The organism is Pseudomonas gebzensis, from assembly GCF_034427815.1.
GTDB lineage: Bacteria > Pseudomonadota > Gammaproteobacteria > Pseudomonadales > Pseudomonadaceae > Aquipseudomonas.
In genome coordinates this window covers 282,750-337,852 of the sequence record NZ_JAXQNS010000006.1, presented here as the reverse complement: position 1 = coordinate 337,852, position 55,103 = coordinate 282,750, and the positions used below count along the sequence as shown (strand labels likewise).

The window sequence follows — 55,103 nt, the reverse complement described above, 5'->3', positions numbered from 1 at the left end:
GATGAGTTGCCCGAAGCGCAGCGCTTTGATCTCAACCTGCCGGAAATCGCCGAAGTCTGGCGCCGCGGCAGCGTCATCACCTCTTGGTTGCTGGACCTGACCGCCGATGCCATGGCCGCCGATCCGCACCTGTCGCAGTTCAGCGGCTCGGTGTCCGACAGCGGCGAAGGGCGCTGGACCGTCGACGCTGCCGTCGAGCAGGCGACCCCGGTGCCGGTGCTGTCCAGCGCGCTGTTTGCGCGCTTCCGCTCGCGCCAGCAGCAAGGCACTTACGGTGACAAAGTGCTCTCGGCCATGCGCCTGGGCTTTGGTGGTCATGTGGAGAAGAAAAGCCCATGAGTGCACCGAAGACGCCCGCCGCTCCACCGTGCACGCTGTTCCTGTTCGGCGCCAGTGGCGATCTGGTCAAGCGCCTGCTGATGCCAGCGCTGTATAACCTCAGCCGTGACGGGCTGCTGGATCGCAACCTGCGCATTGTTGGCGTCGACCATAACGAGTCGACCGCTCAAGCCTTCGCCGAGCGCTTGCACGATTTCCTGGCCGAACGCGATGCCGGGGGGGAGGGGGCGCCTTCGAGCCTCGATAAAAAACTCTGGGCCAGCCTGGCCAAGCGCCTGGACTACCAGACCGGCGACTTCCTGAGTGCCGACACCTACCAGGCCGTCGGTGAGCGGATCGCCCAGACCGAACACGGCAACGCGATCTTCTACCTCGCCACCTCCCCGCGTTTCTTCCCGGAAGTGGCCAAACGCTTGGGTGAGTCCGGGTTGCTGGATGAGTCCGCCGGGGGCTTTCGCCGCATCGTGGTGGAAAAGCCCTTTGGCACCGACCTGGCCAGCGCCCAGGCGTTGAACGCCTGCCTGCTGAGCGTGATGAGCGAACGGCAGATCTATCGGATCGACCATTACCTGGGCAAGGAGACCGTGCAGAACATTCTGGTCAGCCGGTTCTCCAACGGGCTGTTCGAGTCGTTCTGGAACAACCACTACATCGACCATGTGCAGATCACTGCCGCCGAAACCGTCGGCGTCGAGACCCGCGGCGCCTTCTACGACAACACCGGCGCGCTGCGCGACATGGTGCCCAATCACTTGTTCCAGCTGCTGGCGATGGTCGCCATGGAGCCGCCCGCGGCCTTCGGTGCCGATGCCGTTCGTGGCGAGAAGGCCAAGGTGATCGGCGCCATTCGGCCCTGGTCGAGCAAGCTGGCATTGAAGAACTCGGTACGCGGTCAATACGCGGCTGGCAAGCAGGGCCGCAAAGCGCTTGGCGGTTACCGTGAAGAAGACAACGTCGAGCCCGCCAGCCAGACCGAAACCTACGTGGCTCTGAAGGTCATGATCGATAACTGGCGCTGGGCCGGCGTGCCGTTCTACCTGCGTACCGGCAAGCGCATGAGCGTGCGCGACACGGAAATCGCCATCTGCTTCAAACCGGCGCCGTACGCGCAGTTCCGCGATTCTGCGCTGGCACGGCCCAAGCCCAATTACCTGAAGATCCAGATTCAGCCGAACGAGGGTATGTGGTTCGACCTGCAGGCCAAGCGGCCTGGCCCGGAACTGATCACACAGAATGTCGAGCTGGGGTTTGCCTACAAGGACTTCTTCCAGATGACCCCGGCCACCGGTTACGAAACGCTGATCTACGACTGCCTGACCGGCGATCAGACGCTGTTCCAGCGCGCCGACAACATTGAAAACGGCTGGCGCGCCGTGCAGCCGTTCCTCGATGCCTGGGCTCAAGGGGGCGAGGTGCATGAGTATCCAGCCGGTGAAGATGGCCCGGCTGCCGGAGATGAATTGCTGACGCGCGACAAGCGCCAGTGGCACGACTTGGGCTGACTTACAGCGCCGCGCCGGGGGGTATCAGGCGTGTTGAACCTCAGGCCAGGCGTAGCCTGGCCGGGTTTCGACAGGTTCTCCAGCCCCTGCGGCGATCCACCGCCAATACGATGACTGACCGCTGAGGCCCCCATGACCGCTTTGATCGAAGACTACGCGCTGCTCGGCAACTGCCGAAGCGCAGCCCTGGTCAACCGTAACGGCTCGCTTGACTGGCTGTGCCTGCCGCGTTTCGATGCGCCGGCAGTATTCGCCAGCCTGTTGGGCAATGAAGAAAATGGTCGCTGGCGCATTGCCCCCACCGACCTCGTCGAGCACAGCGAGCGTCGCTACCTGGACGACACGCTGGTGCTGGAAACCACCTACGTTACCGCAGGCGGTAGCGCGCGGGTGCTGGACCTGATGCCGTTGAGCGATGGCAATTCGGTGGTACGCATCATCGAGGGTCTGAGCGGCGAAGTGCATTTCGAGATGGATCTGGTGATGCGTTTCGACTACGGCCGTACCGTGCCTTGGGTAGAAAAACTGGATCCTCACACGCTCACGGCGGTGGCAGGTCCGGACCGGCTGGTGCTGGTCAGCAGCGTGGCGCCCCACTCAATCGACCATCACACCGTGGCGCGCTTTCGCATCAGTGCGGGTGAGCGCGAGACCTTCAGCCTGCGCCATGAGCGTTCGCATCTGCCAGTGCAGCCGGGTTTCGATATCGACTACGTGTTCGCGCAGACCGTGGACCAATGGCGGACCTTTGCCGGGCGCTGCCCGGAGGTCGGTGCCTACAGCAAGCAGGTCCGGCGTTCGCTGATCACCCTCAAAGCCATGACCTACGCGCCCACTGGCGGCATCGTCGCGGCAGTGACCACCTCCTTGCCCGAACGCCTGGGTGGTGAGCGCAACTGGGACTACCGCTATTGCTGGCTGCGTGATGCCACGATGACCCTGCTGGCGTTTCTCAACCTCGGTTATGTGGAAGAGGCGCAAGCCTGGCGCGAATGGTTGTTGCGTTCGGTTGCCGGCAACCCCGAACAGATGCAGATCATGTACGGCCTGGCGGGCGAGCGCGATCTGCAGGAATACGACCTGCCGTGGCTGGCCGGCTACGAGCATTCCAAGCCAGTGCGCGTCGGCAACGGCGCCGCCGGGCAGCGTCAGCTGGATATCTACGGCGAGGTGGCCGATGCCATGAGCCAGGCGATCAAGGCCGGCTTGCCGCGCCATCCGCGCAGCGCAGCCATCGCCCGGCTGATCCTGCCGTTCGTGGAAAGCATCTGGCGAGAGCCGGACGAAGGGATCTGGGAAGTGCGCGGCCAGCGTCAGCACTTCGTGCATTCCAAGGTGATGGCCTGGGTGGCCTTCGACCGCTCGGCGAGCTTGGCAGAGACCGAGCAGGACGTCGAGCGCGGCCAGCATTATCGCGAGATCGCCAATCAGATTCGCCGCGAAGTGTGTGAGCAGGGGCTCGACCCGAGTGGTCAGTATTTCGTCCAGGCCTATGGCTCGAAAGAGATGGACGCCAGCCTGTTGCAGATCGCCCTGACCGGTTTCCTGCCGGCCGCTGACCCCCGTTTCGTGCGCACCGTGGAACAGATCGAGCGGCGCCTGTTACAGGACGGCCTGTTGATGCGCTACGACACCGACACCTGCACCGATGGGCTGAGCGCTGGCGAAGGCACGTTCCTGGTCTGCACCTTCTGGCTGTGCGATGTGTACGTGCTGCTCGACCGCAAGGACGAAGCGCGCGCGCTGTACGAACGGCTGCTGGGGTTGTGCAACGATGTCGGCTTGCTGGCCGAGCAATACGACCCGCGCAGCCAGCGCATGCTCGGCAACTTCCCCCAAGCGTTCAGCCACATCGGCATCATCAACAGCGCCTTGACCCTGCACCGCGCCGAAACCCCGGTACTCGATCGCACCACCTGCGGCGAATAGCCAGGCCAGGGGGCGGGCTATAGTGAAGCCTGTCCCCTTCAGCGGAGCCGCCCGATGCGCCTGATCAGCCGTGAACCCTGGTGGCTCGTGCCGCCCAAACCCGGTCAGCACGAACCCGACCTGCACTGGGGCTATCTGGAAATCTATGCCGACGGCAGCACGGTGTTCGTCGATCAGCGGCCGACCGCGCGCGAGATGGCCGAGCGCAAGAGCTGTCGTCAATTTCCTGAGGCAGATGCGCCAGCCGCGTCAGCCTTCCAGCGCTGACAGCCGCGCTTCCAGGGCTGCGAGGCGGGCTTCGAGTGCCTCGATGCGATCGTCTGGAACCGCACCACTGCTGCGGGGTGCATCGCCCGCCGCTGCGTGCTGGCGCGCGGCCAGGATCGCTTCGGTCTGCGCCGGGTCGCCCAGGGCATGGGTGTAGCGGTCTTCGCGCTGGCCCGCTTGGCGTGGCAGGTGCAGGGCCAGCTCGCGGGTTACCAGGCGCTCCAGCTGGTGCTGGACTTGATCGAGGTCTTCGAACTCGTGAAGGCGTTGGCTGCGTGCGAGCAGCTCGCTGAGGGTCTGTGGGCCACGAAGGAACAGCAACCCCAGCAGCACTCGCTGTGCGGGGACCAGCTCCAGGGCCTTGTCCAGGCGATGCTCCCAACGGTCCGCGCGGCTGCCCATCTGCAGGCGCGCCATGTCCTGGCCTTCCAGCGCGCGCAAGGCCTGGCCTACCTGGCCAGCGGTGAGATTCATCACCGGTTCCCGACTGGTCTTCTGGTTGCAGGCCACGACCAGCGCGTTGAGGGTCAACGGGTAGCTTTCCGGGCTGGTGGCTTGCTTTTCGATCAGTGAGCCGAGGACGCGGATCTCGACCTCGTTGAAGCGTGCAACGTCCGCGCTGTGCTGGTCTGACATGGCCTTGTCTCGATGCGATGAAAAGGCCACTAGCGTAGGAGGTAGGTGGGGGTTAGGCAATGGCCATGCTCATTGCCGGGTGGCCGGCCAGCATTGGCTGGCCGGCGCAAGGTCAGCTGCTGCGACGGTCCATCGCCTCGCAGGCGGCGGCCGTGAAGATGACATCGGTGGAGGAGTTGAGCGCGGTTTCTGCTGAATCCTGCAGCACGCCAATGATGAAGCCGACCGCCACCACTTGCATGGCGACCTCGCTGGGAATGCCGAACAGGCCGCAGGCCAGCGGAATCAACAGCAACGACCCCCCGGCCACCCCCGAAGCCCCACAGGCGCAGACCGACGCCACCACGCTCAGCAGCAGGGCGGTGGGCAGGTCGACATGGATGCCGAGGGTATGCACGGCGGCGAGGGTCAGCACGGTGATGGTGATGGCAGCGCCGGCCATGTTGATGGTGGCGCCGAGCGGGATCGATACCGAGTAGGTGTCTTCATGCAGGCCGAGCTTTTCCGCCAGCGCCAGGTTGACCGGGATGTTGGCCGCCGAGCTGCGGGTGAAAAACGCCGTGATGCCGCTCTCGCGCAGGCACTGCAGTACCAGCGGGTAGGGGTTGCGGCGGATCATGCAGAAGGTGATCAGCGGGTTGATCACCAGCGCCACGCCGAGCATGCAGCCGATCAGGACGGCGAGCAGGTGGCCGTAGCCCACCAGCGCCTGCAGACCTGTCTGAGCCAGAGTCGAGGCGACCAGGCCGAAAATGCCCAGGGGTGCAAAGCGAATCACCAGGCGCACCAGATCAGTCACGGCCTTGGACAGGTCGTCGACCAACCCGCGGGTGGCCTTGCCGGCCTTGCGTAGCAGCACGCCAAGGGCGATGCCCCAGGTGAGGATGCCGATGAAGTTGGCCTCGACCAAGGCCTTTACCGGGTTCTGTACCGCACTCAGCAACAGGCCTTGCAAGACTTCGCCGATACCACCGGGGGCGCTCAGGTCACCCTGGTGCAGGTTGAGCACCAGGGTTGAGGGAAACTGCATGCTGACCACCACGGCCAGTGCCGCGGCAGAGAAGGTGCCGAACAAGTACAGCCAGAGAATCGGCCGAATGTGCGTTTGCTGGCCCTGTTGGTGGTTGGCGATGGAGGCGATCACCAGCACGAATACCAGAATCGGCGCGACCGCTTTCAAGGCAGAGACGAAGACCGTGCCCGGGAGGGTCAGGTCTGCCGCCACGGCAGGTGCGAAAATCGCCAGCAGAATGCCGGCGATCAGGGCGATGACGATCTGGGTGACCAGGCTGATACGGTTGAGCAGGCGGAAGACGACGGACATGTGCTGCGGAGCCTCGAACAATGAGCGGCGGACTCTACCATAGCCCGTCGCGGGCCGTTCACGACCGCTGTTAGGCTCTTTCTGAAATCTGTCTGCACTCACGCCTAGTGTGATGAAACGGGGCTGGAAGGCCGGCCCTGGCTAAGTGGTCCAGCTAGGTGGTCCCGACCAGGCGCCTACGATCAGGAGTCCCCCGACTAGGCGTTCCCAGCTAGGCGTCCCCGACTCGGCGTCCCCCGGAATACGCATGCTCTGCAGTGCATTGCGCATGCTCGCCCCGTTTCGCGAGGTCGCCACCGACCTTCTCTGGGCTCTGCGCAGACAGCGTTCAGGCAGCCCTCAGCCGTGAAACAGTTCGCGCTGTGCGCCCTCGGTAATGGCAATGATCCCGGGATGCTTGACCTTGCGCTCCACTGAAATGGCGTAAAACGCTTCGGTCACCGCTTCGGTCTGCCCGATCAACTGCACCGCGCACTGCCGGCAGACCTCTTCGGCGATCACGCTCGGTGCCACGAATAGCCCGCTGCCTGACTGGCCGAAAGCCTGCATCAATGCGCTGTCATCGAACTCGCCGATGATCTGCGGCTGCAGCTGTTGCTCGGCCAGCCAGCGCAGCAGACGGCTACGCAGCATGGTGTCCTGCCCGGGAATCAGCAGCGGTGCGTTGTCCAGGCATGCTGGGAAAGCAGGCGGCAGTTGGCGGGCCAGGGCGGGGGTGGCGAAGAAGCTCAGCCCCGATTCCCCCAGTTTCTGGCTATAGCCTTTGATGTCCAGGTGGCTGGGCATGGGGCTGTCGGAGATCACCAGATCCAGGCGCTGGATCGCAAGGTCGGCCAATAGCCGCTCAAGCGGGCCTTCCCGGCAACTGATGCGCAGCGCGCGCTCCAGCGTCATGGCCGGCGCCAGCAAACGATAGACGATCGACTTGGGCACCATGTCTGCCACCCCTACGCGAAACAGCACGGGCTGTTCGTCCGGGGAGGTGCGCAGCAGCGTTTCCAGCTCGCCGGCGATCTGGAACATCTGCTCGGCATAAGCCAGCGTGCGTCGGCCGCTTTCGGTCAGTTCGAGCTGCCGCCCGGCACGCTGGAACAGGCTGATGCCGTGGGCCTGCTCGAACAGGCTGATCTGCCCGCTGATGGTCTGCGGGGTGAGGTTCAGTTGTTCGCTGGCACGGACGATGCTGCCGGTCTTGGCCGTGACCCAGAAGTAGTGAAGCTGACGGTAGTTGAGCATCAGGACGGCGCACACTTCGTAAATAGCGAAGTATACCTGTTAAAAAAACGAATTTTCCTGATGATTATTGCCGGCTACCATGCTCGCGATGCCGCGCCTGGCGCGGCCCAATGATGCCATTGCAGAGAGCTGAACCATGGACTACCTGTTGCAACTTGCCTCAAACCCCACCGCTTGGGTGGCGCTGGCCACGCTGGTGGCAATGGAAGTCGTGCTGGGTATCGATAACCTGATCTTCATCTCGATCCTGACCAACAAGCTGCCAGAGGCCTATCGCTCCAAGGCGCGGCGTATCGGTATCAGCATGGCGCTGGTGATGCGTCTGGCGCTGCTCAGCACCGTGGCCTGGATCGTGCAACTGACCGAGCCGGTGTTCGAGGTGTTCGGGCACGCCTTCTCATGGAAAGACATGATCTTGATTGCCGGTGGCCTGTTCCTGCTGTGGAAGGCGACCAAGGAAATTCATGAGAGCGTCGATCCGCATGGCGCGAAGGAAGAGGCCAAGGCCGGTTCGACGGTGACCCTGGGTTTCAGCGCGGCCATCGTGCAGATCCTGATTCTTGACATCGTGTTCTCGATCGACAGCATCATCACCGCCGTGGGCATGACCGAGCACCTGCCGATCATGGTCATCGCCGTGATCAGCGCGGTGATCGTCATGCTGGTGGCGGCCGATCCGCTGGCCAAGTTCATCAGCGACAACCCGACCGTGGTGATGCTGGCGCTAGGCTTCCTGATCATGATCGGCATGACCTTGATCGCCGAAGGCTTTGGCGCTCATGTGCCGAAGGGTTATGTGTACGCGGCGATGGCCTTCTCGACGCTGATCGAACTGCTCAACATCATCGCGCGCCGGGCACGAAGCAAAGGTGACGCCAAGCAGGGTTGAACATCAGGATGATGCGTTGTACTGCGGCGGCTAGCGCTCAAGCGTAGGCCGCCGGGGTGGGGAAGGCTTGAGTGGCGGCGGGGCAGGGGAATGGCGACGCAGAATGCGCAGCACGCCCCATAGCATGGCCAGGGCCACGCTGGTCCACATCAGCGCCAGCATGCAGATCGCCATCGTCAGACTCATGGTCAGCTCCTTGGCCTGGGTGAATAGTCACTCGGGCCCTACCGTGTGAATTCTAGCCACAAGTCGCTGGCGTTCAATTGACCGATGGTCCAGTACCCGGACGTGGCGCCGGGCTGTACCGACGTTAGCGCGCGGCCTATCATCGTTGGCCCAGCCAGGCGCCCTCCGCCTGGCACCGACAAGCGAGAGATCATGTCGCAGCCATCTTCCCCGCCTTATGCCTTGAACCGGTGCCGCTGGCTTGCCGTCTGCCTGGTGATCGCCAGCCTTGCCGGTTGCGCCAGCGCGCCGCCGCCGCTGCCCAAGGGGTTGGCGCAGCGGGTGGAAATCAGCAGCGTGCCGTTCTTCCGCGGCAACGCCAACCACGGCGGTGCCCTGGCCTTGGCGGCACTGTTGTCTCAGCAAGGGGTGAACATCACGCCAGGGCTACTGGATGAGCCGTTGAAGCTGCCCCAGCAGGCCGACCGGCTGGACACCTCGATTCCCCGCGTTGCACGTGACTACGGCATGGTGGTGTACCCGCTGGACAAGCATCTGCAGGCCCTGCTGGTGCAAGTGGCGGCGGGCAATCCGGTGCTGGTGCGTTACCGCGAAGGCTCAAGTTTCTGGGCCGAGCCGCGCTATGCGGTGGTGATCGGTTACGACCGCTACAAGCAGCGCCTGCTGCTGCGCGCAGGCATGGATCGGCGACGCCTGGTCGATTTCAGTGATTTCGAGCAGGCGTGGCAGCAGGAGGGCAGTTGGGCGGTACTGATCCAACCGCCACGGCAATTGCCCGCTGAGGTGGATCATCAGCGCTGGCGGCAGGCCGCCGAGGCGCTGGCGCGGGCCGGTCAGGAAGTGGCGGCGCGCCAGGCAATCAGCCGTTTGCAGGAGTAAGCGGGGGGGCGGGGCAGGGCGCCCCGCCGGGGTTCAGAAGCCGAGGCGATCACGCAAGCTGTAGTACCAGGCGCCCAAAGCGCTGAACGGTACGCGCAGCAACTGGCCACCCGGGAATGGATAGTGCGGCAGGCCGGCAAACGCATCGAAGCGTTCTGCCTGGCCACGCAGGGCTTCGGCCAGCACCTTGCCGGCCAGGTGCGTGTAGGTCACCCCGTGGCCCGAACAACCTTGCGAGTAATAGATGTTGTCGCCGATGCGCCCCACTTGCGGCAGGCGTGAAAGCGTCAGCAGGAAGTTGCCGGTCCAGGCGTAGTCGATCTTGACGTTCTGCAGTTGCGGGAAGGCCTTGAGCAGCTTTGGCCGGATGATTGCTTCGATGTTCTGCGGATCGCGCGCGCCATACACCACGCCGCCGCCGAAGATCAGCCGCTTGTCTTCGGTGAGGCGGTAGTAGTCGAGCAGGTAATTGCAGTCTTCCACGCAGTAGTCCTGCGGCAGCAGGCTGTTGGCCAGCGCGTCACCCAAGGGCTCGGTAGTGATGACTTGGGTGCCGCAGGGCATCGACTTGGCGGCGAGCTCCGGTACCAGGTTGCCCAGGTAGGCGTTGCCAGCGACGATGATGAACTTGCTGCGAATCTTGCCTTGGGGCGTATGAACCACGGGATTGGCGCCGCGCTCGATGCGAATGGCCGGGGTTTGCTCGTAGAGGGTGCCGCCGAGCGATTCCACCGCCGCCGCCTCGCCCAGGGCCAGGTTGAGCGGGTGGATATGGCCACCGCTCATGTCGAGCAGGCCGCCGATGTAGTTCTCGCAACCCACCACTTCACGGATGCGGTTGCGGTCCATCAGCTCCAGCTGGTGGTTACCGTAGCGTTCCCACAGGCGCTTCTGAGCTTCGAGGTGATCCATCTGCTTGGGTTTCAATGCAGCAAACACACCGCCGTCTTTCAGGGCGCAGTCGATACCGTAGGTGGCTACTCGCTCGCGGATGATCCGGCCACCTTCGAATGCCATCTGGCCCAACAGTTGCGCCTGCTGCTGGCCGACGCTGCGCTCGATGACATCGATGTCGCGGCTATAGCTGTTGACGATCTGACCGCCGTTACGGCCGGAGGCGCCGAAACCGACCTTGGCCGCTTCGACAACGCGCACCTTGAAGCCGTTTTCCAGCAGGAACAGCGCACTGGACAGGCCGGTGTAGCCAGCGCCAATGATGCAGACATCGGTTTCCACCTCACCCTGCAGCGCCGGCCTTGCTGGCACTGGGTTGGCCGAGTCGGCGTAATAGGACTGCGGGTAGGGGGTATTGGCCATGGCGGGAAAGACCTCGTGTTCTATATTTTTAACGGTTTAGCGGATCCTATCAATAATAATAAACACCGGCTAGTCGCCGATGAAAATTCATGCTGTCCAGGCCTGCCTCTGTATCAGGTCATAAATTTATTAGGATTCAGGGGGTTAGCGCGTAAAAAAGTGTTGACACCGATTATCTATTGCGTAGAATGCGGCCCCACGACAGGCACATAGCTCAGTTGGTTAGAGCACCACCTTGACATGGTGGGGGTCGTTGGTTCGAGTCCAATTGTGCCTACCAAATCGATGAGAAGGGCGACCCAAACGGGTCGCCCTTTTTGTTTATGGGGGGTTTTATTCCGGGGCGGGTGCGTGCAGTCGCGGCGCGCCGCACGTCACGCAAATTTCTGATTAATTTGAAGAAAAGCGCTTTACAGGAAACTGTCTCCCCTCTAATATGCGCCCCACACGACAGGCACATAGCTCAGTTGGTTAGAGCACCACCTTGACATGGTGGGGGTCGTTGGTTCGAGTCCAATTGTGCCTACCAAATTAAGTCCCGCTCGGCGGGCAGTCAAAGGGCGATCCGAAAGGGTCGCCCTTTTTCGTTGTGGTCAAACATCGGTGCGCCGCGGCATTGTGTCGCGTACCGGTGCAGCCCCCATTGGCCATGGCTTCAGGGAGAAGGCCGCGCTTCCGGCGCTCGGCGCCCGGCGTGGTAGAATCCGCCGCTTCGAAACGGGAGATAGATGCGTGCGAAAACTGGCATTGGTAGCGGTAGCACTGGCCTTGGTCGGTTGCGAGAACGAAGTCGAGGGCGTGCACAAGCAGGTCGCCGAACACCTGAGCAACCCCAAGACCGCCAAGTTCGCCAACGTGCGGATGGATACACATGGCACGCTCTGCGGCCAGGTGCGCGGCAAGGACGACCTGGGCCAGTTCGAGGCTTACCGCAGCTACGTCGCGATCAAGCACGACGGCCAGTACGAGGTCATCGTCGATGACACGGGCAGCAATCTGAAGATTCGTGAAGTCTGTGGTGGTGCTGACCTGCAGCGCCGCGCAGAGGCGGTGGCTGACCAGCCGGCGCCCGACGGATGGGATGTCGAGGTGATTCAAGGCGCGAACATGGGCGCGTTGAGTGACATGACCGCGCGCTTGATCGAAAAGGGCATTCCGTCTTCGGTGGAGTACCGCGCCGGCAAGCCGGTGGTATTGATGGGGCCTTTCCCGAGCAAGGCTGAAGCTGAAGTGCGCAAGGCCGATGTCATGGCACGGCTGGGTACCGACTCGGTGGTGATTCAGCATGGCATCGAACGTTGAACCTGTGCGCATGCGCGCGCACGGCTCGCGTGCAGGGTGTCCTCCCAGCTATGCTTGAACGTGCATATGCATAAGCGCGGAGGCCTCATGTCTACATTGGAAAAGGCCATTGTCATCGCTGCCATTGCCCATGATGGGCAGGTCGACAAGGGCGGTTCAGCCTACATCCTGCATCCGCTGCGGGTGATGAAGCGGATGTCCACCGCCGAAGAGCGCATCGTTGCCGTGCTGCACGATGTGATCGAGGACACCAGCCTGAGCTTGTCCGATCTTGCCCGCGCAGGCTTCAACCTGAAGATACTTGCCGCGCTGCTGGCGCTCAGCCGTCGGGCTGGCGAACCTTATGAAGACTTCGTGGTGCGCTTGGGCAGCGACCCCTTGGCGCGTGCGGTCAAACTGGCGGATCTGGCCGACAACAGTGACCTCACCCGCATCCCTGAACCGGGCCCTGCCGACTGGCAGCGGCTGACACGCTATCGTCAGGCCAGCGCTTACCTGCAAGCGCTGGTTTAAGCGCAGCCGGGCAACTCAGTCGTCTTTGGGTAGCGTCCAGAACACCTGCACGCCGCCATCGTCACGGTGCGCCAAGGTGACGTTATCGTTTTCCGCTATTTCTTCCAGCAAGGTTTCCCAGTCTTGCGCAGACTCATCTGCCTGCCGAAAGATCAACGCGGCTCGACTGCGTTGAGCAGTGGGGCCGTTGATGATTTTCTGAATGCGGGTGCCCAGTTGGACATAGCTGCTGGGGGTCTGCGGCGCGGTGCTGGCCATGAATGGCTTCCTTGGTGGCTGTATGTGTGTACAGTATTTCAGCTGGCGCGCTTGCGCAAGCCTGGAAGCATGGCGATCAGCGCATGAAGTGCACTTTTCCGGTGTCGTCGTTGCCCATGTACATGCCATACACCCCGGCCTGGCGCTCGAGAATGTAGCGTTCCAGGATCTGCCGGATGGCGGGGTAGTAGATGTCGTCCCAAGGGATCTCATCCGGTTCGAAGAAGCGGTAGCTCAGGGTTTCCGGGCCGTACTCGCCGGTTTCTTCGACGGTCATGGCGCGGAAGATGATGTATACCTCACTGATCTTGGGCACGCTGAAGATGGAGTAGGGCGAGACGATTTCGGCACGTACGCCGGTTTCTTCCCAGACTTCACGCAAGGCTGCATCTTCGGTGGTTTCGCCGGCCTCCATGAAGCCGGCTGGCAGCGTCCAGGTGCCCGGCCGCGGCGGGATCGCGCGCTGGCACAGCAAGTACTTGCCTTCGCGCTCGATGATGCAGCCGGCGATGATCTTGGGGTTCACATAGTGGATATAGCCGCACGCGCAATACAGACGCTCGTGGGTATCGCCGGCGGGAACGCCCCGAGCCAGCGCCTGGGTGCAATGGGGGCAGAAGCGCGGGGCGTTGGGCATGATCAGCGGCCTATGCGGGGAGCCTTGAGCGTGAAGGGTTCGGCGATCGGGCGTATCTGCGTGGCGTCATCCTGTTTCTGGCGCAGGTAGTCCAGTGCCACGGCAGCGGCGGCGCGGACGTGATCCACCGATGCCTGGTGCGCCGCGTGTGGGTCGCCGCTCTTGATCGCCTCGACGATCTTTTCCATCTCGCGATTGCTCGCGCCGCGGCGATTCTGCTGCGACACAGAGGTGGCGCGCAGGTAGCTGATGCGCGCTTGCAATTGGCGCAGTTGCTGCGCGGCAACGCGGTTGCCCGAGCCTTCGAGCAGCACATCGTAGAACCCCTGCACCGATTCGAGCACCTGCTGCAACTCGCCTTGTTCAAGCGACTCGCGGTTCTCTTCCAGTGCCCGCTCCAGTGCGCGAATGTCCTTGCTCTTGGCGTTGAGCGTGAACAGCTGGACGATCAGCCCTTCGAGCACGCAGCGCAGCTCATAGATGTCGCGGGCGTCTTCCAGGGTGATGATGGCCACCCGTGGCCCCTTGGCGTCGGCAAACTCCACCAGGCCCTCGGATTCGAGATGGCGCAAGGCTTCACGCACTGAGGTGCGGCTCACGCCGAGGCGGTCACAGAGGTCGCGCTCGACCAGGCGGTCGCCCGGGAGCAGATGGAAGTTCATGATCGCGCCGCGCAGCTTGTCGAGCACGATTTCGCGGAGGGTGACAGGATTGCGGTTGACCTTGAAGCTGTCGTCGAGGGGCTGGCGTTTCATCGGGTGCGCTCTAATAGAGGCTGTGCGCCAACATCACGAAAGCACCGGAACCCCGTGTGCTTCCTGCAGTGGTTCAAACAGCCCGTTGTTATCGGGTTGGCTCGGCATCGGCTTCGGCAAAGGCCTCGCGGGCCAGGCGGAAACTGTCTACCGCCGCGGGCACGCCGCAATAAATGCCGACCTGGAGCAGGATCTCGCGAATCTGTTCACGGCTCAGGCCGTTGCGCAGCGCACCACGGATATGCAGCTTGAGTTCGTGAGGGCGATTGAGCGCGGAAATCATGGCCAAGTTTATCATGCTGCGCTCTTTGAGCGACAAGCCATCACGGCCCCAGACATGCCCCCAGCAGTACTCGGTGACCAGTTCCTGCAGCGGTTTGGTGAACTCGTCAGCGTTCTGGATAGAGCGGTTGACGTACTCCTCACCCAGCACCTGGGTGCGAATCTGCAGGCCTTTTTCGTATTTCTCGTTACTCATCTGCGCTGCTCCAAAACAAAACGGGGGCTACAACCGAGGGTGAGACGCGTAGCCCCCAAAAGGGTGTGCCGTGTGTTCGCAGGTGGCTTACGCGGCAACCGCGCGGCGCGTCTTGCGAACGCCCCGCACAGGGTAGATCAGCCGAGCGGCGGCAAGGCGCCGAGTTTGCCGCGGTGATAGACCATCGGCGTCATCGGTTCGGCCGGCAGAACCAGGTTCTTGACCGCACCGACGATAATGGCGTGGTCGCCGCCGTCGTATTCGCGCCACAGCTCGCACTCGATGATCGCCGTGGCCTTGGGCAACAGCGGGTTGCCCAGCTCGCTCAGGTGCCACTCGATCGCCTTGGCCTTGTCCTTGCCTTTACCCGCGAAGGCGTAAGCCTCGGCGGTTTGTTCGGCAGACAGCAGGTGAATCGCGAATTTCTTGCTGTCGCGCAGGATCGGGTAGGTGTCCGATGCATAGTTGGGGCAAAACAGCACCAGCGCCGGATCGATCGACAGCGCGCTGAACGCGCTGGCGGTGATGCCGACGATGCCGCCGTCGGCGTCCAGGGTGGTGACCACCGTGACGCCTGACGGGAACGAGCCCATCACGTCTTTGTAGATGCCAGGTTCGATCATCTGGGCCTTCCTCTTAGCGCATCACGAAGGGATCGGGCATCGGCGCGGTGGACAGGTTGATCCACACGGTCTTCAGCTCGGTGTAGGCGAGCACCGAATCGATGCCACTCTCGCGGCCGTAGCCGCTGTTCTTGAAGCCGCCGATCGGCGCCATGGCCGACACGGCGCGATAGGTGTTGACCCAGATGATGCCTGAACGCACGTCGCGCGCAAGGCGGTGGGCGCGGCCCAGGTCGCGGGTCCAGATACCTGCTGCCAGGCCGAACTGCGAATCGTTGGCCATGGCCAGCGCTTCTTCCTCGGTCTTGAAGCGGATCACCGCGGCCACTGGGCCGAACACCTCTTCCTGCATGATGCTCATCGAGTTGCTGTCGCACTCGAACAGGGTCGGCTCGTAGAACCAGCCGTCACCCTCGACCTCGGCACGCTTGCCACCCAGGTGCAGTTTGGCACCTTCGGCCTTGGCTGCAGCGACCAGGCCTTCGACCACGGCCAGTTGCTGGGCGGTGGCCATCGGGCCCATTTCGCTGGCGTCATCTTGCGGATTGCCGATGCGGATACGCTTGGCACGCTCGATCAGGCGACTGACGAACTCATCGAAGATCTCATCTTGTACCAGCAGGCGCGAACCTGCCACGCAGCTCTGCCCGGAGGCGGCATAGATGCCAGCCACCGCGCCGTTGATGGCGCTGTCCAGGTCGGCGTCGGCGAAAATGATGTTCGGCGACTTGCCGCCCAGCTCCAGCGACAGCTTGGCGAAGTTCTCGGCGCTGCTACGCACCACGTGACGGGCGGTGGCGGCGCCGCCGGTGAAGGCGATCTTGCGCACCAGCGGGTGGCGGGTGAGGGCGGCGCCGGTGGTTGGGCCGTAGCCGGTCACTACGTTGACCACACCTGCCGGGAAACCGGCTTCCAGCGCCAGACGCGCCAGCTCGAGGATGGTCGCCGAGGCGTGCTCGGACGGTTTCAGCACGATGGTATTACCGGCGGCCAGCGCAGGCGCCAGCTTGATCGCGGTCAGGTACAGCGGGCTGTTCCACGGGATGATGCCGGCGACCACACCGATCGGCTCGTGCACGGTGTAGGCGAACAGGTCGGGCTTGTCCAACGGCAAGGTGCCGCCTTCGAGCTTGTCGGCCAGGCCTGCGGTGTAGTGGAAGAACTCGGGCAGGTAACCGACCTGGCCACGGGTTTCACGGATCAGCTTGCCGTTGTCACGGCTTTCCAGTTGAGCCAGGTGTTCTTTGTTCTCGGTGATCAGGTCACCCAGCCGGCGCAGCAGTTTGCCGCGGGCCGTGGCGGTCAGACCGCGCCACGCTTTGCTGTCGAAAGCGCGCTGGGCCGATTGCACGGCCAGCTCCACATCGCTTTCGTCGGCATCGGGCAGTTGCGACCAGGCTTGCGCGGTGGCCGGGTTGAGGCTGTCGAAGGTCTTGCCGCTCTGCGCGTCGACCCATTGGCCATCGATGCACATCTGGAAACGTGTGAGGGTCATGCAACAATCCCCTTTGCGGATTCGTTGAGGGTGCGCGCTTGCTTGAGGAAGTCCAGCAGCATCTTGTTGACGTCACGCGGAGCTTCCACCGGCATCATATGCCGTTGCTCGGCGAGCACCACGCTGTGCGCATTCGGGATGCGCGCGGCCAACTGACGGGCCATGGCAGGCGTGGAGCCGGCATCGAGCTCGCCGGTGGCGATCAGGGTCGGTGCCAGAATGCTGCCCAGGTCGTCGGCGCGGTACATGTCCTGGGTGGCGAACAGCGAATAAGTGGTGTGATAACCCTGCGGGTCGTTCTGCGCCAGGGTCTGGCGAATCGCGGCGACCTGCGCTGGGTTGGCGGCTTTGTACTCGCGGCTGAACCAGCGGTCCAGGGCGGCGTCGACGTTGGCGTCCGGGCCCAGCACGGCGGCTTGCGCGGCGCGTGCGATGACACCGGCACGCTGCTCGGCGGAGCGATTGAACACACTGTTGAGCACGACCAGGGCAGACACACGTTGCGGGTAGTTCAGCGCGAAAGCGCGGGCCACCAGGCCGCCCATGGAGAAACCGATCACGGTGGCCTGGGGAATCTGCAGGTGGTCAAGCAGCTCGGCCAGTTGTTCGGCATAGCCTTCGAGCGGCGTGTCGGCGGTCGGCACGCGGCTCTGGCCGTGGCCGAGCATGTCGTAGCAGATGACGCGGTGTTCGTTGGCCAGGCCAACGACCTGCCCGCCCCACATTTCCTTGTTCAGGCCCACGCCGTGGATCAGCACCACGGGATGCCCCTGGCCTTGGCTCAGGTAGCTGGTCCCGGCCGGCGTACGTTCAGCGACAGGCTGAATCATGGATGACGCTCCTTGCAGGCCGGCGCAGTCAACCGTCGCGCCGGCCCGTCTGGTTATTGTTATTGAGCGTTGGCTTTTTCGGCAGCCAGTTCTTCCAGGTCGATGTAGCGGTTGCCGATGCGTGGGTGCAGGCGGCCGCCATCGGCAGCACCCAGGACCACGACGATCTCGTCGGCACGCGGGGCGTCTTCGATCTGCATTTCCAGGGTGATGTAATGCGAACGCAGGCCTTCGTCGTCCTTCTGCATCATCGGGATCTGGATCGAGGTGCCTGGGCCGCCGCGCTTGTTGGTGAAGCTCAGGTAGCTCTTGGCCTGAACCGCTTCACGGTAGTGGTTGCCGAAACGCAGGGTGTGGATCACGGCCGAGGCGTGTTCGATTTCACCGTCAGCACCGACCACGGCCGCTTTGCCGTAGGCCTCGATCTTGTCCGCGCCGCCAATGGCAGCAATCAGACGCTCGACCATCAACGCGCCCAGTTCCGAGCAGTTGGCACGGATTTCAGGCTTCAGATCATCAACGAAACCGCGACCTGCCCACGGGTTTTTCATCACCACGGCCAGGCCGACCATGGTCACGGGCTTGTCGGTGGCTTTGAAGCCTTCGATGCGGGTTTCTTCGGAGTAGGTGACGATCTTGCGGATTTCGAAACTCATGAGCGGCTCCTGGGGAGGTTATCGGGTCTTGTTGTCTGATGGTATACCATAATATTTGTTCTGCAAGTGCTGGCCGCGAAAATCCCGGCCATGCATGACCAAAGGTCTACTGCTTTGGTAGTGAGCGCTTCATCTGTATTGCGGCTCGCCATCACACCCATAAAAAAGCCCGCGCTGGGGACCATCAGGTCTCCAGAACGGGCGCATCCTGCAATCATTCAGGCAATGGGAATTCAGGCGAAGGCTGGCACGACGTCCTTGATGAACAGCTCGAGGGATTTCTTCTTCTCGGCGTGCGGCAGGCTGTTGTCACACCAGAAGCTGAACTCGTCGACGCCCAGTTCCTGGTAGTACTTGATGCGCGCGATGATCTCTTCGGGGGTGCCGATCATGGTGTTCTTGCGGATGTTGTCCAGCGCGAAAGCCGGAACCTCGGCGAACTTCGACTCGGGGCTGGGTTCCAGGAAACCATTGACCGGGGTGGTCTTGTTGCCGAACCAGGCATCGAAGGTGCGGTAGAAGCGCGAAATGGCTTCGGCGCCGATCTTCCAGCCTTCAGGTTCTTCCGGGCTGTGCACATGAGTGTGACGCAGCACCATCAGTTGCGGGCGCGGTACGTCCGGGTTGTTGTCCAAGGCAGCCTGGAACTTGTTCTTCAAGTCCAGCACTTCCTCGTCGCCCTTCATCAGCGGGGTGACCATCACGTTGCAGCCGTTTTTCACTGCAAAGTTGTGCGAATCCGGGTCGCGGGCGGCAATCCACATCGGCGGCATGCCGGATTGGACAGGCTTGGGTACGCTGGTCGACAACGGGAACTTGTACACCTCGCCCTCGAAGGCGTAGTCGCCTTCCCAGAGCTTGCGCACCACCGGGACCATTTCGCGCAGCGCTTTGCCGCCGTCGGTCGCCGGCATGCCGTTGGCCATGCGGTCGAACTCGAACTGGTAGGCGCCACGGGCCAGGCCCACTTCCATGCGCCCGTTGCTGATCACGTCGAGCAGGGCGCATTCGCCAGCCACGCGGATCGGGTTCCAGAACGGCGCGATGATGGTGCCGGCGCCAAGATGAATGGTCTCGGTGCGCGCGGCCAGGTAGGCCAGCAGCGGCATCGGGCTTGGCGAGATGGTGTATTCCATGGCGTGGTGCTCGCCGATCCATACCGTGCTGAACCCGCCTTTTTCGGCCATCAGGGTCAGTTCGGTGAGGTCTTCGAACAGCTGGCGGTGGCTGACCTTGTCATCCCAACGTTCCATGTGCACGAACAGCGAAAATTTCATGGGGCATTCCTCGACGCGTGAAAGGTGTCGTCTGGCAGGGCAGACGTCAGGGAGCTCGACAGGCGCGCTCGGCGCCTGCGCTATAGAAGAGAAGGAGTCAGGCGAAGGCTGGCAGGCTGGCCATCTTGCCGCGGCAGTAGATCATCGGCTGCTGCGCCTGCTCGGGCACGATCAGATTTTGTACCTTGCCGACCATGATGGCGTGGTCACCGCCCTCATACTCGCGCCACAACTCACACTCGATGACGGCAGTGGCACCCGCCAGAATCGGGTTGCCCAGCGCGCTCAGGGTCCACTCGATGCCTTCGGCCTTGTCTTTGCCCTTGCGGGCGAACGCATAGGCCTCGGCCTGCTGCTCGCCTGAGAGCAAGTGGATGGCAAAGCGCTTTTGCTTGATCAGCACTGGGTAGGATTCGGAGGTGTAGTTGGGGCAGAACAGTACCAGCGGCGGTTCCATCGACAGGGACGAGAAGGCACTGGCGGTCAGGCCGACGATCGCGCCGTCGTCATCCAGGGTGGTGATGACGGTGACGCCGGACGGGAACGAGCCCAAGACGTTTTTATAGACGGTTGCGTCGATCATGACAGGGTCCTCGAAGGGGTAGCGGTGGGCCGCTTTTTATCGTTGATGTGTCTGATGGTATACCGTAATACCCATATTGCAAGCATAAATTTCAGGCTTGGAAAAAACACGATAGGCGGCGCAAAGCCTCTGTTTACGGGGGCTGTAGAGAAACGGGCCGAGTTTGGCAATGGTGCTGAAACGGATCAGTCGAAGAGATTTACAGCGGATCAGTGTTGTCAAAAAGTTGGAATACCATAATATGGTCTTCAGCTGAGAGGCCGCCCCGATGCGGTTTCCTACAACGATAAAAACGACCTCCGAGCTCAAAACTATGTCCCAGCCGTCTTCGCAAAAGCAGTTTGTCGAAAACCACACGGTCGATTACGTTCCACCTGCCGAGCGCCATGGGAAGGCCCGCGACCTGTTCACGCTGTGGTTCAGCACCAACATCGCACCCTTGCCCATCGTTACCGGGGCCATGGTCGTGCAGGTGTTTCACCTCAACCTGTTCTGGGGGTTGATCGCCATCGCCCTGGGCCATCTGCTCGGCGGGGTGGTGATCGCCCTGGCGTCGGCTCAAGGCCCACAGCTGGGCATCCCGCAAATGGTTCAGAGTCGTGGCCAGTTCGGTCGCTACGGCGCGCTGCTGATCGTGTTCTTCACAGCCTTGATCTACGTCGGTTTCTTCATTTCCAACATCGTTCTGGCGGGCAAGTCGATTCACGGCATCGCCCCCAGTGTGCCGATGCCCACGGCCATCGTGATTGGCGCGCTGAGTGCAACGGCGATCGGCGTGATCGGCTATCGCTTCATTCATAGCCTGAACCGCATCGGCACCTGGGTGATGGGCTCGGCGCTGCTCGCCGGGTTCATCATGATGTTCACCCAGGAGCTGCCCGCCGACTTCTTCAGCCGCGGCGCCTTCAGCCTGTCGGGCTTCATCGCCACGGTGTCGCTGGGCACCATCTGGCAGATCAGCTTCTCGCCCTATACGTCGGACTACTCGCGCTACCTACCCAAAGAAGTCGGCATCGCCAAACCGTTCTGGGCGACCTACTTCGGCGCCACCCTCGGCACCATCCTGTGCTTCAGCTTCGGTGCCATCGCCGTGCTGTGCGTCCCGGAAGGCACCGACGCGATGGATGCGGTGAAACAGGCGACCGGCTGGCTGGGCCCGATCCTGATGGTGCTGTTCCTGCTCAACATCATCAGCCACAACGCGCTCAACCTGTACGGCGCGGTGCTGTCGATCGTCACCGCCATCCAGACCTTCTTCGCCAACTGGAGCCCTAGCATCAAGCTGCGTGTGGTGTTGGCGTCGATCATCCTGCTGGGCTGCGGCACGGTGGCGCTTAACGCCTCGGCGGACTTCATCGGCCAGTTCATCGGCCTGATCCTGGCGCTGCTGCTGGTACTGGTGCCGTGGGCTTCGATCAACCTGATCGACTTCTACCTGATCAAGAAAGGCCAGTACGACATCGCCTCGATCTTCAGCGCCGACGGTGGCATCTATGGGCGTTTCAACCATCACGCGATCATCGCCTATGCCTGCGGCATCCTGGTGCAGTTGCCGTTTGCCAACACCTCGCTGTATGTCGGGCCGTACTCGAACATCGTCGAAGGGGCTGACCTGTCCTGGGTGTTCGGCCTGCTGGTGACGGCGCCGCTGTATTACTGCCTGGCCACGCGCAGCAAAGCGGCCAAAGCCGGGCGGCCAGTGACGGTCAATCGCTAAGCCGCGCAACCGTCGTAGGGTGCATGAAGCAGAAGGGCCGCAATCGCGGCCCTTTTTCGTAGGGATTGGCGTTGCCCGATCAGACCTTGAACTGCGCCACCAGCCCGTTGAGGTCGACCGCCAGGCGCGACAGGTCTTGCGCCGCCGCACTGGTCTGGTTGGCGCCAGCGGAGGTCTGCATCGCCAGGTCGCGAATGTTCACCAGATTGCGGTCCACCTCACGCGCGACCTGTGCCTGCTGCTCCGAAGCGCTGGCGATCACCAGGTTGCGCTGGTTGATCGAGGCGATGGCCTCGGCGATCACCTCCAGCGCCTGCCCGGCACCTTGGGCCACTTCCAGCGTGCCGTTGGCGCGGCCCTGGCTGCTGTGCATGGCGCTGACCGCGCGGCCGGTGCCGGTCTGAATGCCAGCGATCATCTCTTCGATTTCTTCTGTGGACTTCTGTGTGCGGTGGGCCAGGGCGCGTACTTCGTCGGCCACCACGGCAAAGCCGCGCCCGGCGTCCCCGGCACGCGCCGCTTCGATGGCGGCGTTGAGCGCCAGCAGGTTGGTTTGTCCGGCGATAGCGCCGATGACATCGAGTACGCGGCTGATGTCGTTGGCGCGCCCCGCCAATTGCTCGATCTCCTGCGCGGTGCCGGCGACGTCGCCCACCAGTTGCTCGATGGAGGCCAGGGCCTCTTTGACCTGTTCGCGGCCATCGCGGGTGTTCTGGTCGGCGCCCCGAGAAGCGTCGGCCGTGCTGACGGCATTGGTTGCCACCTCTTCGACCGCAGCGGTCATCTGATTGACGGCCGTGGCGGCCTGGTCGATCTCGGCGCTCTGCTGGTGCAGGCCGCGGCTGGTGTCTTCGGTGACCGTGTGCAGCTCTTCGGACGCCGAAGCCAGCTGGTCGGACGACGCGGCGATCTGCCGTAAGGTGTTGCGCAAGTTTTGCTGCATGCCGCTGAGGGCTTGCAAGAGCAGGGCGGGTTCGTCTCGACCGCTGGCCTGGATACTGTGCGTCAGGTCCCCGGTGGCAACGCGCTCGGCAACGCTGACCGCTTCGGCCAGCGGCACGGTAATGCTACGGGTGAGCAACGTGGCGATGCCGGCCAGTGCCAGCATGATCACCCCCAGCGCCGCGACAATCACCATGAAGGCCTGATCGGCAACATCACTTGAAGACTGTGACGCGTTTGCAACGCCCTTGCTGTTGTACTCGACCAGAGTGCTCAGCGCCGCCATCATGGCGTCGGCAGCGTCGGCCAGCGGGCCGATGACCAGGGCCTTGGCCTCATCGTCCTGAGCGCGGGCAATCTGCTGCATGACCTGCGATTGCCCGTCGTGGTAACGCTCCCAGGTGGCACTGAAGGCCGTGAACAAGGATTTTTCCTCCTCATCGAGCATGGTCTGACCGTAGGTTTCGATTCGCGCCTGCAGCTCGTTGCTGAGCGTTTCGGTGGATTCCAGCCCTCGAGTGCGTGTTTCAGGGTCGTCGTCGAGCAGGGTGCGCAGGGTTAGCGCACGTACCCGACCGACATCGGTGCCTATCCCGTTCAGTGCCGACATGGCAGGTAGCCAGCTCAGGCGAATATCGTCTGTGGCCTCGTCCATCTGTCGCGTTTCATAGAGCGCGAGCAAGCCCATCATCAGCACCAGAACGCCGAGGAGGGTGAACAGGATGGCGGCTCGTCGACCGATCTTCATGTTGCGAAACTGCATGGCTTGCTCCTGAACAGTGACGGCAGGTCGCCAAGGCGGGGCATGAGCGACTATCCAAAACCCCAGGCGCTGGAGATGTTGCACGGTAGGCCAAGGTGGTCCTCACCTTCCGGGTGCAGCAGGAAAATGATTACACGGTGCCATCATCCTTGAACAGGGTGTGCGTCGTTCCCTGAGTGGGCGGGTCGGTTTGCGGCTCGGCACGGCATGACTGAGTGCGGGCAGGCGCAGGCCTGGCGTACCCAACGGTCGTTGGCTTAGGTAGGATGGTTGTTTATTTTTGAATGTCGAGGACACCGTGGACTTTCTTGCCGAGTACGCAAGCTTTCTCGCGAAGACCGCTACCCTGGTCATTGCGTTGCTGATCGTGTTGTCAGCTTTCGTGGGGTTGCGTGGCAAAGGCCGCCGCAAGGCGGGCGGCCAGTTGCACGTCACGCGCCTGAACGATTTCTATAAAGAGCTGCGCGAACGGCTCGAATCCGGGTTGTTGGAAAAGGCCGAGTTGAAAGCGCTGCGCAAGCAGCAGGCAAAGGCCGACAAACGCGTGCGCAAGAACAAGCCCGCCGATACTTCCCGCGTGTTCGTGCTGGATTTCGATGGCGACATCAAAGCCTCCGCCACCGAAAGCCTGCGCAATGAAATCACCGCGCTGTTGACCCTCGCCACGCCACAGGATGAAGTCGTGCTGCGCCTTGAGAGCGGCGGTGGGCTGGTGCACAGCTACGGCCTGGCCGCCTCGCAACTGGCGCGCATTCGCCAGGCAGGCATCCCCCTGACCGTGTGCATCGACAAAGTGGCCGCCAGCGGCGGCTACATGATGGCGTGCATCGGCGAGAAGATCGTCAGCGCACCGTTTGCCGTGATCGGCTCGATCGGCGTGGTGGCACAGGTGCCCAACGTCAATCGCCTGCTGAAAAAGCATGACATCGACGTCGAGGTCCTGACCGCGGGCGAGTACAAGCGCACCCTCACGGTATTGGGCGAAAACACCGAAAAGGGGCGGGAGAAGTTCCAGGAAGACCTGGATGTGACCCACGCGCTGTTCAAGAACTTCGTCAGCCAATACCGCCCGCAGTTGCACATTGACGAAGTGGCTACCGGTGAAGTCTGGCTAGGCGTCGCTGCGCTCAATCGTCAGTTGGTCGACGAGCTCGGTACCAGCGACGAATACCTCAGCAGCCGCGCCCGCCAATCGCAGTTGTTCCACCTGCATTTCGCCGAACGCAAGAGTTTGCAGGAGCGCATCGGCATGACCGCCAGCGGCGCGTTGGAAAGTGCCGTCGTCGGGCTGTGGAGCAAGCTTGGGCGGTTGCGTTAACACCTTGAGCGGGTTGGGATTTTTTTAGAAGTGGGGGTTGCAAGGTCAGCGCAATGCGGACATAATGGCCTCCATCGAAACGCAGGCAGCTTTAAAAAGTTGTTTAGTTTCAAGGAGATAGCAAGGGATACAACGCTAACTCCGAACTTTGAGGCCGAGTAGCAAAGTGGTTATGCTCCGGATTGCAAATCCGTCTACGCCGGTTCGATTCCGACCTCGGCCTCCATATTCGAAAGCCCCGCAGATTAACGTCTGCGGGGTTTTTCTTTTGCGCAGAAAAAACGTCAGTCCCGAAACCTTCAGGTAGAAGTCCCGCAACTCGATCATTTTGTGTGCTGAGGGTCGCGATTGCGCGGCGGTAGATCCGCTCTGCGATTCTCTTGTTGGAATGACCCAGTCGTAGGCTGGCCTCGGTCATATCTTGATTTTCCGAGGTGACTTTTAGGCGGATGACCTCCAGCGTGACAGGCGTAGGTTCTGGCCTTTCGAGCGGTTCGGATCTCAGCGAAACGGCGGCCCTATACACCCCGGCCGGGAGGCGATGGGTCGGTGGCGCCAAGTGTGAAATTCATGGCCACTAGCATATCCATGCAGAAGTTTCGGCCGTCATTGTGCTCTGGCGATTGCTCGAAGAAGCTGATGGCGCGGTGGGACGTTGAAGATGGCGGGCCACGGGAGTGACCGCCGAAGCGAGCTTTGTCACTGGCTAGATGATCGGTCGGCTGCGAGGATTTGCCTTCCTTGCAAAGCCGCATGGCTATAGCGTCGAACTCGCGATCAAAACTGGCTCTTTCTGCAGCACTCAAAAAACCCTGTTGAGCTACAGAGTGATCAGTCTGATGTCGCACGGTTACTACACGTTTGCTAAGACGTTGCGCTTCAGCCTGAGTGATCTTGCGGGATTTCCTTGCGCTACTGATATCGGCAGCGAGTACATTGGCTCGCACTGAAATGTGCGCCGGTCACTGATCTGACCGCCGGTTTCACCAACGACTTCCCGTTGCTGCTGAAGATCGCAACTTGGCAGAACGGCGCCCTGCTGCGCGGCGACGGCATTCAGGCTGAGTGCTAGCACTGGCGCCAGGATTACGTACTTCATGCAGTTCCTACCCGATTATGGGCGCGCAGATCGCCCCTTGTTATACATGCCGCCTGGCACGAGCCAGGCAGGGTGATGTCGCATTTTTCCCAAGGTGTAACAGGCGTTAATACCATGCACGGTGGACATCAGGCCCGTGATCGCTCTGAAAACGCGTGCATTCGGCAACTGATGCTGGGGTGATATCTGATGATTCCACCCGGTCAAGTGAATAGCGGCATGGTGCGAACGATCACGTGGCGCAAGAGCCCGGGGCAGTTGTTGATACCTGTGGCGATCGCCGCGCTTGGTCGGTATTTTGAAGCGCAAGCCGCAGGCGATCAGGCTGATCAGATCGAGCGCTCACGTCTTCTAGCCAAGTCAGCCTATCAGGGGGGCGGACCATCCGTTCACGCCTATGGCCTTGAGCCGATCACAAGGCATTGGACAAGGCCGATGGCGGCCCCGCCAAAACAGCCGAGCAAAGACCGGGGTCGCGCCCGACTTTACTGGAGCAAATGAGCATTAGGTCGCAGATGCCTGGTCGGCGACGCCTGGTCAGGGCCGGCCTTGCGGGTTGTCTTCAACGCAGCATCACTGAGCCTCAGAGCTTTTCAGGCAGGGCCTGGAGCGTCGCGCGCCTATTGACGCTGCCTATTCAAGCTGGCATCCAGAGCTCCAGCTTGTCAGCTCGATACAATATCGCTACTGTCGATGCATGAATAGCGATTGCCTCACCTCGACCACCACCCACACAACCGCTGAGCACGGTGCGTGCGAGGTTTCGTGAGCCGCTAGCAGACGAACTTCAAAGGCCCGCCAGCGATGGACAGGGCCTTTTTCATGCCCTTGTGTCGTTGGCTCAAACGCAAGGAAATGCCCTCATGTACGCGCTGTTGATACTCGATATTCAGGTTGGGCTTGTTCACGGTCCGGAAACGCCCTGGCACTGCGAAGCGTTGTTGAAAACAGTGAATAGTCTGATGGACAGGGCGCGCAACGCAGGCGCTCCGATTTTTCTCGCGCGCCATGTCGGGCCCGCTGGATCTCCAATCGAGCCCGGTAGCCCGCTGACGAGGGTTGCGCAGGAGCTGAAGTTGTTGGGTGGAGAAGTCATATTCGAAAAGCGGCGGCCCAATGCTTTTGCAATGACTGGCCTGGCCGACCAACTGCGCACTTGTGGCGCTACCGGCGTAGTCATCACTGGGATGAAAACGCAATACTGCGTCGACAGCACCTGCCGTGCTGCGCGAGATCTTGGCTTCGATACAGTACTGATCGCCGACGGCCACACCTGTTCGGACACGCCAGTGATCAAAGCCGAGGACATCATCGCGCATCACAATGCAACGCTCGAGGGGGCGTTCTGTCAGTTGGTCCGGGCCGAGGAGTGGCGCTTCTAACGCTACCCGCCAGCGCGGGGACGCGCATGAATGGCCCTGGGCATTGGCATCGGCTTGCGTTCGCGTAGCTGCTCTACATGGCCTGCGCCCCGCGCGTTCCCATCGTTTCTCTACACACCCTGAGTGATAGACTCGCTGATCGCGAGCCAGGGAGAGTGACAGATGGGTATAGGGCAAAAGCTGCGGGCACTCAGCGTGCGCGTAACGCCGACCAGGTCTCGAACTGCAGCATGCCTGTGGTTGGTGGTAGGGGTGATGGCGCTGCGTTATGCAGAGCCCTCTGCATCTTTGATCATGTACACGGTGCCGTTGGGCATTATCTTGTTTGCACTGGGCCCGCTGGAGCTGCTGCCAAAAAGCTGGCCCAGGCTGAATTTCCTCATGAATGCCATGGCCACCTCCTTCTTTTTCGGCAGCCTCATGTTCGCTACCGTCGCGCTGTCTTATGAAATGCCATTGGAGAAGGGTGCAAGAACCGTGTTCTGCCTCAGTGGCTGGGCAATAGAGCTGTTGGTATTCCACAAGGCGTTGCCCTGGATAAAGAAATCGCCTTTTCATCGACTCGGCGAGGACCGAATCGCGTATTCCCCACCCGTGGACAGCCAGGGCGCCGGACGGGACTGAGATCCACCGTGGTCTGAGCGGCCCTGGCTGAAATAACGCTCAATCTTTGATGCCCCTCGTCGATAGCCTCAGTACACAATTGCGGCCTTCGAGAACCACCATGTTTTTAAAAAATGCTCGTCTTTCCACCAAGCTCCTGACGGCGTTCGGGGTCTGCGCAGTGATTACGCTCGGTGTTGGTCTGTTGGGTAGCCGTGGTGTGAGTCAGATGTCGCAGAGTCTGCGACTGGTGTTCTCCAATAACCTTGTCTCGGTGTCGAAAACGGCAGAGGCACGGTCTGAGGCAATCGCCCAGCAACGCGACATCTATGCGCTGATCACGGCCACCGCCGAAGGGGCTCCAGAGCAAACCAAGGACAGCATTCTACAAGCCATGGCAGCCAGCCAGGCCGCCAGTGAGCGCGCCTTTGCCCTCTACCGGCAGACGCCGTTGGAAGATGACGAGCGTGCGGCCGGTGACCAGTTGGAGAAGGATTGGCCGGCGTACCAGCAGCAGGTTCAAAAGGTCTTGGCAGCAGTCAGGGCGAACGATCTGCCAACCGCGCGTGGCCTGATCACGGGTGAGATGGCCGAGGTGTACAAAAAGGTCATGGCCGAATTCACCATCATGGTCGAATCGAACAACCGCCAGATCAAGCAAGGCGGTGTGGATGCCGCCGAGCAAGGGCAGCAGGTGTCCATGACGCTCTACGCGGGCATTCTGCTTGCCTTCATTGCGGCGTTTGCCATGGGCATCCTGGTGAGCCGTCTGATCGGCCGGCCGATCAGCTCAGCCGTCGCCTCGGCGCAGTTGATTGCCGGCGGTGACCTGAGCCAGTCGATCACCAGCGATGCGGGTGATGAAACAGGCCAACTGATCAACGCCCTTGGCAGCATGCAGGGCAGCCTCAAGCAGACGCTCCACCAGATCTCCGATGCGGCCAATCAGCTGGCCTCTGCGGCTGAAGAGCTCAACAGCGTGACGGAAGATGGTAGCCGCGGGCTGCTGAGGCAGAACGACGAGATCCGTCAGGCTGCCACCGCGGTCAATCAGATGACGTCGTCGGTCGATGAAGTAGCGCGCAACGCCGTTTCCACCTCCGAAGCATCACGCACTGCCTCTGATCAGGCCAACCGCGGTGTGACCCAGGCGCGTGATGCGGTGACGGCGGTCAATGATGCCACTGTGGAGATCCAGGACTCCTCGACCACCGTTGAGCAACTGGCCGGGCAGGTCAAGGAAATCGCCAAGGTGCTCGACGTCATTCGTGGTATTGCCGAGCAAACCAACTTGCTCGCGCTCAACGCGGCTATCGAGGCGGCGCGGGCCGGAGAGCAAGGGCGCGGGTTTGCTGTGGTGGCCGATGAAGTGCGCGCGCTGGCCGCGCGGACTCAGGCATCGACCGTCGAAATCGAGCAGATGATCGGCGATGTGCAGTCCAGGGCCGATCAAGCGGTGGTGGCGATGGGCAAAAGCCAATCGCTGGTGGCCAATACTCAACAGCTGGCCACGGCGACGGGTCAAGCCCTTGAGCAGATTGCCACGGGTATCGCCAGCATCAATGACCGCAACCTGGTGATCGCCAGTGCGTGTGAAGAGCAGGCGCAGGTTGCGCGTGAAGTCGACAAGAACCTCGTCAACATCCAGGACCTGTCGACCCAGACCGCAGCGGGTGCGCACCAGACCACCGCCTCGGCGCAGGAGCTGTCGCGTCTGGCCGTGTCGTTCAATGACTTGGTGGGGCGCTTCAAGTTGTAAGCACAGACCGGCACGTCGGACGCTGTGGGTGGCGGCATCGCTCGCCCGTCGAGTAGCGTGCGCGGTGTTCTAGAGAGGCGTTGTCAGCGCAAAAAAACCCGCATACAGCTGTGTGCGGGTTTTTTGCTGCGGCACTCATGACCGGCAAAGGCGCAAAGATAACTCATGCTGTGCGGCGCAGTACGGTGCAGATCCAGCGATGATTCACCCGGCAAGGTGCGCGCAGGAAGATGATGTCGGCAACGCGTTTTAGCCCTTGTTTGCGCAGTTTTGCGGCCAGTTGTACAAGGGTGGCGGCTTCAATGGTCATGGCTGTTACCTCGTCAATGCTGCTGGGTTCTTAATTCTTGACCCGGCGGACAGCGACGAAATTCAGGTTTTTTATCAGTGCCCGACCAGCGGCGTAGGCGATTGAAAAATCAGGCAAAAGAAAACCCGCCGGGAGCGGGCGGGTTAAATAATTAGAACGTACGAAGCAGTTTCAGAATGCCTGGGCGGTTGTCAGTAAAGCGTGAAGAGAATGTCGAGAGGGTGTGACAAATACCGCGAGTGCGCAAAAAAACCCGCTCCGACGAGGAGCGGGTCAACGATGCTTGAAGGGAAGCCAGTGCAGGCTAGTGGGCGGGTGTTATCCCAGGATTAAGGGGCGATGGATTGATTTCGTTGCCTGCGCACTTTATACAGGCTGCAATTTTCTGGAGATGCCTGATGCGCGACGACGACGATATTCATGAGCCGGAACATGATCACTTGCTGGATCGCGAGTTCTTTGAAGATGATGTTGAGCGGGAGCCTGAGGCGGATGCCTTCGATGCGATCGATGAGGAGGAGGAGGAGATCGAGGAGGAAGCATTCGATCATCCGGCCTGGCATGATGATCCTGATGACTGAGTGAGCCAATACGGTCGATGCAGCTGCAGCGCCGATAACGCCCGGTGAGGTCGGACGTGACACCCTCGCCGCACCCTCCTCGAATCACAGGCAAAAAAAGAACGCCGTATCGGGCGTTCTTTTGCAATCAGATGGTGCGAGTGGCGGGACTCGAACCCGCAAGGCTCACGCCGGCAGATTTTAAGTCTGCTGTGTATACCAATTCCACCACACTCGCACGGTTGAAAGGGTCCGTGGACCAGCAGCTTCACTGAGCGAAGTGCCTTGCAATCAAGCGCGCTTTATAACCCAGCGTTATAGCAGAGTCAACCCATGAGGCTCATGGACGTATGCAAGCGGCCGCTTGGCGAAGCTCGTCAGCGGAGGCGCGCAACCCGTCCAGCTGGCCATTCATGGCCTGAACCTCGCCACCTTGATCGGCGTGCTGCAAGTAACGGGCATGCCCAGCGAGGGCTTGGCACAATGCGTCGAGTTCGACGGCAGTGCGCATCAGATCATCTTTGATCCCGCGCATACGCAGGTTCGCAACCATTGTCCATCCTCATGTCTTGACCACGGTCGGTCGCAGCGCTGCCCATGATAGTGGATAGCCCGAACACTGCCGCATGAAACCTGAAAAAGTGTACGGACCAAGCGCGATCAGTGCGATTCGTCCGCCTTGTCAGGCGCAGGCTTGCCGGCCTGAATGCGGTTGTAGATCTCTTCACGGTGCACCTGGATATCCTTGGGTGCATCGATGCCGATCCTCACTTGCATCCCCTTCACGCCCAGAATGGTGACTTTGATGTCGTCGTTGATGACGATCACTTCGCCAACCTTGCGGGTGAGTATCAGCATGTAGTTCTCCTTGGGTGATGTCTTTGGCCGATGGGCTCGGCGCCCAGCAGTGGGTATGTGGCCCTTGTCCTTCCTAGTAAAGACGCTTCCAGCAAGTGGTAATTCCACTGGAAAGCAAATTCGCTACCGCTCGGGCCACACGCGGTCATGGCCGGCAGCGTGTGCCTGTCGCCAATGTCGCTTGAGTGCAAGGATAAGGCGGTTGATCGCGTAAGTGAAATCGCTGCGCATCATGGGTGGCATAGAGCGCTTCAATCGGCGACCGGCGCGGTCTCCAACTGCTGCAGAAAGTGCAGCAATGCCACCTCTTCAGTGTCCATGCCCTTGCGCTTGCGCACTTTGGGCAACGCCTCCAGGTGGCCGAGCACGAAATGCTCCAGCACTGCAGGGTGGATGTAGCACTTGCGGCAGACCGCCGGCGTATTGCCCAGGCGCGATGCCACCTGCCGCACGATGTCCGCCATATGGCGTTTGGCATGGGTTTCCGGTTGCCAGGCCAGGGGGCGCAACAGGCTCAGGGCCAGGCTGCTGCCGGCCCAGGTGCGGTAATCCTTGGCGGTGAAATCGGCGCCAGTCAGCGCTTGCAGGTACTGGTTCACGTCGCTCGAGCCAATGCGGTGACGCTCGCCCTCTTCATCGATGTACTGGAACAGCTCCTGTCCGGGCAGGTCCTGGCAGCGCTTGACCAGCCCGGCCAGGCGACGGTCGCGGACCGTGATGCTGTGTTCCACACCGCGTTTGCCACGAAACTCGAAACGAATCGTGCTGCCTTTGACCTTTACATGGCGGTTGCGCAGGGTGGTCAAACCGTAGGACTGGTTGTCTTTGAGGTAGCGTTGATTGCCGATGCGAATCAGCGTCTGGTCGATCAGGCTGACCACCAGTGCCAGCAGCTTGGTGCGGTCGAGCCCGGGTCTGCTCAAATCGCGTTCGACCTTGCGCCGCAACGCTGGCAGGGCTTGGGCGAAGGCCAGCATGCGCCCGTATTTGTGCGCATCGCGCAGCTCTCGCCATTCGGGGTGATAGCGGTACTGCTTGCGCCCGCGCGCATCCAGCCCAGTGGCCTGCAAGTGGCCCTGCGGGTCGATGCAGATCCACACTTGCGTGTAGGCCGGCGGAATGGCCAATGAGTCGATGCGCTTGAGCGTCGGTTCATCCTTGATGCGGTTACCGTCGGCATCGTGATAGATGAAGCGGTCGCGCCACCGCTTGCGGGTCAGGCCTGCATGGGAGTCTTCGACATAGTGCAGTGACGCGGGCAGTGGGCAGTCGAGCATGGCGGCGTCCAATCGTGAGTTATCCGGTGGACAACGCCGCGTGCCCGGATGCTCAGCCGAGAATCGCCACTGACTTGATTTGCGCCCACAACAACTGACCCGGGTGGACGCAGAGCTGATCCGCCGAGTAGCGGGTGATGCGCGCCAGCAAGGCATTGCCGCCAGCCTCCAGGCGGACCAGCACGTGCGCCGGATTGTCGGCAGGTTGCAGCTCGCGCACCCGCACGGGCAGGCGGTTGAGAATGCTTGAGGTAGGGTCCGCCGCCAGCGCCAGGCTGACGTCCCGGGCCTGGACCTTCACCCGCAAGGGTGTGCCGTGCGCCTGCGCCTCATGGGCGATGCGCAACGAGCTGCCGTTCAGGCCCGGCAGGCGCAGTTCCAGCAGTTGGTACCGGGCATCGAAGCTCATCACCCAGCCCTGCAGCACCACGCCTGCATCGTCGGCCTGGCTCAGCGGCAGGTCGAGCCGTGCCAGCAGCTCGGGCAATGGGCCGCTGGCCTGGGCGCGGCCGTGCTCGAGCAGGACCAGATGATCGGCCAAGCGCACCACTTCATCCTGGCTGTGGCTGACATACACCACCGGGATGTCCAGCTCGCCATGCAAGCGCTCCAGGTAGGGCAGGATCTCCCGCTTGCGCGGGCCGTCCAGGGCGGCCAGCGGTTCATCCATCAACAGCAGGCGCGGGCTGCTCAGCAGTGCGCGGGCGATGCCGACCCGCTGCGCCTCGCCCCCGGACAACGTCGCTGGCGTGCGCCCTAGCAGGTGATCGATGCCCAGCAGCTCGCACGCCTGATCGAGCCCCACCTTGCGCTGCGCAGGTGGCACCCGGCGCCAGCCGAACTCCAGGTTGCCGCGCACCGACAGGTGCGCGAACAGGCTGGGCTCCTGGAACACATAGCCGATCGGGCGCAGGTGCGGCGCGACGAACACCTGCCGCGCAGAGTCTTGCCACACCTCGCCGTTGACCTCGATATAGCCATCGCTGGCGCGCTCCAGGCCTGCCAGGCAGCGCAGGCATGAGGTCTTGCCCGAACCGGAATGGCCATACAGTGCGCTGATGCCGCGGCCGGGCAGTTGCAGGTCGAGGTCGAGGGTAAACGCTTCACGCTGCAAGCGCAGACGTGCACGAATCGCAGAGGGCATGTCAGCTCCAGCCAGCAGTGCGGCGGCGCCCGGCGTACAGCATCAGCAGCACCAGGAACGAGAACACCAGCATGGCGCCGGCCAGCCAGTGCGCTTGGGTGTATTCCATGGCCTCGACGTGATCGAAGATCTGCACCGAAACCACGCGCGTCTTGTCAGGGATGTTGCCGCCAATCATCAGTACCACGCCGAACTCGCCCACGGTGTGGGCAAAACCGAGAATGCTGGCGGTCAGAAAGCCTGGCCGCGCCAGGGGCAGCACCACATGAATGAAGGTATCCCATGGGCTGGCGCGCAAGGTGGCCGCGACTTCCAGCGGGCGCTGGCCAAGGGCGGTGAAGGCGTTTTGCAACGGCTGCACCACGAACGGCAGCGAATACACCACCGAGCCGATGACCAGCCCCGTAAAGCTGAACACCACGGTGCCAAGGCCCAATGCGCGTGTGGCCTGGCCCAGCCAGCCGTGCGGGCCGAGCGCCAGCAGCAGATAAAAGCCGATGACCGTGGGCGGCAACACCAGCGGCAACGCCACCAGCGCGCCCACGGGGCCACGCAGGGGCGAGCGAGTGCGGGCCAGCCACCACGCGATCGGCGTGCCGATCACCAGCAGGATCAGCGTGGTGATGCTGGCCAGCTTCAGTGTCAGCCAGATCGCCCCGAGGTCACTGGGGTCGAACATCAGATTTCATAGCCGTAGGACTTGATCAGCGCCGCCGCTTTGGGGGTCTTGAGGTAGTCGATCAGCGCTTGCGCAGCAGGGTTGTCCTTGCCTTTGCTGAGGATCCCGGCGTCCTGGCGGATCGGATCGTGCAGCTCAGTCGGTACGATCCAGGCCGAACCTTCGCTGAGCTTGCCGTCCTTGTAGATCTGCGACAGCGCCACGAAGCCCAGCTCGGCATTGCCGGTGGAGACGAACTGGTAGGCCTGGGTGATGTTCTGACCTTCGACCAGCTTGGCGCGGGTGGCCTCGGTCAGCTTGAGGTGATCCAGTACCTGGGTGGCGGCCAAGCCATAGGGCGCGGCTTTCGGGTTGGCGATGGACAGGTGCTTGAAGCCGTTCTTGCGCAGCACCTCGCCTTGGGCGTCCACGTAGCCCGGCTTGGCAGACCACAGCGCCAGGGTGCCGATGGCGTAGGTGAAGCGTGAGCCGGGAACGATGGCGTGTTCCTGTTCGAGTTTTGCCGGGGTGGCGTCGTCGGCGGCGAGGAACACTTCAAACGGTGCGCCGTTGCGAATCTGCGCATAGAACTGGCCGGTGGAGCCGAACGAGGCTTTCAGGGTGTGGCCCGTGTCCTTCTCGAAGTCCTTGGCCAGCGCTTGAATGGGCGCGGTGAAATTGGCTGCCACGGCCACCTGGACATCGTCGGCCCAAGCGTTGCTCAGGGCGAACAGGGCAGTGAGGGCAAACAGGGAAGGGCGAATGCGCATGCAGCGGTCTCCAGCGGCAGGTTATCGTTATGGTGGCAACTATATAGCGATTGACCGGCTTGCGGGAAGGGTGCCCGACGGGGCGGGCAGTGTGAGTGCTGTTTCAGCGCTGCAGCAGCGCAAGCGCGGCAGTGGCGATGCCAAGGGTCAGCGCGTGTGCCGGCAGGGTGCGGCCCAGGCGCAATCCCTGGCCGGCCCATTGGTTGGTGAAATCGCTGCTGCCCGCAGCCTCACTCAGCGCCCGCAATGGCATCAGCGCGCCGCCGGCCAGCGGGAACGCCGGCGCCAGCGTCGTCATGGGGCCCAGTTCGCGCATCAGGCGAGTGTTGATGCCGCGTGCGGGACGCCCGGTGAACAGGTTGGTCAGGGCGGTGTCGGCTGCCGACGCAGTGTTCAGGGCCTGGCGATGGTTGGCGGACACCTTGGCCTCTGGGCAGAACAGGTACGCCGTGCCCATCTGCACCGCACTGGCGCCCAGGGCCAGCGCCGCGACCAGGCCGCGCGGGTCACCCACGCCGCCTGCTGCAATCACCGGCACGCTCACCGCATCGACCACCTGCGGGACCAGGGCGAAGGTGCCGATCTGCGTGGTGATGTCGTCGCTGAGAAACATGCCGCGGTGGCCGCCGGCCTCATAGCCCATGGCGATGATCGCATCACAGCCGTGTTGCTCCAGCCAGACTGCTTCGGCCACCGTGGTGGCGCTGGAGATCACCTTTGCCCCAGCAGCCTTGACCCGTGCCAGCAAGGGCGCTGCCGGCAGCCCAAAGTGGAAGCTGACCACCTCTGGGCGCAGTGCCTCGACCCACTGGCAGCTCTGCTCGTCGAAGGGCTGGCGGTTCGAGACCGGGGTGGGCGCCTGCAGATCCGCGCCCAGCTCGGTGTAATAGCGGGCCAGTGTTTGCTTCCAGGCCTCGGCGCGCACGGCATCGGGCTCAGGGGGCTGGTGACAGAAAAAGTTGAGGTTCAGCGGCCCCTTGCAGGCATGGCGAAAGGCTGCCACCTCGGCATGGGTCTGGGCGGCATCGAGCATGGCGCAAGGCAAGGCGCCGAGCCCGCCAGCGCGGCCCACCTCGATCGCCAGCGCCGAGCCACTGGCTCCGGCCATGGGCGCTTGCAGAATCGGCAGCTCGATGCCGAACAGGTCAAGGATTCGCGAATCGGGCCAGTGCGACATGCAACCTCCAAGGGTGGGCGTTGTGGTGCAAGGGTTACAGCGCTTTGCTGACCTGAATATCGCTGATATTGGCCACGTCATCGCCATGGATCTTGCGCAGCGCATCCAGGGCCTGCTCTTGGGAATCGTCACTCATCACTGCGAAATCCCAGCGGCGCTGGCCATCGAGCTTGTACTTGATCACGTATTTGAGGTTCTGGGTCATGGCGGTTTATCTCAGCTGGGACGAGGAGCGTCGAATGATCTTGATCTTGTGCGTGAACGCGGGCTTGCGCGTTACCGAAATCGCCCGAGTGGTCACGGTGTCGAGGGTGATGTTCCAGTAGCCGGAGCTGGGCACGTTGATCTTGGCGGGGAACTTGTCGAATGCGCCGCCGTGGTAAGTGTGCCGGCCGCCATTCTTGAAGCTGCGGAAGTTGGCGTCATTCATCAGGCGGATGTTGCAGGGCTGGGAAGACTCGATGACGACGATGTCGTCTTCATTCAAGTGTTCGCGTTGGTGGATGAATTTCATGTGGCGCTCCGCAAGTTCACAGTCTGCAAAACGCCAACTTTATCACGATGTCAGCAGGCGCTGCCGGCTTGCCCGGGACGTGCGCAGTCAAAGGGAGCAAAATGTGCGCTCGACGGTCAATAGCTGTTTGGAACCTTTAGGGACTTGCAGATGAAATGGGTTGTAGCTGCACTTTCGCTGACGCTCGCCGGGTGCGCCAGCGTCTCGGAACTCGAACAATCGCACGAGACCATGGATGTGATCTCTGGTAAGTCGCCGCGTGACTATGCCGACTGCGTCAAACAGGAACTGGCCAGCAGCCGTGACCCGCTGACCGAAGAGAAACGCGGCGACGGCCTGCGCCTGATCGTGCCGCAAAAGCTCACTGCGGGCGCGGGGCCGGCTGCCTTGATCGAGATCGATAAGCGCAGCAATGGCAGCGCGATCAAGTTGCGTGAGCGGTTGAGCAATTTCCCGCTGCGACCAGGCGATGTTCGCAAGGCGACGACTGTGTGTATTTCCGGTTCTTGAACCGCCGTCATGAATGTAATCAACGGTTTGCCAGGCGCCGTCCGGGCGTTTGGCCTGTGCCATGCGCGCTTCGGTAGCGTGCTAGCCGGAACTATCTGCCCAAACGCGGGCCGAAGTGCTTTGAAAATGGCGTGAGCCCTGTCGCGGCGGGGCATTGTAAGGTGCATGCCGCCTGATTAGACTGCGCCAAGTGCCAGATGGCCATACCCTCTTTAAGGATGTTTATGATCAAGAAATGCTTGTTCCCGGCAGCCGGTTACGGCACCCGCTTCCTGCCCGCTACCAAAGCCATGCCCAAGGAAATGCTGCCAGTGGTCAACAAGCCGTTGATCCAGTACGGCGTTGAAGAGGCGTTGGATGCAGGCCTGAGCGAAATTTCCATCGTTACCGGTCGCGGCAAGCGCGCCCTGGAAGACCATTTCGACATCAGCTACGAGCTGGAAAATCAGATCAAGGGCACCGACAAGGAAAAATACCTGGTCGGTATCCGCCGTCTGCTCGATGAGTGCTCGTTCTCGTATACCCGTCAGACCGAAATGAAAGGCCTGGGCCACGCCATCCTGACCGGTCGCCCGCTGATCGGCGACGAGCCGTTCGCCGTGGTGCTGGCGGACGACCTGTGTGTCAACCCTGACGGCGACGGCGTGCTGACCCAGATGGTCAAGCTGTACAACCAGTTCCGCTGCTCGATCGTGGCGATCCAGGAAGTCGATCCGCAGGAAACCCACAAATACGGCGTGATCGAAGGTTCGATGATTCGCGACGACATCTTCCGTGTCACCAACATGGTCGAGAAGCCCAAGCCTGAAGACGCGCCGTCCAACCTGGCGATCATCGGTCGCTACATCCTGACCCCGGACATCTTCGACATCATCGAGAACACCGAGCCAGGCAAGGGTGGTGAAGTGCAGATCACCGACGCGCTGATGAAACAGGCGCAAAGCGGCTGCGTGATCGCCTACAAGTTCAAGGGCAAGCGTTTCGACTGCGGCGGCGCCGAAGGCTACATCGATGCCACCAACTTCTGCTTCGAGAACTACTACAAGTCCGGCAAAGCCTACTGATCGCCGGCCACCCCACGCAGTGTTCACTGCGTGATGCTGCCAGCGGGTCCCTGCACCCGCTGGTCATGCTGCATCCGGCCGATTCGATCGGCAACAACCACCCTTGGGTCAACGCCAGTCAGTTAAGCGAAATCGGATTTCTGTAGACGCGGCGTCTACAAGATCCTTAACTGACAGGCATTGACCCTGGGTGGTTTTTTTTTGGGAGTTTGGATAAATGGCCTACGAGTTTGATCTGTTCGTCATCGGTGCCGGGTCCGGCGGCGTGCGCGCTGCGCGGTTCGCGGCAGGGTTTGGCGCCAAGGTCGCGGTAGCGGAAAGCCGCTACCTGGGTGGCACGTGCGTCAACGTCGGCTGCGTGCCGAAGAAATTGCTGGTGTATGGCGCGCATGTCGCTGACGAGCTCGAGCAAGCCTCTGCTTACGGTTGGAGCCTTGAAGAAGGGCACTTTGACTGGGCCACGCTGATCAGCAACAAGAACCGGGAAATCGAGCGCCTCAACGGCATTTACCACAACCTGCTGGTCAACAGCGGGGTCAAGCTGCTGCAAGGCCACGCGCGCATCACCGGCCCCCATGAGGTCGAGGTGGACGGCCAGCGCTACAGCGCCGAACGCATCCTCATCGCCGTTGGCGGCTGGCCGCAGGTGCCGGACATTCCGGGCAAAGAGCTGGCCATCACCTCCAACGAGGCGTTCTTCCTCAAGCAGCTGCCCAAGCGCACACTGGTGGTCGGTGGCGGCTACATCGCCGTGGAATTTGCCGGCATCTTCCAGGGCCTGGGCAGCGCCACCACGTTGCTGTACCGCGGTGAAATGTTCTTGCGCGGCTTTGACGGCTCGGTACGCAGCCACTTGAAAGAAGAGCTGGAAAAGCGTGGGCTCGACCTGCAGTTCAACAGCGACATCAAGCAGATCGACAAGCTCGAAGACGGCAGCCTGAAAGCAACGCTCAAAGATGGTCGCGAGCTGATCGCCGATTGCGTGTTCTACGCCACCGGTCGCCGCCCGATGCTCGACAACCTGGGCCTGGAGCACACCGGCGTAGAGCTGGATGAGCGCGGCTATGTGCGCGTCGACGAGCACTACGAGACCACCGAGCCCTCGATCCTGGCCATTGGCGATGTGATTGGCCGCGTACAGCTCACCCCTGTGGCCCTGGCCGAAGGCATGGCCGTGGCACGCCGGCTGTTCAAGCCAGAGCAGTTGCGCCCGGTCGATTACAAGAACATCCCCACGGCGGTGTTCAGCCAGCCGCCCATCGGCACCGTCGGCCTGACCGAGGAAGAGGCCATCGACGCCGGGCACAAGGTGCAGATCTTCGAAAGCCGCTTCCGGCCCATGAAGCTCACCCTGACCCAAAGCCAGGAAAAAACCCTGATGAAGCTGGTGGTCGATGCCGACACCGACCGCGTGCTGGGTTGTCACATGGTGGGGCCGGACGCTGGCGAGATCGTCCAGGGCCTGGGCATTGCGCTCAAGGCAGGCGCCACCAAGCAGATGTTCGATGAGACCATCGGTGTGCATCCGACCTCGGCCGAAGAGTTCGTTACCCTGCGCACGCCGACCCGCTGATCGGCGCTGCCTGTCAGCTGTTCGCCCTGCGTTGCACCGCGCGGGGCGAGCGTCTTCAGCAGCATCCCTTCTATCGATGTCCGGCTTTATAGCCAAAACCAATGACCAACATGAGCTTTGCCAATGAGCCTTCGTCGAGCGCGTTGGGTAGGATTTCCTCCGTCAACTGATTTCAAACCCCTAGAGGAAACGTCTCATGCCAATCATCAACAGCCAGGTCAAACCGTTCAACGCCACTGCTTACCACAACGGCGACTTCGTTCCAGTGAGCGAAGCCAACCTGAAAGGCAAGTGGTCGGTCGTATTCTTCTACCCGGCTGACTTCACCTTCGTCTGCCCAACCGAACTGGGTGACCTTGCCGACAACTACGCCGAATTCCAGAAGCTGGGCGTGGAAATCTACGGTGTGTCGACCGACACCCACTTCACCCACAAAGCCTGGCACGACACCTCGGACACCATCGGCAAGATCAACTACCCGCTGATCGGTGACCCGACCCACGTCATCTCGCGCAACTTCGACGTACTGATCGAAGAAGCTGGCTTGGCCGACCGTGGCACCTTCGTGATCAACCCTGAAGGCCAGATCAAGATCGTCGAACTCAACGACGGTGGCGTAGGCCGCGATGCCAGCGAGCTGCTGCGCAAGGTCAAGGCTGCCCAGTACGTCGCCGCTCACCCAGGTGAAGTTTGCCCGGCCAAGTGGAAAGAAGGCGAAGCCACCCTGGCGCCGTCGCTGGACCTGGTCGGCAAGATCTAAACCGATGCCTGTTGTGCGGGCGGTAGTCAGCCGCCACAGCTGAACCACCTACCGCCCCGTAAAGCGCCCGGGCGACCTCGCCTGGGCGTTTTTGTATCCGAAATTCGTAAAAAGGAATCGCCCGTATGTTGGACGCCACGCTTAAATCGCAACTGAACACCTACCTGGAGCGGGTCACCCAGCCGATCGAGATCGTTGCCTCCCTCGACGACGGTGCGAAGTCCCGTGAAATGCACGACCTGCTGGTGGAAATCGCCGGCCTGTCGAACCTGATTACCTTGAGCGCGGACGGCGATGACGTGCGTCGTCCGTCGTTCTCGCTCAACCGCCCGAATGGCGAGATCAGCCTGCGCTTCGCCGGCATCCCCATGGGGCACGAATTCACCTCCCTGGTGCTGGCCCTGCTGCAAGTCGGTGGCCACCCCTCCAAAGCCAGCAGCGAACTGATCGAGCAGATTCAGGGGTTGCAAGGTGAATTCAACTTCGAGACCTACTTCTCACTGTCGTGCCAGAACTGCCCGGACGTGGTCCAGGCACTGAACCTGATGGCCGTGCTCAACCCCAATGTGCGCCACGTGGCCATTGACGGTGCGCTGTTCCAGGCCGAGGTCGAGTCTCGCCAGATCATGGCCGTGCCGAGCCTGTACCTGAACGGTGAGCCGTTCGGTCAGGGCCGCATGAGCCTTGAAGAAATCGTCAACAAGCTCGACAGCCAGGCGGGAAGCCGCCAGGCCGAGAAGCTCGATGCCAAGGCCGCGTTCGACCTGTTGGTGGTCGGCGGTGGCCCTGCTGGCGCTGCCGCGGCGATCTACGCCGCGCGCAAAGGCATTCGCACCGGTGTGGCCGCCGAGCGGTTCGGCGGCCAGGTGCTCGACACCCTGGCGATCGAGAACTTCATTTCAGTACAGGAAACCGAAGGGCCGAAGTTGGCCACGGCGCTGGAAGAACACGTCAAGCAGTACGATGTCGACATCATGAACCTGCAGCGCGGCGAAGCGCTGCTACCGGCCACCGACGGGGGCCTGCACCAGGTGCGCCTGGCCAGCGGCGCTACGCTGCGCGCCAAGACCGTGATTCTGGCAACCGGTGCGCGCTGGCGGGAAATGAACGTTCCTGGCGAGCAGCAGTACCGCAACCGCGGCGTGGCGTACTGTCCGCACTGCGATGGCCCGCTGTTCAAGGGCAAGCGCGTGGCGGTGATTGGCGGTGGCAACTCAGGCGTGGAAGCGGCTATCGACCTGGCCGGGATCGTGGCCCATGTCACACTGATCGAATTCGACAGCCAATTGCGCGCCGATGCGGTACTGCAGCGCAAGCTGCACAGCCTGGCGAACGTCAAGGTGATCACCCGCGCACTGACCCGCGAAGTGCTTGGCGATGGGCAGAAGGTCACCGGCCTGCGCTACCAGGATCGCAGCACCGATGCCGAGCACGAAGTGGCACTCGAAGGCATCTTCGTGCAGATCGGCCTGCTGCCCAACACCGATTGGCTCAAAGGCACGGTCGAGCTGTCGCCACGTGGCGAGATCATCGTCGACGCCAAGGGCCAGACCAACATTCCTGGCGTATTCGCCGCCGGTGATGTGACCACGGTGCCGTACAAGCAGATCGTCATTGCGGTAGGCGAGGGCGCCAAGGCTTCACTGGCGGCGTTCGATCACCTGATCCGCACCTCCGCGCCGGCCTGACAGGTCCTGGCTTCACCACTGCGCCGCCCCGCTTCAACGGGGCGGCGCAGTGGTGTCTGGGGTTTGGCCGGTATGCGGCAGCGGGGCTGCGCTATAGTCGGCGTTTGCCCCCGCCTGATGGAGAACCGCCGGTGCCCGAATACAGCGCTTTCAAGGTCGAGCTGACCGATCACATCGCCCACGTGCAGATCAACCGCCCGGAAAAGGCCAATGCCATGGATGCGGCGTTCTGGACCGAAATCATCGAGATCTTTCAGTGGATCGACGACACCGATGCGGTACGCGCCGTGGTCATCAGCGGCGCCGGCAGGCACTTTTCTGCGGGCATCGACCTGGCGCTGCTGGCCTCGGTGGCGAGCCAGCTCGGCAAAGACGTGGGCCGTAACGCCCGTCAACTGCGTCGCACCATCCTGCGCATGCAAGCGTCGTTCAACGCCGTGGACCAGTGCCGCAAGCCTGTGCTGGCGGCGATCCACGGCTATTGCATCGGTGGCGCCATTGACCTGGTGTCGGCGTGTGACATGCGCTATTGCAGCAGCGACGCGCAGTTCTCCATCAAGGAAATTGACATGGGCATGGCTGCGGATGTGGGGACCTTGCAACGCCTGCCGCGCATCATCGGTGATGGCCTGTTGCGTGAACTGGCCTATACCGGGCGCTGGGTCGACGCCGAGGAAGCGCAGCGCATCGGCCTGGTCAACCGGGTCTATGCCGAGCCGCAAACCTTGCTGGAGGGGGTGTTTGCCATCGCCCGCGAAATCGCTGGCAAATCGCCGCTCGCGGTGGCCGGCACCAAAGCCATGCTCGGCTACATGCGCGATCACCGCGTCGACGATGGGCTCGACTACATCGCCACCTGGAACGCCGCCATGCTGCAGTCAGAAGACCTGCGCATCGCCATGGCAGCGCACATGAGTAAACAGGCGCCGACCTTCGCCGATTAGACGGTGTCTCACTGGCAGAGGGTTTGCCGGTCTGCCTTGAACGGGCGCTTGCCCGGTAATCCAACCCGCCGCCAGCCCCTGCGATCGCCGGGCCGTCACCGCCTCGCAGCGATACGCGCCCATGCCGTCAGCGCCCGGGTCAACGGGCACCCGCTTTAAGGAAATTGCTATGTCAGCACGCTGGACCACTGCAGTCATCGATCCCCAGACCCCCGGCGGCCTGGCCGTTGCGCGCAGCCCCGAAGGCTTTCTGGCCGACGCCCATGGCGCGCTTTTCCCGCGCCAGTGGCTGATCCGCCAAGCCTTCGACGTGGTGGCCGAACACGGTATCGGCTACTTCGACGGCCAGCCGGTGTTTCTCTACGAGCTGCGCGCCTGCGTGGAGCTGCCAGGCCATGAGTGGCGCGGCTTGCGCCAGTTCATGCTGGAGGGTGATGCGCAGATCTACCGTATCCTGGGCTACGCCGCGCAGATCGGCACCTGGGCCCGCGAGCACCGCTTCTGCGGCAGCTGCGGTCAGCCGACCACGCAGGTTCGCTGGGAACGTGCCATGCATTGCCCGACCTGCAACCTGCGCAGCTATCCGCGCATCTCACCCAGCATGATCGTGTTGATCACCCGCGGTGACGAGGTCCTGCTGGCTCGCTCGCCGCGCTTTGTCACGGGCGTGTACAGCACGCTGGCGGGTTTTGCCGAGCCGGGCGAGTCTGCCGAGCAGTGTCTGGAGCGCGAGGTGTTCGAGGAAGTGGCGCTGCAGGTGCGCAACATTCAGTACGTCGGCAGCCAGTGCTGGCCCTTCCCGCACTCGATGATGCTGGGCTTTCATGCCGAGTACGCAGGTGGGGAGATCGTCATGCAGGTTGATGAGATCGAGGACGCGCGATGGTTCAGCGTCCACGACCTGCCGCCGCTGCCCGCCAGCCGGTCGATCGCGCGGCACCTGATCGACCTGTACGTGGCCCGGCGCCTAGGCCTGGCCGAACCAGTGCTGCCAGGCTAGGCGCACGGTCAGCGCCAGCACCACGGCGATGAACACCGGGCGAATGAACTTGTTGCCGCCCTTGATGGCGGTGCGTGCACCGAAGTACGCGCCGACCATCACCGACAGACCCATCACCAGGCCCACCAGGTAATCGACCTGCCCCGAGAGCATGAACACGGTCAGCGCCGCAATGTTGCTGACGAAGTTCATGCTGCGCGCCACGCCGCTGGCGCGTACCAGGTCGATGGGGTAGAGCAGCAGCGTGCTGACCGTCCAGAACGCCCCGGTACCCGGGCCAGCGACGCCGTCATAGAAGCCCAGCGTGAAGCCCTGCGGGGCCTGCCAGGTTTTCTTGATCGGCGCGTCGGCATCCAGCGGCGCCTTGGGCGTGCCGCCGAACAGCAGGTACAGGCCGCAGGCGAACACCACCACCGGGAGCATCTTGTTCAGCCACTCGGCCGGTAGGTAGTGGGCGACCACCGCACCCACCAGGGCGCCCACCAGTGTGCCGACCAGTCCTCGGCGCCACTGCGCGGGGTGGAACAGCTTGCGCCGGTAGTAGGTAAAGCTGGCCGTGGCCGAGCCGAAGGTGGAGCTGAGCTTGTTGGTGCCCAGCACCAGGTGTGGCGGCATCCCGGCGGTGAGCAGCGCCGGCGTGGTCAGCAGGCCGCCGCCACCGGCGATGGCGTCGATGAAACCGGCGACGAAGGCGACCAAGGCCAGAATCAGCAGCGTGAGGGGTTCTACGGACAGTTCGAAAGGCATCGGCTCAGTCTTACAGGGCAGAGCGCGACAAGATGTCGCGCAAGGGAAAGGCTGCATGGTAAAGCCTGCAAGGCAGGGCTTCCAGTGGCGTGGGCGTTTGTCTTGGGCGGTGTGGGCCGTGCGCGAGCCGCCCGCGTGCTTGGCGCCAGGTGCTGCGGTGTTAGACGATCTGTCCTGCGCGCCGTAGGCTGAAGGCTTTCAGCGAGGCCGGGAGGCCGCCCATGATGCTGCCGTTTTATCTCGCCCAGTGGACGGTCTGTGACCTGCATCGCGCAGCGCGACCGAGACCGAGACCGTGCCGATGAGCACGGCCTCCCTCGATCTCTCGACCCTGCAGCTGTTACCCGCCGATGCTGCACACTTGCCGTTCGCCCGCGATCTGACCCGCCGCGCCATGTTGCCGTACTATCAGCAGTTCGGCCTTCTGTGGGTGGACGAAGCGTTCGATCAGGCTTGGACCTGGCGCGAACAGTGGTTGGTCATGGCTGGGGAGCAGGCCCTTGGCTACTGCAGCCTCAGCCAGGACCGTCACGCCTTGTTCATCCGCGAGCTGCACCTGTTGCCGGCCTATCGCCAGCAGGGCGCAGGCGGCTGGGTACTCGACACCCTGACGGCCTGGGCGCAGCAGCGGCGTTTGCCGCTGCTCAGGCTGATGGTCTTCAGCAGCAACCCGGCCAGGGACCTGTACCTGAGGGTCGGCTTCGAGGACGTCGGGCAGGATGGCTGTTTCCTGCGTATGCAACGCACCGTTCCCAGGCGCAGGGTGTAAGGCCATCGGCCTGGGCTGCAGGAGGCTGGCCCGCTGCCAGCTAGCGCTTGCCTGCCTCTAAGCCAATCGGCATAGTGCCTTTGCTGCAAGCGTCATCTGTGGATGTGGGATACATCCTTGATTAACAACGCAAACAGGGAAGCAAGCGAGATGACAGGATTCGGCACACGCCTGAGGGAAGAGCGGGAACGCCTGGGGCTGACCCAGCGAGTATTCGGTGACATTGGCGGGGTCGAGCCTAACGCTCAAGGCAAGTACGAGAACGGCGACCGCACCCCGCGCCTGGATTACCTGGCGGCGGTGGCTGCTCAAGGTGTAGATCCGCTTTATGTGCTCACCGGCCTGCCCACGCCGCTGCCGCTGGACAGCCTGAGCGGCGACGAGGATCGACTGCTGGCGGCGTTCCGGCGCCTGCCGGACGAAGACCGCGCGGCGCTGTGGCATGTGCTCCATCGGCTGGCCGACTAGGACCGACACATGCTGTCGCAGGCTGTATCGAATCAGCCGGCCCGTGCGGCGCGCGGAGGTCTGTTGCGGTATGTTGCACATGTATATTTTTGTTAAGGTGGCGCCTTACAACATCGCCCCACTGACGAGGTGTCTGCTTGATTAGGGTCCTGGTGGTCGACGATCACGATCTGGTACGCACGGGTATCACCCGCATGCTCGGCGACATCGAGGGCCTGCACGTCGTGGGTGAGGCCGACTCGGGGGAGGCGGCCTTGAAGCTGGCCCGCGAACTGAAACCGGATGTCGTCCTGATGGATGTGAAGATGCCCGGCATCGGCGGCCTGGAAGCCACGCGCAAACTCTTGCGCAGCCACCCGGACACCAAGGTGGTCGCAGTCACCGTGTGTGAGGACGACCCGTTCCCCACGCGCTTGCTGCAGGCCGGGGCCTCGGGCTACCTGACCAAGGGCGCAGCGCTCGATGAAATGGTCCATGCCATTCGTCTGGCCTTCACGGGGCAGCGCTACATCAGCCCGCAAATTGCCCAGCAACTGGCATTGAAATCGTTCCAGCCGCAAGGCTCGCCCTTCGACAGCCTGTCCGAGCGCGAGATCCAGATCGCCTTGATGATCGTCGGCTGCCAGAAGGTGCAGATCATTTCCGATAAGCTCTGCCTGTCGCCCAAGACGGTGAATACCTACCGTTACCGCATCTTTGAAAAACTTTCCGTGACCAGCGACGTCGAACTGACACTGTTGGCCGTCCGCCACGGAATGGTCGACGCAAGTCTCTAGCTCTAGAAGTAGCCCATGTCCCACACCTTTGATGCCAGCGCGTTCCTGGCGACCTGCAGTGGTCGTCCGGGCGTGTACCGTATGTTCGACGCCGAGTCGCGGCTGCTCTATGTGGGCAAGGCCAAGAACCTCAAGAAGCGTCTGGCCAGCTATTTTCGCAAAACCGGCCTGGCCACCAAGACCGCAGCGCTGGTGGCGCGCATCGCTCAGGTCGAAACCACCATCACCGGTAACGAAACCGAGGCGCTGCTGCTTGAACAGAACCTGATCAAAGAGTGGCGCCCGCCCTATAACATCCTGCTGCGTGACGACAAATCCTACCCGTATGTGTTTTTGTCTGACGGCGCTTTTCCGCGGCTGGGTATCCATCGCGGTGCGAAAAAAGCCAAGGGGCGCTACTTCGGGCCGTACCCCAGTGCCGGGGCGATTCGCGAGAGCCTCAGCCTGCTGCAAAAAGCCTTCTCGGTACGCCAGTGCGAAGACAGCTATTACGCCAACCGTACCCGGCCGTGCCTGCAGTACCAGATCAAACGCTGCAAAGGCCCGTGCACCGAATTGGTGAGCAAGGACGAGTACGCCGAAGACGTGCGCCACTCGGTGATGTTCCTCGAGGGCCGCAGCCAGCAGTTGGGCAATGAGCTCAATGCCGAGATGGAGCAGGCCGCCATGGCCCTGAACTTCGAGAAGGCGGCCGAGCTGCGCGACCAGATCGGCCTGTTGCGTCGGGTGCAGGATCAGCAGCACATCGAGGGCGGCTCGGGCGATGTCGACATCATCGCGGCGTTTACCAACCCAGGCGGTGCATGCGTGCACCTGATCAGCGTGCGCGGTGGGCGGGTGCTGGGCAGCAAGAACTTCTTTCCCCAGGTCGGCATCGAGGAAGAGGTGGCCGAAGTCATGGCCGCGTTTCTCTCGCAGTACTACGTCGGCAATGCCGAGCGCGAGCTGCCCCGTGAGCTGATCGTCAACGTGGTGCACGAAGACTTCGAGACCATCATCGAGGCCTTGCAGACCTTGCGCGGTCGTGAACTGGACATCACCCACCGGGTGCGCGGCACGCGCGCGCGCTGGCAGCAGATGGCCGTGACCAACGCCGAACAGGCGCTCAATGCCCGCCTGGCGAACCGCCAGCACATGGCCGCGCGCTTCGAGGCGCTGGCCCAGGTGCTCGACCTCGACGACGTGCCGCAGCGCCTGGAGTGCTATGACATCAGCCACTCCAGCGGCGAGGCCACGGTGGCGTCGTGCGTGGTGTTCGGGCCGGAAGGGCCGATCAAGTCCGATTACCGCCGCTTCAACATCGAAGGCGTCACCGCGGGCGATGACTATGCCGCCATGCAGCAGGCCCTGGCTCGACGCTACGGCCGCATCAAGGACGGCGAGGGCAAACTGCCAGACGTGCTTCTGGTCGACGGTGGTAAGGGGCAGCTGAACATGGCCCGCGAGGTCATGCAGGAACTGGGCTTCAGCGAGCTGACCTTGCTCGGTGTGGCCAAAGGTGTCACCCGCAAGGCGGGGTTCGAGACGCTGTACCTGAACGATGCCGCGCACGAATTCACCCTCAAGGGTGATTCGCCGGCGCTGCACCTGATCCAGCAGATCCGCGACGAAGCCCACCGGTTCGCCATCACCGGCCACCGTGCACGCCGGGGCAAGGCGCGGCGCACCTCCAGTCTGGAGGATGTCGCAGGCGTCGGACCCAAGCGCCGGCGTGATCTGCTCAAGCACTTTGGTGGCTTGCAGGAACTCAACCGCGCCAGCGTCGATGAAATTGCCAAAGCCCCTGGTATCAGCAAAAAGCTCGCCGAGTCGATTTATGCCAGCCTGCATAGCGAGTAGAATGCCGGGTTCAACTCGCAGCCAGTCGTACCGATGAATATTCCAAACCTGCTCACCGTTCTACGGGTCCTGCTTATCCCGATCTTCATCCTGCTGTTCTACATGCCGTTCCATTGGAGCTACATGGCAGCAAGTACGGTATTCGCCATTGCCGCAGCGACTGACTGGCTCGACGGTTATCTGGCCCGTCGCCTGCAGCAGAGCACGCCGTTCGGTGCGTTTCTCGATCCGGTGGCTGACAAACTCATGGTGGCGGTGGCGCTGGTATTGCTGGTGCAGGTGCATGCCAACTTCTGGCTGACGCTGCCGGCGGCCATCATCATCTGCCGCGAGATCGTGGTCTCGGCGCTGCGTGAATGGATGGCTGAAATCGGTGCGCGTGCCCACGTTGCCGTGTCCAACTGGGGCAAGTGGAAAACCGCCGCGCAAATGCTGGCCTTGGTGATTCTGCTGGGTAACCCGCCGGTGGTGGGTTTCTGGGTAGTGCTGGGCTATGGCTTGCTGCTCATCTCTGCTGGCCTGACCCTGGTGTCGATGGTGCATTACCTGACCGCCGCGTGGCCGCACTTGCGCGACGGTGCCGAACAGAAATAAACGTTTTTTGAATCAAAGGGTTGACGCCGTTTTGTATTGCGTTAGAATGGCGCCCATCACGACGCGGGAATAGCTCAGTTGGTAGAGCACGACCTTGCCAAGGTCGGGGTCGCGAGTTCGAGTCTCGTTTCCCGCTCCAAATATTGTCTGCAGAGTTCTGAACAACTGTGCAAGGCATTGAAAAAAGGACCTTCGGGTCCTTTTTTCGTTTCTGTCGAATGCGCTCGCCTGTATCAGCCTCTGGGCGCGCATCATGCAGTGGCCATCGGGCACCCCTCGCTCAACGGTGTCGGCACATTACCCTCGCCTCATACATGCACTTCCACCGTCAACGGCAAGTGATCCGACAAATGCGTCCACGGCTTGTGGCGCAAGATCGTCGGCGCATGGCTCTGCGCGTTACGCAGGTAAATGCGGTCAAGGCGTAGCATCGGCATGCGCGCCGGATAGGTCCGGGCCAGCAGACCGTGATGGCGCTCGAAGGCTTCGTGCAGGTCGCGCTGCAGGTGCAAGGTGCGGTTACCGCGCAACTGCCAGTCGTTGAAGTCACCGGCAATGATCACCGGCGCCTCGGCCGGCAGCGAGTCGAGCAAGCGGCGTAGGAGCTTGAGCTGCTGCTGACGATGGCTTTCCAGTAGCGACAGGTGCACGCAGATGGCATGTACAGGCTGCGGACCCGGCACATCCAGCACGCAGTGCAGCAGGCCACGGCGCTCGGGGCCGGTGATCGACACGTCGAGGTTACGGTGCTCCAGAATCGGGTATTTCGACAGCAGCGCATTGCCGTGGTGGCCGTCGGGATAGACCGCGTTGCGCCCGTAGGCGAAGTCGCTCCACATGCTGTCGGCGAGAAATTCGTATTGCGAGGTGGTGGGCCAGCCGGGGTGACGGGCGGCGTGGCGGTCGTGGCTGCCGAGCACTTCTTGCAGGAACACGATGTCGGCCTGGGTACTGCGCACCGCTTCACGCAGCTCCGGCAAGATGAAGCGCCGGTTGAAGGCGGTGAAGCCCTTGTGGGTATTGACGGTCAGGACCCGCAGCCGGTGTACGGCAGGGACCTGGTCGGGCGTAGCGAAACTGGGGTGACTGGCCTCGTGATTCACGCATCCTCCTGAACTGCCGTCGGGGAGGGCAGGTACTGTTTCCGACCTGGCCTGTCTCTACGCGGTTCAGTCTGCTTCACATGGCGATCCGGGCGCTGCACAGGGCCCGGCCCAGGCATCGATGCTCCGCGCCGGGCCGGGTGTGCAGCATACGGCCGACTGACCGGGCGAAAACCCGGTCAGTCAGGATTGTTTATCAGGATCGGGGCAATACAGTTCGCTGCGATAGCGATCGGGTAGCCGTCGCCGCGAACTCAGGCCCTGTCGGGGCAGCTGCCATTCGCGGTTCAGTTCGCCTCGCCGGGCAAGGCGAACACCTTGTGAATGACCGACGTACGAGCCTTACTCCTCGTCGCGTTGCAGGGCAAACAGCAGCAGCGAACGGCCTGTCACCTCGAAGGTGCTGTCGAAGTCATGCTGTTCGGCCTTGCGCAGCGTGGGTCGGTTGGTATCGACCACGCAGTTCCAGCGATCGCCTTCAGGCACCGGTGGCAGCTTGAACGGCACGCTGTCGTGGTGCGCGTTGACCACCAGCAGCAGCGTGTCGTCAGCCCCCTGGCGGGCGATACCGCTGACTTGCGCACGGCCATCCATGAGCATGCCCAGGCAGCGGCCGTTGACGTCTTCCCACTGCTCGACGCTCATCTCGTTGCCATCAGGCGCCAGCCAGGTCACGTCCTTCACGCCAATGGCTTCGTTGTAGTCACCGACCAGGAAGCGCGCTCGGCGCAGCACAGGGTAGGTGGAGCGCAGCTTGTTCAGACGTTTGACGAAAGCCAGCAACTCGCTGCCTTCCTCGTCCAGCTCCCAGTCGATCCAGCCAATTTCGCTGTCCTGGCAGTAGGCATTGTTGTTGCCGTGCTGGGTGCGGCTGAACTCGTCGCCGGCGACGATCATCGGCGTGCCCTGAGACAGCAGCAAGGTGGCAAAGAAGTTGCGCATCTGGCGGGTGCGCAGCGCTTTGATCTCGGCGTCTTCGGTGGGGCCTTCGGCGCCGCAGTTCCAGGAGATGTTGTTGCTGCTGCCGTCTTGGTTGTTCTCTTCGTTGGCTTCGTTGTGCTTTTCGTTGTACGACACCAGGTCGCGCAGGGTGAAGCCATCGTGGGCCGTGATGAAGTTGACCGAAGCGTACGGGCGACGACCGCGGTTGTTGAACAGGTCGCCCGAGGCCGTGATGCGCGCAGCGAAGTCTGCCAGCTGGCCCTCGTCGCCTTTCCAGAAGGCACGCACGGTGTCACGGAACTTGTCGTTCCACTCGGCCCAGCCGGGAGCGAAGTTACCCACCTGATAGCCGCCTGGACCGCAGTCCCACGGTTCGGCGATGAGCTTGACCTGGCTCAGCAGCGGGTCTTGGCGGCAGGCGACGAGGAAACTGTGACGCTCGTCGTAGCCATCGTGGTAACGCCCGAGGATGGTTGCCAGATCGAAGCGGAAGCCGTCGACGTGCATCTCGCCCGCCCAGTAGCGCAGCGAGTCGGTGACCAGTTGCAGCACGCACGGGTGGCTGAGGTCGAGGGTGTTGCCGGTGCCTGAATCGTTGATGTAATAGCGCTTGTCATCGGGCATCAGGCGGTAGTACGAGGCGTTGTCGATGCCACGCATCGACAGCGTCGGGCCTTGCTCGTTGCCTTCGGCGGTGTGGTTGTAGACCACATCGAGGATCAGCTCCAGGCCGGCGCTGTGCAGGTGCGCGACCATTTCCTTGAACTCGGCGATCTTGCCGTTGGCCAGGTACGTCGGATGCGGGGCGAAGAAGGCGATGCTGTTGTAGCCCCAGTAGTTGTTCAGGCCCTTGTCCAGCAAGTGCTGGTCGTTGACGAAGGCGTGGATCGGCAGCAGTTCGATGCTGGAGACGCCAAGGTCCTTGATGTGCTTGAGCAGCTCATCGTTGGCCAGGCCGCCGAAGGTGCCGCGCAGTTTTTCCGGGACCGCTGGGTGGCGCATGCTGATGCCGCGGGTGTGGGCTTCATAGAACACGGTGTTTTCCCATGGCACCTGCACGCGCTCATCGCGGCCCCAGGTGAAGGCCGGGTCGATCACCTTGCACTTGGGCACGAAGGGCGCGCTGTCGCGTTCATCGAACGAGAGGTCGCCGTCTTCATGGCCCAGGGTGTAGCCGAACAGCGATTCATCCCACTTCAGCTCACCGACCAGCTGCTTGGCATAGGGGTCGATCAGCAGCTTGTTGTGGTTGAAGCGGTGGCCGTTCTGCGGCTCGTACGGGCCATACACGCGGTAGCCGTAGACCATGCCTGGGTGCGCATCGGGCAGATAGCCGTGGTAGATCTCGTCGGTGTACTCGGGCAGCTCGATGCGCTCGAGTTCGTTTTCGCCGGTGGAGTCGAAGATGCACAACTCGACTTTGGTGGCATTGGCCGAGAACAGGGCGAAGTTGACGCCCAGCCCGTCCCAGCTGGCACCGAGCGGAAAGGGCATGCCTTCACGAATGCGCGAAGGGGCGACGGAGCGATTTTTCTTCGGTTTGCGTTGGGTCATGACAGGTCTCGGATGGCCAGAATTAGGGTGTCGCAACGGTGCAGTCGGCCACCACGCCGCCCAGTCCGTCCCCAAGGGGGCCGGACCAGTCAGCAGGTAATGCCTGTATCGGGGTGGTGCGAAGCGCTACCGAGGGCTGGCAGCGCAGGTGCTGGATGAAGCGGGCAGGGCACGCGGTGAAGCAGAAAGCGCAAGAAACGTTCGGTGTCGCCTCGTCCGTGAAGGGTACTGCTCGACGCCTGTCGCACCTACCTGATTGCTGTTCTGCTGGCCTGCGGCCTGTACGTTTCCCCCAGCGCCTGGGTGGCTACCCGGTGATCACCCGGCGGTCGGTTTCTTCGCCGCGCGCGGCTTTTTCGCCGCAGCGGGCTTGGCCGCCGGTGCCTTGCCGCGGGCGCTGGTTTCAGCACCCGGCAGGGCAGCGGTCTTGGCCACGGTGGCCGCCTTGGCAGGTGCGGCCGAGCCCTTCGGATCGCTTACGGCATCGGCTGCGGTCTTGCCCTTGGCGCTGGCGCTGGCGCGCTTGCGCGGCTCGGCCTTGGGCGCGATGGATTCGGCCTCGGCCAGCTTGCGGGCCATGGTCCAGTGGCGTTCTTCCTGGCCCTCGGGCTGGCCTTCGGATTCCCAGATTTGGTAGGCGAACTCGCGGATACGTTTGTCTTCAACACTCATCACGATGCTCCTGGCTGCGCTTAATCATGTTCGATCAACAGGTTGACCGGAAATTCGGCTAGAACGGCGCTTAACTTCAGCTCCTTAGTAGGGCTGACCACGCCGTTTCCAAAAAGTCCCGACCAAGTGGTGGGGGACACGGTGAACGGCAGGACCACCCGGGTATCCTCCCAAGCCTGGGCTGGAATCAGAGGGCTGCCGGCGTGCTCGCCGAGCAGGCTCGCGGCCAGGCGCGGCAAGACCACGATGGCGCGTTCGCCTTCGCCAATACGGGCGAAGGCCATGACCTTGTCGGCATGGCGGCCTTCGACCGGCAACGGCTGGTACTCGCCGCGGCGGAACAGTTCGGGGTGGCTGCGGCGGCAATCGAGCACACGGGCGATCAGCGTCTGCTTGATGCGCCCGTCACGCCAATGCGCCACGCGCTCGCTGAGCGCTGCGCTGTCGTCGAGGCTGGCGCGGCGGGCGGGGTAATCGACCGGGCGACGGTTGTCCGGGTCGACCAGGGTCAGGTCCCAGTACTCGTTGCCCTGATACAGATCCGGGACGCCGGGTACGGTCATGCGCAGCAACGTCTGAGCCAGGCCATTGAGCGCGCCAGGGCTGGCCAGCGCCTCGGCGGCCTGCTGCAGCGACTCACGCAGCTGCGCATGCTCGCGGCCTTTGAACAGTTGCTCGGTGTACTGCGCGCAGACCTGTTCGTAGTCTTCATTCGGCGCATTCCAGCTGCTGCGCAGCTTGGCTTCACGCAGGGCCTTCTGCTGCCACTGCTGAATGCGTTCCACATAGGCAGACACCGCTGTGCTGTCGTTCAGGTCGAGGTCCAGCGGCCAGCTGCCCAGCAGCAGCTGGAACAGCATCATCTCGTCAGCGGCGCTCGGCATCGGGCCTTCGTCGTCTTCGCTGCGCAGGGCGGCGCCCAGTTCGCGCCAGTGCGCGACCTGCTCGGCAAACCACGGCCCGCGCTCGCTGATCACGGCCAGACGCGCGCGGCAGTCTTCGCCGCGCTTGTGGTCGTGGGTGGCAGTGGCCAGCAGGTTGTCGGGGAAATCGCGCAGGCGGCGTTGCGCCTCGTCGTTGAAATCCTCGAGCGGGGCGCTGAAGCGTTCGGCTTCAAAGCCGACATCGTTGCGCGAGAGCAGACGGGCCGAGCGATAGAAGGCGGTGTCTTCCACGGCTTTGGCGGCGCTCGGCGCAGTCAGTTGCTGGAAGCGCACGCAGGCATGGCGCAGTTGCTTGCGCGCCTTGCCCACCGGCAGCGAGCGCCAGTGCTGCCCGCCCAACCATTGCTCCAAGTGGCCGAGCACTGGCCAGTCGGCCTCGGGCAGGGTCTGCCTG

Annotated in this window: 58 protein-coding genes and 5 tRNA genes (2 of these 63 cut by a window edge); 31 read left to right on the top strand and 32 right to left on the bottom strand. The window is 62.5% G+C overall.

Going from position 1 to position 55,103, the window contains the following annotated elements; genetic code table 11:
• From gnd to SJI00_RS14205, 4 genes are all read left to right on the top strand, one after another.
• Positions 1-339: the end of a phosphogluconate dehydrogenase (NAD(+)-dependent, decarboxylating) gene (gene gnd / locus SJI00_RS14220; RefSeq protein ID WP_322462339.1), read on the top strand. The gene continues 645 nt to the left of window position 1, outside the view; 339 of the gene's 984 nt are visible here — the last part of the coding sequence; its start codon lies beyond the left edge, outside the window; it ends in the stop codon at positions 337-339.
• Entirely contained in the window at positions 336-1,841 is a 1,506-nt protein-coding gene (gene zwf, locus SJI00_RS14215) for a glucose-6-phosphate dehydrogenase (protein ID WP_322462338.1), read from the top strand. Before gnd ends, zwf begins: the two co-directional genes overlap by 4 nt.
• A gap of 132 nt (positions 1,842-1,973) precedes the next feature.
• A complete protein-coding gene (locus SJI00_RS14210) occupies positions 1,974-3,770 on the top strand; it encodes a glycoside hydrolase family 15 protein (protein ID WP_322462337.1) in 1,797 nt (598 codons plus the stop codon).
• Positions 3,771-3,824: 54 nt separating this feature from the next.
• The gene (locus SJI00_RS14205; RefSeq protein WP_322462336.1) at positions 3,825-4,037 is read left to right on the top strand and encodes a hypothetical protein; all 213 of its coding nucleotides are present in this window, start codon (positions 3,825-3,827) and stop codon (positions 4,035-4,037) included.
• Here SJI00_RS14205 and SJI00_RS14200 read toward each other — a convergent pair.
• The 3 genes from SJI00_RS14200 to nhaR all read right to left on the bottom strand — a co-directional run bounded on the left by SJI00_RS14200 (position 4,020) and on the right by nhaR (position 7,233).
• Entirely contained in the window at positions 4,020-4,673 is a 654-nt protein-coding gene (locus SJI00_RS14200; RefSeq protein WP_322462335.1) for a YceH family protein, read from the bottom strand. The two genes, SJI00_RS14205 and SJI00_RS14200, sit on opposite strands and share 18 nt — an antisense overlap.
• A 112-nt stretch (positions 4,674-4,785) precedes the next feature.
• Positions 4,786-5,997 carry a serine/threonine transporter SstT gene (sstT, locus tag SJI00_RS14195; protein WP_322462334.1) on the bottom strand — a complete coding sequence of 404 codons (1,212 nt, stop codon included), beginning with the start codon at positions 5,995-5,997 and terminating at the stop codon, positions 4,786-4,788.
• 339 nt (positions 5,998-6,336) lie between these two features.
• The gene (gene nhaR, locus SJI00_RS14190; RefSeq protein WP_322462333.1) at positions 6,337-7,233 is read right to left on the bottom strand and encodes a transcriptional activator NhaR; all 897 of its coding nucleotides are present in this window, start codon (positions 7,231-7,233) and stop codon (positions 6,337-6,339) included.
• 136 nt (positions 7,234-7,369) lie between these two features.
• Between nhaR and SJI00_RS14185 the strand changes: the two genes are divergently transcribed.
• Positions 7,370-8,122, top strand: a complete 753-nt coding sequence (locus tag SJI00_RS14185) for a TerC family protein (protein ID WP_322462332.1) — start codon at positions 7,370-7,372, stop codon at positions 8,120-8,122.
• Between the two features lie 30 nt (positions 8,123-8,152).
• On the opposite strand, the gene SJI00_RS14180 is transcribed toward SJI00_RS14185, so the two are convergent.
• Positions 8,153-8,308: a hypothetical protein gene (locus SJI00_RS14180; protein WP_322462331.1), complete on the bottom strand. Its 156-nt coding sequence runs from the start codon at positions 8,306-8,308 to the stop codon at positions 8,153-8,155.
• Between the two features lie 138 nt (positions 8,309-8,446).
• On the opposite strand from SJI00_RS14180, the gene SJI00_RS14175 reads away from it, so the two are divergent.
• Entirely contained in the window at positions 8,447-9,187 is a 741-nt protein-coding gene (locus tag SJI00_RS14175) for a peptidase C39 family protein (RefSeq protein ID WP_416221043.1), read from the top strand.
• A 33-nt stretch (positions 9,188-9,220) separates the two neighbouring features.
• On the opposite strand, the gene SJI00_RS14170 is transcribed toward SJI00_RS14175, so the two are convergent.
• A complete protein-coding gene (locus SJI00_RS14170) occupies positions 9,221-10,504 on the bottom strand; it encodes an NAD(P)/FAD-dependent oxidoreductase (protein ID WP_322462329.1) in 1,284 nt (427 codons plus the stop codon).
• 203 nt (positions 10,505-10,707) lie between these two features.
• Between SJI00_RS14170 and SJI00_RS14165 the strand changes: the two genes are divergently transcribed.
• The 4 genes from SJI00_RS14165 (at position 10,708) to SJI00_RS14150 (ending at position 12,319) form a co-directional block, all read left to right on the top strand.
• Positions 10,708-10,784: transfer RNA gene (locus SJI00_RS14165), tRNA-Val, on the top strand.
• 172 nt (positions 10,785-10,956) lie between these two features.
• Positions 10,957-11,033, top strand: a tRNA-Val gene (locus SJI00_RS14160).
• A 203-nt stretch (positions 11,034-11,236) separates the two neighbouring features.
• On the top strand, positions 11,237-11,806 hold the full coding sequence (locus SJI00_RS14155; RefSeq protein ID WP_322462328.1) for an SPOR domain-containing protein: 570 nt from the start codon (positions 11,237-11,239) through the stop codon (positions 11,804-11,806).
• 87 nt (positions 11,807-11,893) lie between these two features.
• Positions 11,894-12,319 carry a GTP pyrophosphokinase gene (locus SJI00_RS14150; protein ID WP_322462327.1) on the top strand — a complete coding sequence of 142 codons (426 nt, stop codon included), beginning with the start codon at positions 11,894-11,896 and terminating at the stop codon, positions 12,317-12,319.
• A 15-nt stretch (positions 12,320-12,334) separates the two neighbouring features.
• Here the strand turns inward: SJI00_RS14150 and SJI00_RS14145 are convergent, their stop codons facing one another.
• The 10 genes from SJI00_RS14145 to SJI00_RS14100 form a co-directional block, all read right to left on the bottom strand.
• The gene (locus SJI00_RS14145) at positions 12,335-12,577 is read right to left on the bottom strand and encodes a DUF1654 domain-containing protein (protein WP_322462326.1); all 243 of its coding nucleotides are present in this window, start codon (positions 12,575-12,577) and stop codon (positions 12,335-12,337) included.
• A 76-nt stretch (positions 12,578-12,653) separates the two neighbouring features.
• Positions 12,654-13,214: an NUDIX hydrolase gene (locus SJI00_RS14140; RefSeq protein WP_322462325.1), complete on the bottom strand. Its 561-nt coding sequence runs from the start codon at positions 13,212-13,214 to the stop codon at positions 12,654-12,656.
• Between the two features lie 2 nt (positions 13,215-13,216).
• The gene (locus tag SJI00_RS14135; RefSeq protein WP_322462324.1) at positions 13,217-13,969 is read right to left on the bottom strand and encodes a GntR family transcriptional regulator; all 753 of its coding nucleotides are present in this window, start codon (positions 13,967-13,969) and stop codon (positions 13,217-13,219) included.
• A gap of 88 nt (positions 13,970-14,057) precedes the next feature.
• Positions 14,058-14,447, bottom strand: a complete 390-nt coding sequence (locus tag SJI00_RS14130; RefSeq protein ID WP_312936659.1) for a carboxymuconolactone decarboxylase family protein — start codon at positions 14,445-14,447, stop codon at positions 14,058-14,060.
• Positions 14,448-14,584: 137 nt separating this feature from the next.
• Positions 14,585-15,070 (bottom strand): flavin reductase family protein, encoded by a 486-nt coding sequence (locus tag SJI00_RS14125; RefSeq protein ID WP_322462323.1) that lies wholly within the window; start codon positions 15,068-15,070, stop codon positions 14,585-14,587.
• Positions 15,071-15,083: 13 nt separating this feature from the next.
• The gene (locus SJI00_RS14120) at positions 15,084-16,565 is read right to left on the bottom strand and encodes an aldehyde dehydrogenase (protein ID WP_322462322.1); all 1,482 of its coding nucleotides are present in this window, start codon (positions 16,563-16,565) and stop codon (positions 15,084-15,086) included.
• Positions 16,562-17,395: an alpha/beta fold hydrolase gene (locus SJI00_RS14115; protein ID WP_322462321.1), complete on the bottom strand. Its 834-nt coding sequence runs from the start codon at positions 17,393-17,395 to the stop codon at positions 16,562-16,564. The genes SJI00_RS14120 and SJI00_RS14115 overlap by 4 nt, the downstream gene beginning before the upstream one ends.
• Before the next feature lie 59 nt (positions 17,396-17,454).
• The gene (locus SJI00_RS14110; RefSeq protein ID WP_312936666.1) at positions 17,455-18,051 is read right to left on the bottom strand and encodes an amino acid synthesis family protein; all 597 of its coding nucleotides are present in this window, start codon (positions 18,049-18,051) and stop codon (positions 17,455-17,457) included.
• 233 nt (positions 18,052-18,284) lie between these two features.
• Complete coding sequence (locus tag SJI00_RS14105; protein ID WP_312936668.1) at positions 18,285-19,328, bottom strand: LLM class flavin-dependent oxidoreductase; 1,044 nt, start codon at positions 19,326-19,328, stop codon at positions 18,285-18,287.
• A 97-nt stretch (positions 19,329-19,425) separates the two neighbouring features.
• On the bottom strand, positions 19,426-19,911 hold the full coding sequence (locus tag SJI00_RS14100) for a flavin reductase family protein (protein WP_322462320.1): 486 nt from the start codon (positions 19,909-19,911) through the stop codon (positions 19,426-19,428).
• A 313-nt stretch (positions 19,912-20,224) separates the two neighbouring features.
• Here SJI00_RS14100 and SJI00_RS14095 point away from each other — a divergent pair, with 313 nt between their 5' ends.
• A complete protein-coding gene (locus tag SJI00_RS14095; protein ID WP_322462319.1) occupies positions 20,225-21,628 on the top strand; it encodes a purine-cytosine permease family protein in 1,404 nt (467 codons plus the stop codon).
• Between the two features lie 79 nt (positions 21,629-21,707).
• Here the strand turns inward: SJI00_RS14095 and SJI00_RS14090 are convergent, their stop codons facing one another.
• Positions 21,708-23,318, bottom strand: a complete 1,611-nt coding sequence (locus SJI00_RS14090; RefSeq protein WP_416221042.1) for a methyl-accepting chemotaxis protein — start codon at positions 23,316-23,318, stop codon at positions 21,708-21,710.
• 313 nt (positions 23,319-23,631) lie between these two features.
• Between SJI00_RS14090 and sohB the strand changes: the two genes are divergently transcribed.
• Both sohB and SJI00_RS14080 read left to right on the top strand, forming a co-directional pair.
• A complete protein-coding gene (gene sohB, locus SJI00_RS14085; RefSeq protein ID WP_322462372.1) occupies positions 23,632-24,651 on the top strand; it encodes a protease SohB in 1,020 nt (339 codons plus the stop codon).
• A 152-nt stretch (positions 24,652-24,803) separates the two neighbouring features.
• A tRNA-Cys gene (locus SJI00_RS14080) sits at positions 24,804-24,877 on the top strand.
• Positions 24,878-25,504: 627 nt separating this feature from the next.
• Here SJI00_RS14080 and SJI00_RS14075 read toward each other — a convergent pair.
• A complete protein-coding gene (locus SJI00_RS14075; RefSeq protein ID WP_322462317.1) occupies positions 25,505-25,750 on the bottom strand; it encodes a hypothetical protein in 246 nt (81 codons plus the stop codon).
• 863 nt (positions 25,751-26,613) lie between these two features.
• Here SJI00_RS14075 and SJI00_RS14070 point away from each other — a divergent pair.
• The 3 genes from SJI00_RS14070 to SJI00_RS14060 all read left to right on the top strand — a co-directional run bounded on the left by SJI00_RS14070 (position 26,614) and on the right by SJI00_RS14060 (position 29,494).
• Positions 26,614-27,132 (top strand): cysteine hydrolase family protein, encoded by a 519-nt coding sequence (locus SJI00_RS14070; RefSeq protein ID WP_322462316.1) that lies wholly within the window; start codon positions 26,614-26,616, stop codon positions 27,130-27,132.
• A gap of 255 nt (positions 27,133-27,387) precedes the next feature.
• Positions 27,388-27,756, top strand: coding sequence for a hypothetical protein (locus SJI00_RS14065; protein WP_322462315.1), 369 nt, complete (start codon positions 27,388-27,390; stop codon positions 27,754-27,756).
• 100 nt (positions 27,757-27,856) lie between these two features.
• Positions 27,857-29,494, top strand: a complete 1,638-nt coding sequence (locus SJI00_RS14060; RefSeq protein WP_322462314.1) for a methyl-accepting chemotaxis protein — start codon at positions 27,857-27,859, stop codon at positions 29,492-29,494.
• Between the two features lie 163 nt (positions 29,495-29,657).
• Here the strand turns inward: SJI00_RS14060 and SJI00_RS14055 are convergent, their stop codons facing one another.
• Positions 29,658-29,804 (bottom strand): hypothetical protein, encoded by a 147-nt coding sequence (locus tag SJI00_RS14055; RefSeq protein ID WP_296267565.1) that lies wholly within the window; start codon positions 29,802-29,804, stop codon positions 29,658-29,660.
• A gap of 398 nt (positions 29,805-30,202) precedes the next feature.
• Between SJI00_RS14055 and SJI00_RS14050 the strand changes: the two genes are divergently transcribed.
• On the top strand, positions 30,203-30,385 hold the full coding sequence (locus SJI00_RS14050; protein ID WP_322462313.1) for a hypothetical protein: 183 nt from the start codon (positions 30,203-30,205) through the stop codon (positions 30,383-30,385).
• A gap of 132 nt (positions 30,386-30,517) precedes the next feature.
• Here the strand turns inward: SJI00_RS14050 and SJI00_RS14045 are convergent.
• Positions 30,518-30,602: transfer RNA gene (locus SJI00_RS14045), tRNA-Leu, on the bottom strand.
• A 126-nt stretch (positions 30,603-30,728) separates the two neighbouring features.
• Here SJI00_RS14045 and SJI00_RS14040 point away from each other — a divergent pair.
• Entirely contained in the window at positions 30,729-30,965 is a 237-nt protein-coding gene (locus SJI00_RS14040) for a hypothetical protein (RefSeq protein ID WP_322462312.1), read from the top strand.
• 59 nt (positions 30,966-31,024) lie between these two features.
• Here SJI00_RS14040 and csrA read toward each other — a convergent pair whose 3' ends face one another.
• From csrA to SJI00_RS14000, 8 genes are all read right to left on the bottom strand, one after another.
• Positions 31,025-31,222, bottom strand: coding sequence for a carbon storage regulator CsrA (gene csrA / locus SJI00_RS14035; RefSeq protein ID WP_322462311.1), 198 nt, complete (start codon positions 31,220-31,222; stop codon positions 31,025-31,027).
• Positions 31,223-31,473: 251 nt separating this feature from the next.
• Positions 31,474-32,499 carry a DNA topoisomerase IB gene (locus SJI00_RS14030; RefSeq protein WP_322462310.1) on the bottom strand — a complete coding sequence of 342 codons (1,026 nt, stop codon included), beginning with the start codon at positions 32,497-32,499 and terminating at the stop codon, positions 31,474-31,476.
• Positions 32,500-32,551: 52 nt separating this feature from the next.
• A complete protein-coding gene (modC, locus tag SJI00_RS14025; RefSeq protein ID WP_322462309.1) occupies positions 32,552-33,643 on the bottom strand; it encodes a molybdenum ABC transporter ATP-binding protein in 1,092 nt (363 codons plus the stop codon).
• Position 33,644: 1 nt separating this feature from the next.
• Positions 33,645-34,322: a molybdate ABC transporter permease subunit gene (gene modB / locus SJI00_RS14020; protein WP_322462308.1), complete on the bottom strand. Its 678-nt coding sequence runs from the start codon at positions 34,320-34,322 to the stop codon at positions 33,645-33,647.
• The gene (modA, locus tag SJI00_RS14015) at positions 34,322-35,071 is read right to left on the bottom strand and encodes a molybdate ABC transporter substrate-binding protein (protein WP_322462307.1); all 750 of its coding nucleotides are present in this window, start codon (positions 35,069-35,071) and stop codon (positions 34,322-34,324) included. Before modA ends, modB begins: the two co-directional genes overlap by 1 nt.
• A gap of 103 nt (positions 35,072-35,174) precedes the next feature.
• Positions 35,175-36,248: an NAD(P)H-dependent flavin oxidoreductase gene (locus SJI00_RS14010; protein WP_322462306.1), complete on the bottom strand. Its 1,074-nt coding sequence runs from the start codon at positions 36,246-36,248 to the stop codon at positions 35,175-35,177.
• Between the two features lie 34 nt (positions 36,249-36,282).
• Positions 36,283-36,453: a hypothetical protein gene (locus SJI00_RS14005; protein WP_322462305.1), complete on the bottom strand. Its 171-nt coding sequence runs from the start codon at positions 36,451-36,453 to the stop codon at positions 36,283-36,285.
• 6 nt (positions 36,454-36,459) lie between these two features.
• The gene (locus tag SJI00_RS14000; RefSeq protein WP_312934776.1) at positions 36,460-36,762 is read right to left on the bottom strand and encodes a DUF1883 domain-containing protein; all 303 of its coding nucleotides are present in this window, start codon (positions 36,760-36,762) and stop codon (positions 36,460-36,462) included.
• A 150-nt stretch (positions 36,763-36,912) separates the two neighbouring features.
• On the opposite strand from SJI00_RS14000, the gene SJI00_RS13995 reads away from it, so the two are divergent.
• From SJI00_RS13995 to nudC, 7 genes are all read left to right on the top strand, one after another.
• Positions 36,913-37,272, top strand: coding sequence for a hypothetical protein (locus tag SJI00_RS13995; RefSeq protein ID WP_322462371.1), 360 nt, complete (start codon positions 36,913-36,915; stop codon positions 37,270-37,272).
• Positions 37,273-37,496: 224 nt separating this feature from the next.
• Complete coding sequence (gene galU / locus SJI00_RS13990; protein WP_322462304.1) at positions 37,497-38,336, top strand: UTP--glucose-1-phosphate uridylyltransferase GalU; 840 nt, start codon at positions 37,497-37,499, stop codon at positions 38,334-38,336.
• 217 nt (positions 38,337-38,553) lie between these two features.
• Complete coding sequence (gene gorA, locus SJI00_RS13985) at positions 38,554-39,909, top strand: glutathione-disulfide reductase (protein ID WP_322462303.1); 1,356 nt, start codon at positions 38,554-38,556, stop codon at positions 39,907-39,909.
• Positions 39,910-40,105: 196 nt separating this feature from the next.
• Positions 40,106-40,669: an alkyl hydroperoxide reductase subunit C gene (ahpC, locus tag SJI00_RS13980; RefSeq protein ID WP_322462302.1), complete on the top strand. Its 564-nt coding sequence runs from the start codon at positions 40,106-40,108 to the stop codon at positions 40,667-40,669.
• A 125-nt stretch (positions 40,670-40,794) separates the two neighbouring features.
• A complete protein-coding gene (gene ahpF, locus SJI00_RS13975; protein WP_322462301.1) occupies positions 40,795-42,357 on the top strand; it encodes an alkyl hydroperoxide reductase subunit F in 1,563 nt (520 codons plus the stop codon).
• Between the two features lie 131 nt (positions 42,358-42,488).
• Positions 42,489-43,301 (top strand): crotonase/enoyl-CoA hydratase family protein, encoded by an 813-nt coding sequence (locus SJI00_RS13970; protein WP_322462300.1) that lies wholly within the window; start codon positions 42,489-42,491, stop codon positions 43,299-43,301.
• A gap of 169 nt (positions 43,302-43,470) precedes the next feature.
• Positions 43,471-44,301 carry an NAD(+) diphosphatase gene (nudC, locus tag SJI00_RS13965; RefSeq protein ID WP_322462299.1) on the top strand — a complete coding sequence of 277 codons (831 nt, stop codon included), beginning with the start codon at positions 43,471-43,473 and terminating at the stop codon, positions 44,299-44,301.
• Here the strand turns inward: nudC and SJI00_RS13960 are convergent.
• A complete protein-coding gene (locus SJI00_RS13960; RefSeq protein WP_322462298.1) occupies positions 44,269-45,048 on the bottom strand; it encodes a TSUP family transporter in 780 nt (259 codons plus the stop codon). The genes nudC and SJI00_RS13960 overlap by 33 nt on opposite strands.
• Before the next feature lie 301 nt (positions 45,049-45,349).
• Between SJI00_RS13960 and SJI00_RS13955 the strand changes: the two genes are divergently transcribed.
• The 6 genes from SJI00_RS13955 (at position 45,350) to SJI00_RS13930 (ending at position 49,633) form a co-directional block, all read left to right on the top strand.
• A complete protein-coding gene (locus SJI00_RS13955) occupies positions 45,350-45,817 on the top strand; it encodes a GNAT family N-acetyltransferase (protein WP_322462297.1) in 468 nt (155 codons plus the stop codon).
• A 150-nt stretch (positions 45,818-45,967) separates the two neighbouring features.
• Positions 45,968-46,285, top strand: coding sequence for a helix-turn-helix domain-containing protein (locus SJI00_RS13950; RefSeq protein ID WP_322462296.1), 318 nt, complete (start codon positions 45,968-45,970; stop codon positions 46,283-46,285).
• Positions 46,286-46,422: 137 nt separating this feature from the next.
• The gene (gacA, locus tag SJI00_RS13945; RefSeq protein ID WP_322462295.1) at positions 46,423-47,061 is read left to right on the top strand and encodes a response regulator transcription factor GacA; all 639 of its coding nucleotides are present in this window, start codon (positions 46,423-46,425) and stop codon (positions 47,059-47,061) included.
• A gap of 15 nt (positions 47,062-47,076) precedes the next feature.
• Positions 47,077-48,900, top strand: a complete 1,824-nt coding sequence (gene uvrC / locus SJI00_RS13940; protein ID WP_322462294.1) for an excinuclease ABC subunit UvrC — start codon at positions 47,077-47,079, stop codon at positions 48,898-48,900.
• 33 nt (positions 48,901-48,933) lie between these two features.
• Positions 48,934-49,494 (top strand): CDP-diacylglycerol--glycerol-3-phosphate 3-phosphatidyltransferase, encoded by a 561-nt coding sequence (gene pgsA, locus SJI00_RS13935; RefSeq protein ID WP_322462293.1) that lies wholly within the window; start codon positions 48,934-48,936, stop codon positions 49,492-49,494.
• Positions 49,495-49,557: 63 nt separating this feature from the next.
• Positions 49,558-49,633, top strand: a tRNA-Gly gene (locus tag SJI00_RS13930).
• A gap of 169 nt (positions 49,634-49,802) precedes the next feature.
• Here the strand turns inward: SJI00_RS13930 and SJI00_RS13925 are convergent.
• The 4 genes from SJI00_RS13925 to SJI00_RS13910 all read right to left on the bottom strand — a co-directional run.
• A complete protein-coding gene (locus tag SJI00_RS13925) occupies positions 49,803-50,597 on the bottom strand; it encodes an endonuclease/exonuclease/phosphatase family protein (RefSeq protein ID WP_322462292.1) in 795 nt (264 codons plus the stop codon).
• A 342-nt stretch (positions 50,598-50,939) separates the two neighbouring features.
• Positions 50,940-53,093 (bottom strand): glycogen debranching protein GlgX, encoded by a 2,154-nt coding sequence (gene glgX / locus SJI00_RS13920; protein ID WP_322462291.1) that lies wholly within the window; start codon positions 53,091-53,093, stop codon positions 50,940-50,942.
• Positions 53,094-53,411: 318 nt separating this feature from the next.
• Positions 53,412-53,768, bottom strand: a complete 357-nt coding sequence (locus SJI00_RS13915; RefSeq protein WP_322462290.1) for a DUF2934 domain-containing protein — start codon at positions 53,766-53,768, stop codon at positions 53,412-53,414.
• Positions 53,769-53,785: 17 nt separating this feature from the next.
• On the bottom strand, positions 53,786-55,103 hold the final stretch of the coding sequence (locus SJI00_RS13910; protein ID WP_322462289.1) for a malto-oligosyltrehalose synthase. Its footprint extends 1,460 nt past the window's final position; 1,318 of the gene's 2,778 nt are visible here — the last part of the coding sequence; its start codon lies off the right edge, out of view — the gene reads right to left on this strand; its stop codon occupies positions 53,786-53,788.

Bases quoted from the DNA above. Each gene is read 5' to 3' on its own strand.
- zwf (WP_322462338.1), top strand. From the start codon at position 336: ATGAGTGCACCGAAGACGCCCGCCGCTCCACCGTGCACGCTGTTCCTG.
- SJI00_RS14210 (WP_322462337.1), top strand. From the start codon at position 1,974: ATGACCGCTTTGATCGAAGACTACGCGCTGCTCGGCAACTGCCGAAGC.
- SJI00_RS14205 (WP_322462336.1), top strand. From the start codon at position 3,825: ATGCGCCTGATCAGCCGTGAACCCTGGTGGCTCGTGCCGCCCAAACCC.
- SJI00_RS14200 (WP_322462335.1), bottom strand. From the start codon at position 4,673: ATGTCAGACCAGCACAGCGCGGACGTTGCACGCTTCAACGAGGTCGAG.
- sstT (WP_322462334.1), bottom strand. From the start codon at position 5,997: ATGTCCGTCGTCTTCCGCCTGCTCAACCGTATCAGCCTGGTCACCCAG.
- nhaR (WP_322462333.1), bottom strand. From the start codon at position 7,233: ATGCTCAACTACCGTCAGCTTCACTACTTCTGGGTCACGGCCAAGACC.
- SJI00_RS14185 (WP_322462332.1), top strand. From the start codon at position 7,370: ATGGACTACCTGTTGCAACTTGCCTCAAACCCCACCGCTTGGGTGGCG.
- SJI00_RS14180 (WP_322462331.1), bottom strand. From the start codon at position 8,308: ATGAGTCTGACGATGGCGATCTGCATGCTGGCGCTGATGTGGACCAGC.
- SJI00_RS14170 (WP_322462329.1), bottom strand. From the start codon at position 10,504: ATGGCCAATACCCCCTACCCGCAGTCCTATTACGCCGACTCGGCCAAC.
- SJI00_RS14150 (WP_322462327.1), top strand. From the start codon at position 11,894: ATGTCTACATTGGAAAAGGCCATTGTCATCGCTGCCATTGCCCATGAT.
- SJI00_RS14145 (WP_322462326.1), bottom strand. From the start codon at position 12,577: ATGGCCAGCACCGCGCCGCAGACCCCCAGCAGCTATGTCCAACTGGGC.
- SJI00_RS14140 (WP_322462325.1), bottom strand. From the start codon at position 13,214: ATGCCCAACGCCCCGCGCTTCTGCCCCCATTGCACCCAGGCGCTGGCT.
- SJI00_RS14135 (WP_322462324.1), bottom strand. From the start codon at position 13,969: ATGAAACGCCAGCCCCTCGACGACAGCTTCAAGGTCAACCGCAATCCT.
- SJI00_RS14130 (WP_312936659.1), bottom strand. From the start codon at position 14,447: ATGAGTAACGAGAAATACGAAAAAGGCCTGCAGATTCGCACCCAGGTG.
- SJI00_RS14125 (WP_322462323.1), bottom strand. From the start codon at position 15,070: ATGATCGAACCTGGCATCTACAAAGACGTGATGGGCTCGTTCCCGTCA.
- SJI00_RS14120 (WP_322462322.1), bottom strand. From the start codon at position 16,565: ATGACCCTCACACGTTTCCAGATGTGCATCGATGGCCAATGGGTCGAC.
- SJI00_RS14115 (WP_322462321.1), bottom strand. From the start codon at position 17,395: ATGATTCAGCCTGTCGCTGAACGTACGCCGGCCGGGACCAGCTACCTG.
- SJI00_RS14110 (WP_312936666.1), bottom strand. From the start codon at position 18,051: ATGAGTTTCGAAATCCGCAAGATCGTCACCTACTCCGAAGAAACCCGC.
- SJI00_RS14105 (WP_312936668.1), bottom strand. From the start codon at position 19,328: ATGAAATTTTCGCTGTTCGTGCACATGGAACGTTGGGATGACAAGGTC.
- SJI00_RS14100 (WP_322462320.1), bottom strand. From the start codon at position 19,911: ATGATCGACGCAACCGTCTATAAAAACGTCTTGGGCTCGTTCCCGTCC.
- SJI00_RS14095 (WP_322462319.1), top strand. From the start codon at position 20,225: ATGTCCCAGCCGTCTTCGCAAAAGCAGTTTGTCGAAAACCACACGGTC.
- SJI00_RS14090 (WP_416221042.1), bottom strand. From the start codon at position 23,318: ATGAAGATCGGTCGACGAGCCGCCATCCTGTTCACCCTCCTCGGCGTT.
- SJI00_RS14075 (WP_322462317.1), bottom strand. From the start codon at position 25,750: ATGAAGTACGTAATCCTGGCGCCAGTGCTAGCACTCAGCCTGAATGCC.
- SJI00_RS14070 (WP_322462316.1), top strand. From the start codon at position 26,614: ATGTACGCGCTGTTGATACTCGATATTCAGGTTGGGCTTGTTCACGGT.
- SJI00_RS14065 (WP_322462315.1), top strand. From the start codon at position 27,388: ATGGCGCTGCGTTATGCAGAGCCCTCTGCATCTTTGATCATGTACACG.
- SJI00_RS14060 (WP_322462314.1), top strand. From the start codon at position 27,857: ATGTTTTTAAAAAATGCTCGTCTTTCCACCAAGCTCCTGACGGCGTTC.
- SJI00_RS14055 (WP_296267565.1), bottom strand. From the start codon at position 29,804: ATGACCATTGAAGCCGCCACCCTTGTACAACTGGCCGCAAAACTGCGC.
- SJI00_RS14050 (WP_322462313.1), top strand. From the start codon at position 30,203: ATGCGCGACGACGACGATATTCATGAGCCGGAACATGATCACTTGCTG.
- csrA (WP_322462311.1), bottom strand. From the start codon at position 31,222: ATGCTGATACTCACCCGCAAGGTTGGCGAAGTGATCGTCATCAACGAC.
- SJI00_RS14030 (WP_322462310.1), bottom strand. From the start codon at position 32,499: ATGCTCGACTGCCCACTGCCCGCGTCACTGCACTATGTCGAAGACTCC.
- modC (WP_322462309.1), bottom strand. From the start codon at position 33,643: ATGCCCTCTGCGATTCGTGCACGTCTGCGCTTGCAGCGTGAAGCGTTT.
- modB (WP_322462308.1), bottom strand. From the start codon at position 34,322: ATGTTCGACCCCAGTGACCTCGGGGCGATCTGGCTGACACTGAAGCTG.
- modA (WP_322462307.1), bottom strand. From the start codon at position 35,071: ATGCGCATTCGCCCTTCCCTGTTTGCCCTCACTGCCCTGTTCGCCCTG.
- SJI00_RS14010 (WP_322462306.1), bottom strand. From the start codon at position 36,248: ATGTCGCACTGGCCCGATTCGCGAATCCTTGACCTGTTCGGCATCGAG.
- SJI00_RS14005 (WP_322462305.1), bottom strand. From the start codon at position 36,453: ATGACCCAGAACCTCAAATACGTGATCAAGTACAAGCTCGATGGCCAG.
- SJI00_RS14000 (WP_312934776.1), bottom strand. From the start codon at position 36,762: ATGAAATTCATCCACCAACGCGAACACTTGAATGAAGACGACATCGTC.
- SJI00_RS13995 (WP_322462371.1), top strand. From the start codon at position 36,913: ATGAAATGGGTTGTAGCTGCACTTTCGCTGACGCTCGCCGGGTGCGCC.
- galU (WP_322462304.1), top strand. From the start codon at position 37,497: ATGATCAAGAAATGCTTGTTCCCGGCAGCCGGTTACGGCACCCGCTTC.
- gorA (WP_322462303.1), top strand. From the start codon at position 38,554: ATGGCCTACGAGTTTGATCTGTTCGTCATCGGTGCCGGGTCCGGCGGC.
- ahpC (WP_322462302.1), top strand. From the start codon at position 40,106: ATGCCAATCATCAACAGCCAGGTCAAACCGTTCAACGCCACTGCTTAC.
- ahpF (WP_322462301.1), top strand. From the start codon at position 40,795: ATGTTGGACGCCACGCTTAAATCGCAACTGAACACCTACCTGGAGCGG.
- nudC (WP_322462299.1), top strand. From the start codon at position 43,471: ATGTCAGCACGCTGGACCACTGCAGTCATCGATCCCCAGACCCCCGGC.
- SJI00_RS13960 (WP_322462298.1), bottom strand. From the start codon at position 45,048: ATGCCTTTCGAACTGTCCGTAGAACCCCTCACGCTGCTGATTCTGGCC.
- SJI00_RS13955 (WP_322462297.1), top strand. From the start codon at position 45,350: ATGAGCACGGCCTCCCTCGATCTCTCGACCCTGCAGCTGTTACCCGCC.
- SJI00_RS13950 (WP_322462296.1), top strand. From the start codon at position 45,968: ATGACAGGATTCGGCACACGCCTGAGGGAAGAGCGGGAACGCCTGGGG.
- uvrC (WP_322462294.1), top strand. From the start codon at position 47,077: ATGTCCCACACCTTTGATGCCAGCGCGTTCCTGGCGACCTGCAGTGGT.
- pgsA (WP_322462293.1), top strand. From the start codon at position 48,934: ATGAATATTCCAAACCTGCTCACCGTTCTACGGGTCCTGCTTATCCCG.
- glgX (WP_322462291.1), bottom strand. From the start codon at position 53,093: ATGACCCAACGCAAACCGAAGAAAAATCGCTCCGTCGCCCCTTCGCGC.